At 69.1% G+C, this 56,200-nt stretch carries 50 protein-coding genes, 1 pseudogene and 1 riboswitch (1 of these 52 running past the window's edge); of the genes and pseudogenes, 39 read left to right on the top strand and 12 right to left on the bottom strand.

The annotated features are described in order from the left end of the window. From tcyN to FG99_RS05310, 4 genes are all read right to left on the bottom strand, one after another. Positions 1-316: the 5' end (the start) of an L-cystine ABC transporter ATP-binding protein TcyN gene (gene tcyN / locus FG99_RS05325; protein ID WP_009618464.1), read on the bottom strand. Its footprint begins 449 nt before the window's first position; 316 of the gene's 765 nt are visible here — the first part of the coding sequence; it begins with the start codon at positions 314-316; its stop codon lies beyond the left edge, outside the window. Beyond that, a complete protein-coding gene (gene tcyL, locus FG99_RS05320; RefSeq protein ID WP_043267999.1) occupies positions 313-984 on the bottom strand; it encodes a cystine ABC transporter permease in 672 nt (223 codons plus the stop codon). Before tcyL ends, tcyN begins: the two co-directional genes overlap by 4 nt. Next, positions 984-1,787, bottom strand: a complete 804-nt coding sequence (tcyJ, locus tag FG99_RS05315; RefSeq protein ID WP_009618462.1) for a cystine ABC transporter substrate-binding protein — start codon at positions 1,785-1,787, stop codon at positions 984-986. The genes tcyL and tcyJ overlap by 1 nt, the downstream gene beginning before the upstream one ends. Positions 1,788-1,899: 112 nt before the next feature. After that, positions 1,900-2,898 (bottom strand): D-cysteine desulfhydrase, encoded by a 999-nt coding sequence (locus FG99_RS05310; protein WP_043267760.1) that lies wholly within the window; start codon positions 2,896-2,898, stop codon positions 1,900-1,902. Positions 2,899-3,091: 193 nt separating this feature from the next. On the opposite strand from FG99_RS05310, the gene hflK (FG99_RS05305) reads away from it, so the two are divergent. The 9 genes from hflK (FG99_RS05305) to FG99_RS05265 all read left to right on the top strand — a co-directional run bounded on the left by hflK (FG99_RS05305) (position 3,092) and on the right by FG99_RS05265 (position 12,196). Beyond that, on the top strand, positions 3,092-5,065 hold the full coding sequence (hflK, locus tag FG99_RS05305; RefSeq protein ID WP_043267758.1) for a protease modulator HflK: 1,974 nt from the start codon (positions 3,092-3,094) through the stop codon (positions 5,063-5,065). Next, positions 5,062-6,087, top strand: a complete 1,026-nt coding sequence (hflC, locus tag FG99_RS05300; protein ID WP_043267756.1) for a protease modulator HflC — start codon at positions 5,062-5,064, stop codon at positions 6,085-6,087. The genes hflK (FG99_RS05305) and hflC overlap by 4 nt, the downstream gene beginning before the upstream one ends. Next, complete coding sequence (gene hflK, locus FG99_RS05295; RefSeq protein WP_043267755.1) at positions 6,080-7,105, top strand: protease modulator HflK; 1,026 nt, start codon at positions 6,080-6,082, stop codon at positions 7,103-7,105. The genes hflC and hflK (FG99_RS05295) overlap by 8 nt, the downstream gene beginning before the upstream one ends. Before the next feature lie 99 nt (positions 7,106-7,204). Further along, positions 7,205-7,693 (top strand): hypothetical protein, encoded by a 489-nt coding sequence (locus FG99_RS05290; RefSeq protein ID WP_237142622.1) that lies wholly within the window; start codon positions 7,205-7,207, stop codon positions 7,691-7,693. A gap of 12 nt (positions 7,694-7,705) precedes the next feature. Further along, complete coding sequence (locus FG99_RS05285; RefSeq protein WP_043267751.1) at positions 7,706-9,676, top strand: cation-translocating P-type ATPase; 1,971 nt, start codon at positions 7,706-7,708, stop codon at positions 9,674-9,676. 69 nt (positions 9,677-9,745) lie between these two features. Then, on the top strand, positions 9,746-9,949 hold the full coding sequence (locus tag FG99_RS05280) for a hypothetical protein (RefSeq protein WP_009618454.1): 204 nt from the start codon (positions 9,746-9,748) through the stop codon (positions 9,947-9,949). Between the two features lie 103 nt (positions 9,950-10,052). After that, a complete protein-coding gene (locus FG99_RS05275; protein WP_009618451.1) occupies positions 10,053-10,310 on the top strand; it encodes a hypothetical protein in 258 nt (85 codons plus the stop codon). 2 nt (positions 10,311-10,312) lie between these two features. Continuing rightward, positions 10,313-11,080 carry a precorrin-6A synthase (deacetylating) gene (cobF, locus tag FG99_RS05270; protein WP_043267995.1) on the top strand — a complete coding sequence of 256 codons (768 nt, stop codon included), beginning with the start codon at positions 10,313-10,315 and terminating at the stop codon, positions 11,078-11,080. A 90-nt stretch (positions 11,081-11,170) separates the two neighbouring features. After that, positions 11,171-12,196, top strand: a complete 1,026-nt coding sequence (locus FG99_RS05265) for a Fic family protein (RefSeq protein WP_043267749.1) — start codon at positions 11,171-11,173, stop codon at positions 12,194-12,196. Positions 12,197-12,395: 199 nt separating this feature from the next. On the opposite strand, the gene FG99_RS05260 is transcribed toward FG99_RS05265, so the two are convergent. The 4 genes from FG99_RS05260 to FG99_RS05245 are packed head-to-tail and all read right to left on the bottom strand — an operon-like array spanning position 12,396 to position 15,885. Then, positions 12,396-13,016: an ABC-type transport auxiliary lipoprotein family protein gene (locus tag FG99_RS05260; protein WP_043267747.1), complete on the bottom strand. Its 621-nt coding sequence runs from the start codon at positions 13,014-13,016 to the stop codon at positions 12,396-12,398. Beyond that, positions 13,013-13,951: an MlaD family protein gene (locus tag FG99_RS05255; protein WP_009618444.1), complete on the bottom strand. Its 939-nt coding sequence runs from the start codon at positions 13,949-13,951 to the stop codon at positions 13,013-13,015. Before FG99_RS05255 ends, FG99_RS05260 begins: the two co-directional genes overlap by 4 nt. Continuing rightward, positions 13,952-14,743, bottom strand: a complete 792-nt coding sequence (locus FG99_RS05250) for an ABC transporter ATP-binding protein (protein ID WP_178132241.1) — start codon at positions 14,741-14,743, stop codon at positions 13,952-13,954. Next, the gene (locus tag FG99_RS05245; protein WP_024128234.1) at positions 14,737-15,885 is read right to left on the bottom strand and encodes an MlaE family ABC transporter permease; all 1,149 of its coding nucleotides are present in this window, start codon (positions 15,883-15,885) and stop codon (positions 14,737-14,739) included. The genes FG99_RS05250 and FG99_RS05245 overlap by 7 nt, the downstream gene beginning before the upstream one ends. A gap of 131 nt (positions 15,886-16,016) precedes the next feature. Between FG99_RS05245 and FG99_RS05240 the strand changes: the two genes are divergently transcribed. The 11 genes from FG99_RS05240 (at position 16,017) to FG99_RS05190 (ending at position 27,540) form a co-directional block, all read left to right on the top strand. After that, entirely contained in the window at positions 16,017-18,056 is a 2,040-nt protein-coding gene (locus tag FG99_RS05240; protein ID WP_043267746.1) for an FUSC family protein, read from the top strand. A 22-nt stretch (positions 18,057-18,078) separates the two neighbouring features. After that, positions 18,079-18,300, top strand: a riboswitch (cobalamin riboswitch). Positions 18,301-18,526: 226 nt separating this feature from the next. Beyond that, the gene (cobO, locus tag FG99_RS05235; RefSeq protein ID WP_043267745.1) at positions 18,527-19,138 is read left to right on the top strand and encodes a cob(I)yrinic acid a,c-diamide adenosyltransferase; all 612 of its coding nucleotides are present in this window, start codon (positions 18,527-18,529) and stop codon (positions 19,136-19,138) included. Continuing rightward, a complete protein-coding gene (locus FG99_RS05230; RefSeq protein WP_043267744.1) occupies positions 19,138-20,433 on the top strand; it encodes a cobyrinic acid a,c-diamide synthase CobB in 1,296 nt (431 codons plus the stop codon). Before cobO ends, FG99_RS05230 begins: the two co-directional genes overlap by 1 nt. Beyond that, complete coding sequence (gene bluB / locus FG99_RS05225; RefSeq protein ID WP_009618436.1) at positions 20,430-21,080, top strand: 5,6-dimethylbenzimidazole synthase; 651 nt, start codon at positions 20,430-20,432, stop codon at positions 21,078-21,080. The genes FG99_RS05230 and bluB overlap by 4 nt, the downstream gene beginning before the upstream one ends. Beyond that, positions 21,077-22,114 (top strand): adenosylcobinamide-phosphate synthase CbiB, encoded by a 1,038-nt coding sequence (gene cbiB, locus FG99_RS05220; protein ID WP_043267743.1) that lies wholly within the window; start codon positions 21,077-21,079, stop codon positions 22,112-22,114. The genes bluB and cbiB overlap by 4 nt, the downstream gene beginning before the upstream one ends. Continuing rightward, on the top strand, positions 22,107-23,093 hold the full coding sequence (cobD, locus tag FG99_RS05215) for a threonine-phosphate decarboxylase CobD (protein ID WP_043267742.1): 987 nt from the start codon (positions 22,107-22,109) through the stop codon (positions 23,091-23,093). Before cbiB ends, cobD begins: the two co-directional genes overlap by 8 nt. A gap of 8 nt (positions 23,094-23,101) precedes the next feature. Then, positions 23,102-24,562, top strand: a complete 1,461-nt coding sequence (locus tag FG99_RS05210) for a cobyric acid synthase (protein ID WP_043267993.1) — start codon at positions 23,102-23,104, stop codon at positions 24,560-24,562. 71 nt (positions 24,563-24,633) lie between these two features. Then, positions 24,634-25,155 (top strand): bifunctional adenosylcobinamide kinase/adenosylcobinamide-phosphate guanylyltransferase, encoded by a 522-nt coding sequence (gene cobU / locus FG99_RS05205; protein WP_043267738.1) that lies wholly within the window; start codon positions 24,634-24,636, stop codon positions 25,153-25,155. Then, positions 25,152-26,207, top strand: coding sequence for a nicotinate-nucleotide--dimethylbenzimidazole phosphoribosyltransferase (cobT, locus tag FG99_RS05200; protein ID WP_043267736.1), 1,056 nt, complete (start codon positions 25,152-25,154; stop codon positions 26,205-26,207). The genes cobU and cobT overlap by 4 nt, the downstream gene beginning before the upstream one ends. Continuing rightward, positions 26,204-26,809 (top strand): alpha-ribazole phosphatase family protein, encoded by a 606-nt coding sequence (gene cobC, locus FG99_RS05195; RefSeq protein WP_043267734.1) that lies wholly within the window; start codon positions 26,204-26,206, stop codon positions 26,807-26,809. The genes cobT and cobC overlap by 4 nt, the downstream gene beginning before the upstream one ends. Beyond that, positions 26,806-27,540 carry an adenosylcobinamide-GDP ribazoletransferase gene (locus tag FG99_RS05190; RefSeq protein WP_043267732.1) on the top strand — a complete coding sequence of 245 codons (735 nt, stop codon included), beginning with the start codon at positions 26,806-26,808 and terminating at the stop codon, positions 27,538-27,540. The genes cobC and FG99_RS05190 overlap by 4 nt, the downstream gene beginning before the upstream one ends. 195 nt (positions 27,541-27,735) lie before the next feature. Here FG99_RS05190 and FG99_RS05185 read toward each other — a convergent pair whose 3' ends face one another. Further along, positions 27,736-29,400, bottom strand: coding sequence for an MFS transporter (locus FG99_RS05185; protein ID WP_043267730.1), 1,665 nt, complete (start codon positions 29,398-29,400; stop codon positions 27,736-27,738). 206 nt (positions 29,401-29,606) lie between these two features. On the opposite strand from FG99_RS05185, the gene FG99_RS05180 reads away from it, so the two are divergent. After that, positions 29,607-30,905, top strand: coding sequence for a phospholipase C/P1 nuclease family protein (locus FG99_RS05180; RefSeq protein WP_043267729.1), 1,299 nt, complete (start codon positions 29,607-29,609; stop codon positions 30,903-30,905). A 76-nt stretch (positions 30,906-30,981) separates the two neighbouring features. Here the strand turns inward: FG99_RS05180 and FG99_RS05175 are convergent, their stop codons facing one another. Both FG99_RS05175 and FG99_RS05170 read right to left on the bottom strand, forming a co-directional pair. Then, a complete protein-coding gene (locus FG99_RS05175) occupies positions 30,982-31,245 on the bottom strand; it encodes a DUF2790 domain-containing protein (protein ID WP_009618416.1) in 264 nt (87 codons plus the stop codon). Positions 31,246-31,864: 619 nt separating this feature from the next. Continuing rightward, complete coding sequence (locus FG99_RS05170) at positions 31,865-34,033, bottom strand: FUSC family protein (RefSeq protein ID WP_051878460.1); 2,169 nt, start codon at positions 34,031-34,033, stop codon at positions 31,865-31,867. A 322-nt stretch (positions 34,034-34,355) separates the two neighbouring features. Here FG99_RS05170 and FG99_RS05165 point away from each other — a divergent pair, with 322 nt between their 5' ends. From FG99_RS05165 to astE, 18 genes are all read left to right on the top strand, one after another. Continuing rightward, positions 34,356-35,303 carry a LysR family transcriptional regulator gene (locus FG99_RS05165; protein ID WP_043267728.1) on the top strand — a complete coding sequence of 316 codons (948 nt, stop codon included), beginning with the start codon at positions 34,356-34,358 and terminating at the stop codon, positions 35,301-35,303. A 223-nt stretch (positions 35,304-35,526) separates the two neighbouring features. After that, positions 35,527-36,522, top strand: a complete 996-nt coding sequence (locus FG99_RS05160) for a TRAP transporter substrate-binding protein (protein ID WP_043267727.1) — start codon at positions 35,527-35,529, stop codon at positions 36,520-36,522. 82 nt (positions 36,523-36,604) lie between these two features. Continuing rightward, positions 36,605-37,237, top strand: a complete 633-nt coding sequence (locus FG99_RS05155) for a TRAP transporter small permease (protein ID WP_043267726.1) — start codon at positions 36,605-36,607, stop codon at positions 37,235-37,237. Then, the gene (gene dctM, locus FG99_RS05150; RefSeq protein ID WP_043267724.1) at positions 37,234-38,514 is read left to right on the top strand and encodes a C4-dicarboxylate TRAP transporter large permease protein DctM; all 1,281 of its coding nucleotides are present in this window, start codon (positions 37,234-37,236) and stop codon (positions 38,512-38,514) included. The genes FG99_RS05155 and dctM overlap by 4 nt, the downstream gene beginning before the upstream one ends. A 149-nt stretch (positions 38,515-38,663) precedes the next feature. After that, complete coding sequence (acs, locus tag FG99_RS05145) at positions 38,664-40,619, top strand: acetate--CoA ligase (RefSeq protein ID WP_043267722.1); 1,956 nt, start codon at positions 38,664-38,666, stop codon at positions 40,617-40,619. 1,006 nt (positions 40,620-41,625) lie between these two features. Beyond that, positions 41,626-42,405: an ABC transporter substrate-binding protein gene (locus FG99_RS05140; protein WP_043267720.1), complete on the top strand. Its 780-nt coding sequence runs from the start codon at positions 41,626-41,628 to the stop codon at positions 42,403-42,405. A 404-nt stretch (positions 42,406-42,809) separates the two neighbouring features. Continuing rightward, positions 42,810-43,499: an ABC transporter permease gene (locus FG99_RS05135; RefSeq protein ID WP_009620741.1), complete on the top strand. Its 690-nt coding sequence runs from the start codon at positions 42,810-42,812 to the stop codon at positions 43,497-43,499. A 13-nt stretch (positions 43,500-43,512) separates the two neighbouring features. Continuing rightward, on the top strand, positions 43,513-44,211 hold the full coding sequence (locus FG99_RS05130) for an ABC transporter permease (RefSeq protein WP_043267718.1): 699 nt from the start codon (positions 43,513-43,515) through the stop codon (positions 44,209-44,211). 16 nt (positions 44,212-44,227) lie between these two features. Continuing rightward, positions 44,228-45,340, top strand: a complete 1,113-nt coding sequence (locus FG99_RS05125; RefSeq protein WP_043267716.1) for a succinylglutamate desuccinylase/aspartoacylase family protein — start codon at positions 44,228-44,230, stop codon at positions 45,338-45,340. A 15-nt stretch (positions 45,341-45,355) separates the two neighbouring features. Beyond that, on the top strand, positions 45,356-46,120 hold the full coding sequence (aotP, locus tag FG99_RS05120; RefSeq protein WP_043267714.1) for an arginine/ornithine transport ATP-binding protein AotP: 765 nt from the start codon (positions 45,356-45,358) through the stop codon (positions 46,118-46,120). 34 nt (positions 46,121-46,154) lie between these two features. Further along, positions 46,155-47,138, top strand: a complete 984-nt coding sequence (gene argR, locus FG99_RS05115; RefSeq protein WP_043267712.1) for a transcriptional regulator ArgR — start codon at positions 46,155-46,157, stop codon at positions 47,136-47,138. 646 nt (positions 47,139-47,784) lie between these two features. Then, entirely contained in the window at positions 47,785-49,005 is a 1,221-nt protein-coding gene (locus FG99_RS05110; protein WP_043267710.1) for an aspartate aminotransferase family protein, read from the top strand. Positions 49,006-49,164: 159 nt separating this feature from the next. Continuing rightward, positions 49,165-50,181 carry an arginine/ornithine succinyltransferase subunit alpha gene (gene aruF, locus FG99_RS05105; protein ID WP_043267708.1) on the top strand — a complete coding sequence of 339 codons (1,017 nt, stop codon included), beginning with the start codon at positions 49,165-49,167 and terminating at the stop codon, positions 50,179-50,181. A gap of 90 nt (positions 50,182-50,271) precedes the next feature. Beyond that, a complete protein-coding gene (gene astA / locus FG99_RS05100; protein ID WP_043267706.1) occupies positions 50,272-51,291 on the top strand; it encodes an arginine N-succinyltransferase in 1,020 nt (339 codons plus the stop codon). 28 nt (positions 51,292-51,319) lie between these two features. Further along, positions 51,320-52,783: a succinylglutamate-semialdehyde dehydrogenase gene (astD, locus tag FG99_RS05095; protein WP_043267704.1), complete on the top strand. Its 1,464-nt coding sequence runs from the start codon at positions 51,320-51,322 to the stop codon at positions 52,781-52,783. Then, complete coding sequence (gene astB / locus FG99_RS05090; RefSeq protein ID WP_043267702.1) at positions 52,783-54,129, top strand: N-succinylarginine dihydrolase; 1,347 nt, start codon at positions 52,783-52,785, stop codon at positions 54,127-54,129. The genes astD and astB overlap by 1 nt, the downstream gene beginning before the upstream one ends. A 5-nt stretch (positions 54,130-54,134) precedes the next feature. Beyond that, positions 54,135-54,416: a hypothetical protein gene (locus FG99_RS05085; protein ID WP_009620763.1), complete on the top strand. Its 282-nt coding sequence runs from the start codon at positions 54,135-54,137 to the stop codon at positions 54,414-54,416. A gap of 51 nt (positions 54,417-54,467) precedes the next feature. Further along, complete coding sequence (gene astE / locus FG99_RS05080; protein WP_043267700.1) at positions 54,468-55,466, top strand: succinylglutamate desuccinylase; 999 nt, start codon at positions 54,468-54,470, stop codon at positions 55,464-55,466. 522 nt (positions 55,467-55,988) lie between these two features. On the opposite strand, the pseudogene FG99_RS05075 reads toward astE, so the two are convergent. Then, positions 55,989-56,200: pseudogene (locus FG99_RS05075) on the bottom strand (IS110 family transposase); the annotation flags it as partial.

Raw genomic sequence — 56,200 nt, 5'->3', positions numbered from 1 at the left:
CGATGACGTTTTCCAGCGCGGTGCGGTGGGGGAACAGGTTGAAGTTCTGGAACACGAAGCCGACGTGCTGGCGCAGCTTGCGGATCAGCCCCTGCTGCGGCTTGAGCGGGCGCGAGGCGTCGATCTCGATGTCGCCGACGCGGATGGTCCCGCCGTTGGGGATTTCCAGCAGGTTCAGGCAGCGCAGCAGGGTGGTCTTGCCCGAGCCGCTGGGGCCGATGATCGCCACCACCTCGCCGGCCGCGACCGACAGGTCGATGCCCTTGAGCACCTCCTGGCCGCGGAACTGCTTGGTGAGCTTGCGTACCTCGATCATGCCTCGTGCTCCTGGTCATGGCGGTTGACCCGCTCTTCCAGGCGGTTCTGCAGGTGCGCCAGGACGCTGGCGAGCACCCAGTAGATGAGCGCGGCGGTGAGGTACATGGTGAACACCTCGAAGGTCCGCGCGGTGATCAGCTGCGCCTGGCGGAACAGTTCCGGCACCTGGATGGTGGCGGCCAGGGCGGTGTCCTTGACCAGCGAGATGAAGCTGTTGCCCAGCGGCGGCAGGGCGGTGCGCGCGGCCTGCGGCAGCACTACCCGGCGCAGCGTCTGGGCGCGCGTCATGCCGATGCTGGAGGCCGCCTCCCACTGGCCGCGATCGATGGAGCCGATGGCGGCGCGGAGGATTTCGCAAACGTAGGCGGCCATGTTCAGCGAGAAGCCGATCAGCGCCGCCGGCAGCGGGTCCAGCTCCAGGCCCAGCTGCGGCAGGCCGTAGTAGATCATGAACAGCTGCACCAGCAGCGGCGTGCCGCGGAAGAAGGACACGTAGATGCGCGCCAGCCAGCTGAACAGCGCATGGCCATACAGCCGCGCCAGGGCGAGGATGAACCCCAGCAGCAGGCCGAAGAACATCCCGCCGATGCTGAGGACTACGGTAAAGACCGCGCCCTTGAGCAGGAAGGGCGCGGAATCCAGAGCGAGCTGCAGGCTTTCGTCGATCATTGGGTGACGTCAGCCTGGAACCACTTCTCCGAGAGCTTTTTCAGCGAGCCATCGGCCTTGAACTTCTCGATGGCCTTGTTCAGCGCGCCGAGCAGCTCGGGGTTGCCCTTGCGCAGGGCGATGCCGGCTTCCTGGCGGGCGAAGGGCGCGCCGGTCAGGGCCATGGCGCCCTTGGTCTTGTTGACCATGTCGAAGGCGGCCAGGCGGTCCACCAGGATCACGTCGATGCGCCCGCTGCGCAGGTCCTGGAACTTGGTCGGGTCGTCCTCGTAGGTGCGCACGTCGGCCTGCGGCACGTTCTGCTTCAGCCACTGCTCGTAGTTGGTGCCCAGGCCCACGCCGACCTTCACCCCGGCGAGCTTCTCGGGCGTGTCGTACTTGCTTTCGTCGCCCTTGCGCACCAGGGCCTGGATGCCGGAGACGGTGTAGGGCTCGGAGAAGTCGTACTTCTTCTTGCGCTCCTCGGAGATGGTCACCTGGTTGATCACCACGTCCAGGCGCTTGGACTCCAGGGCGGCGAGGATGCCATCCCACTTGGTCGGCTGGAGCTTGGCCTTCACCCCCAGTTCCTTGGCCAGCAGCTCGGCGAAGTCCACTTCGAAGCCGGACAGCTTGCCGTTCTCGTCGACGAAGCTGAAGGGCGGGTAGGTGCCTTCCAGGCCGACCTTGATCGCGCCGTTGCCCTGGATCTGTTTGAGCAGGTCCTCGTCGGCCGAGGCCTGCTGGCCGAGGAAGCTGGCGCCGAGGGCCAGGGTCAGGCCGGCGAAGATGAAACCGCGTCGCAGGATGGAGAAGTTCATGGTTGCCCTCGTTCTTGGTGTTTCAAGCAGGTTAGTAGGCTGCGCGACTATAGGGGGTCAATGGTTATGCAATAAAATAATGAAATATCCTGTTCATATAACTTGAATGAATTCACAGCCGCGACGGGTAGGCGAACAGCGCCGGGGCGCCGCCGGTGTGCAGGAACAGCAGCGGGCCTTCGGCGAAGCGGCCGTGGGCCACGCCATCGAGCAGGCCGGCCATGGCCTTGCCGGTGTAGACGGGGTCCAGCAGCAGGCCTTCGGTCGCGGCGAGCAGGTGCACCGCGTCGAGGGTGCCGGCGTTGGGCTCGCCATAGCGCGGGCCGAAGTAGGCGTCCCACAGGTGCACGGCGAAGTGCGCCGCCAGCGGCCGGCCGAGCAGGTCCGCGGTGCGTTGCGCCAGGCCTTCCACCTTGGGCCGCTGGGTGGCGTCGGGACGCGAGACGGTGACGCCGATCACCGGGGTTTCCGGCAGCGCTTCGGCCAGCGCCAGGGCCAGCCCGGCGTGGGTGCCGGCGCTGCCGGAAGCGAGCACCACGGCGGCGAAGTGCCGGCCGCCGGCGCGCACCTGCTCGGCCAGTTCCAGGCCGGCGCGCACGTAGCCCAGGGCGCCGAGGGCGTTGGAGCCGCCGATGGGCACCAGGTAGGGCTTGCGCCCCTGGGCGCGCAGGCGCTCGCAGGCGTCCTGCAGCAGGGCGTCTGCGTCGTCGAGGTTGGCGACCGCTTCCACCTGGGTGCCGAACAGGTCCAGCAGCAGGCGGTTGCCGTTGCCCAGGTAGTTGGCGTCGTCCGTGCCGATGGGGTTTTCCAGCAGGGCCAGGCAACCCAGGCCCAGGCGTGCGGCCAGCGCCGCGGTCTGGCGCACGTGGTTGGACTGGATGGCGCCGGCGGTCACCAGCACGTCGGCGCCGGCGGCGAGGGCATCGGCGGCGAGGTACTCCAGCTTGCGCACCTTGTTACCGCCCATGGCCAGCGGGGTGAGGTCGTCGCGCTTGACGAAGAGCTCCCGGCCCAGCTGCGCCGACAGGCGCTCCAGCTTGTCCAGCGGGGTAGGGGCGCCGATCAGGTCGAGACGGGGGAAGCGGGCGAGGGCGTCGCGCAGGGAGCTCATCGGGAGGGGACCTCGGCGGTACTTGAACGATCCGCCAAGATAGAACGGGGCAGGGGCGCGCGGCAATTCGCCGGCGGGGCTTTTCTTTGCGCCGCGTCTCGACGAGAATTTCACGCCGGTTGTTATAAGGTTACATTTTGTTTCCCTGCGCGCCGATGTACCGGCTGGCCCCCTGGCCGCCTCTGGAGTTGTGATGCGAGTCGACCTGGACACCGCGGGCGAGGACCTGCAGGCGCTGCCGCGCTTCCAGCAGGCCGCGGTGCATGCCCGGCGCCTGTTCGCCCTGGCCCTGGGCAGCGGCTTGCTGGCCGCGCTGTTGTTCCTCCTGGCGATCCTCATCGGCCTGTTCGCCGCCCGTTCGCCCTGGCTGCCGCTGCTGTGCAACAACGCCGCGGCCTTGCTGCTGCTGGCCGCGGCGGCGCAGTCGGCCTGGCGCGTCGACGCCTGGCGGGCGCGCGCCCTGGGACAGGAGCCTTCGCTGCGCTGGTTCGGCGGGCGTGAGACGGCGGACGAACCGCTAGCCCCCGAGGCGCTGAGCGCCTATGACCGCTTCCTCGACAGCATCGGCCGTGGCATCCGTTCGCTGCTGCGGCGCATCGGCCCGGGCTCGCTCTGGCTGGCGGGGCTCTGCGTCGCCGCGCTGCTGGTGATCCGCGCCGGCTGGAGCCTGGCGCTGCCGGGCGCCGACCTTGGCCAGGCGGCTTATGTCGGCGCCGGGCTGTTGTTGCTGGGCGCCTTCGGCCTGCTGGTGCTGGAGCGTCACTTCGCCGCCAGCGGCGAGGCCCAGTGGCCGGAAGCCGCCGCCCTGGCGCCGCTGCTGCGGCTGGTCATCGCCGTGCAGCTGCTGTCGCTGCCCGGCCTGCTGTTCGCCAGCGCCGACAACCTCTGGCCGGTGCGCCTGCTAGTATTGCTCGGCTTGCTGCCCGCCGCGGTGGCCGTGGAGCTGCTGGCGCGCGCGGTGTTTTCCGCCTTCCTGCCGCAACGCGAGCGCGAGGAGCCGCGCCTGGTCGCCCGCAGCCTGGTGGCCGGGCAACTGCGCTGGCCGCCGCGGCCGCTGCAGTTCCTGCAGGACGAGCTGCAGCAGCTCTTCGGCATCGACCTGCGCCAGGTCTGGGCCTTCGCCTTCATGCGCCGCGCCTTTCTGCCGGTGGCCGCGCTGGTGGCGCTGGTCGGCTGGCTGCTCAGCGGCATACACGAGGTGTCCCTGGACGGCCGCGGTGTCTACGAGCGCTTCGGCAAGCCCGAGGCGGTGCTGCAGCCGGGCCTGCATGTTGGCCTGCCCTGGCCGTTCGGGCGGGTGATCGCGGTGGAGAATGGCGTGATCCACGAACTGGCCACCTCCGGCGATTCCGCCGTCGCCGACCCGCCGGGCCCGGCCGATGGCCCCGCGCCGGACAGCGCCAACCGCCTGTGGGACGCCTCCCACCGCAGCGAGAAATCCCAGGTGATCGCCAGCGCCGCGGAGGGCAAGCAGAGCTTCCAGGTGGTCAACATGGACGTGCGCTTCGTCTACCGCATCGGCCTGGACGATGCCGCGGCCCTGGCGGCGACCTACAACAGCGCCGACGTGCCGGCGCTGATCCGCAGCACCGCCAGCCGTGTGCTGGTCCATGACTTCGCTTCGCGCACCCTGGACGGCGTCCTCGGCGGCGAGCGCGAGGCCCTGGCGCAGGACATCGGCAAGGCCGTGCAGGCCGACCTCGATGACTTGCACAGCGGTGTGGAAATCCTCGCCACCGTGGTCGAGGCCATTCACCCGCCGGCCGGCGCGGCGAACGCCTACCATGGCGTGCAGGCGGCGCAGATCACCGCCCAGGCCCTGATCGCCCGCGAGCGCGGCAAGGCCGCCGAGCAGGGCAACGAGGCCCGCCTGGCCGCCAGCCAGGCGGTGGACAAGGCCAATGCCGACGCCCGCGAGACGCTGGCCGCGGCGCGGGCCGCCGACCTGCGCTTCGGCGCCGAGCGCAAGGCCTGGCAGGACGCCGGCCAGTCGTTCCTGCTGGAACAGTATTTCGCCCGCCTGGGCCAGGGCCTGGGCAATGCCAACGCCCTGGTCATCGACCATCGACTGGGCGCCGACGATGCGCCGACCCTCGACCTGCGCGGCTATTTCACCGCGCCCTTCGACCCGGCGCGCAAGCCGGCCAAACAGGAGCTCGCCCCTTGAGTTCGTCGCACAGCCACGACCACGCGCACCACGACCACGACCATGAGCACGGCCACCACCCTCACGAGCATGAGCACGGCGGCGCCGGGCCCTTGCCCTGGCGGCGCATCGGCCTGGCCGCGCTGCTGGTGCTGTTCGCCGCCGCCACCGCCTGCCTGGTGCAGGTGCGCTCCGGCGAGGCGACCGTGGTCACCCGTTTCGGCAACCCGGTGCGAGTGCTGCTGCAGCCGGGGCTGGCCTGGCGCCTGCCGGTGCCGTTCGAGGCGGCCATCCCGGTGGACCTGCGCCTGCGCACCACCTCCAGCGGCCTGCAGGACGTCGGCACCCGCGACGGCCTGCGCATCATCGTCCAGGCCTACGTGGCCTGGCAGGTGCAGCCCGACGGGGACGACGTGCAGCGCTTCATGCGCGCGGTGCAGAACCAGCCCGACGAGGCGGCGCGGCAGATCCGCACCTTCGTCGGCTCGGCCCTGGAAACCACCGCCAGCGGCTTCGACCTGGCCGACCTGGTGAACACCGACGGCAGCAAGGTGCGCATCGCCGACTTCGAGCAGCGCCTGCGCGGGCAGATCGACAAGACCCTGCGCGACACCTACGGCGTGCGTGTGCTGCAGGTGGGCATCGAACGCCTGACGCTGCCCTCGGTGACCCTCGGCGCTACCGTCGACCGCATGCGCGCCGAGCGCGAGACCATCGCCACCGAGCGCACCGCCGAGGGCAAGCGCAAGGCCGCCGAGATCCGCTCCGCCGCCGAGCGCGACGCGCGCATCCTGCAGGCCGACGCCACGGTCAAGGCCGCCGACATCGAGGCGCAGTCCCGCGTCGAGGCTGCGGACATCTACGCCAAGGCCTACGCCGGCTCGCCCGAGCTGTACAACCTGCTGCGCTCGCTGGATACCTTGGGCACCATCGTCAACTCCGGCACCCGCCTGGTCCTGCGCACCGACGCCGCGCCCTTCCGCGTGCTGGTGGACGGCCCGCCGCAACTGCCGGCGCCCAAGCCGGGTGCGCAGCATGAGTGAGCGCGGCGAGGGCGGCAGCCCCTGGCTGCAGGCCGGGCGCCTGGCGTTCGTCGCGCTCTATGGTGTGACGCTGCTGGCGGCGCTCGGCTGGGCGTTGTCCAACGTCCGCGAGATCGGCCCGGACAGCCGCGCCGTGGTGCTGCGCATGGGCGCCCTGCAGCGCATCGCCAACCCCGGCCTGCTGCTGGCCTGGCCGCGGCCCTTCGAGCAGGTGGTGCTGCTGCCGGCGGCCGAGCGCGTCATCGAGCGCCGGGTGGAAACCCTGCTGCGCTCGGCCCAGGCGCAGAAGGCCGACCTCGACGTCAGCCTGGTCAACGACGCCACGGCCGGCTCCGGCTACCTGCTGACCGGCGATGCCGGCGTCGTGCAACTGGACGTGCGGGTGTTCTACAAGGTGGTCGACCCCTACGCCTACGTGCTCCAGGGCGAGCACGTGCTGCCGGCGCTCGACCGCCTGGTGGCGCGCAACGCCGTGAGCGTGTGCGCGGCCCGCGACCTGGACACCATCCTGGTCGCCCGCCCCGAACTGGTCGGCAGCGACAGCGCCGTGGCCGAGCGCCGCGAGCGCCTGCGCGGCGACCTGCAGCAGGGCATCAACCAGAGCCTGGCGGCACTGGCCGCCGCCGGCAGCGGGCTGGGCATCGAGATCGAGCGGGTGGACGTGCAGTCCTCGCTGCCGCGCGAGGCGGTGAGCGCCTTCAACGCCGTGCTCACCGCCAGCCAGTTGGCCGAGCAGAACGTCGCCAGCGCGCAGAACGACGCCGCGCGGCAGACCCAGGCGGCCACCCAGGCCGCCGACCGCACCTTGCAGGTGGCCCGCGCCCAGGCCGGCGAGCGCCTGGCCAAGGCCCATGCCGACACCGCGACCATCGCCAGCCTGGCCGCCAGCCAGGACCCCGGCCTGCTGCTGCGCCTGTACCGCGAGCGGGTGCCGGGCATCCTCGGCAAGGCCGGCGCGGTCACCACCGTCGACCCCCGCGACGCCGGCCGCCTGATCCTCCAGGGGCCGCAGCCGTGAAGCAATGGGCGGACAGATGTCACACGGACGCGCTAGGCTCGCCGAGGGCCGCGGGCCCGACACCCACATTCCGAGAAAACACCTAGGGCGGGACACTCCATGAACGCTGTCGCTTACCGGCACTCTTCCACTTCGTCGCGGGGCAACCGCTGGCGCCCCCTGGGCGCGCTGCTGCTGGCCCTGGGCCTGCTGCTCGGCGCCGGCGCCGCCGAGGCTGGCCGCGAACTGCCCTCGGGCATGCTGGTGGGCGTGGTGGACAGCGCCAGCTTCCCGGTCATCACCCTCAAGCGGCCCAAGCCCAACCTGCTCAAGCAGGTGGTCAGCCTGGGCCTGTACCAGAAGACCGTGAGCTACCCGGTGGCGGTCTCGGTGCGCATCCGCAACGAGAACAACCTGTTCATCGTCAACGGCCTGATGCCGCAGCTGAAGGACAAGTTCGTCGCCCTGAAGAGCGGCCTCAGCGGCCAGGTCAACCAGATCTGGGTGCTGACCGAGGCCGAGGCCGAGGAATACGTACAGCGCCCGGACACCCGCTTCCCGCCCCGGGCCACCCTCCTCAAGGACGACGAGACCGCGTCGAGCCAATGACCTGAGCGATAGATGAGCGCACACCACCACCACGGCCATCACCATGGCCACAGCCACGGCCATCTCACCGGAGCGATGCTCAGCCGCGACGAGCAGCGCGCCGCCGCCCGCCAATTGAGCCTGGCCATGCTCGCCCTCGGCCTGTTGCTGCTCGGCCTGCTCTGGCGCTGGCTGGCGCCGCAGCAGGAAGGCGTGGCGCAGATGCTGCTGGGCGTCGCCTCGCTGCTGGTGGCGGTGCCGGTGCTGCGCTCGGCCGCCGCCAGCCTGCGCCACCCCAGCCTGCACGGCATCACCGACCAACTGATCGCCCTGGCGATGCTCGGCGCCTGGGCCACCGGCGACCTGCTGACCGCGGCGCTGCTGCCGATCATCATGATCTTCGGCCACGTGCTGGAGGAGCGCAGCGTGATCGGTTCCCAGGAAGCCATCGAGGCCCTCGGCCGCCTGACCCGCAGCCAGGCCCGGCGCATCCGCGCCGACGGCGCCGTGGAGGAAGTGGACAACGCCCAACTGCGCGCCGGCGACCAGGTGGAAGTGCGCGCCGGCGACCGCGTGCCGGCCGACGGCCGGGTGCTGGACGGCCAGGCCAGCCTGGACACCGCGCCCATCACCGGCGAGTCGGTGCCGCTGGAGGCGCAGGCCGGGATGGAAGTCTACGGCGGCGCCATCAACCTCGACGGCCTGCTGCGCATCGAGGTGACGCGCACCGGCGAGGAATCCACCCTGGGCAAGGTGATCGCCCTGATGCAGCGCGCCGAGCGCGCCAAGCCGCCGATCACCCGCCTGCTGGAGCGCTACGCCGGGCGCTACATGGTGCTGGTGCTGCTGATCGCCGCGGTCACCTGGTTCGTCACCAACGACCCCCAGGCCATGCTCGCCGTGCTGGTCGCCGCCTGCCCCTGCGCCCTGGTGCTCTCGGCGCCGGCCACGGCCATCGCCGGCATCGCCGTGGCAGCACGCCACGGCATCCTGATCCGCAGCTCGGCCTTCCTCGAGGAACTGGCCGACCTGACCTCGCTGGTGGTCGACAAGACCGGCACCCTGACCCACGGCAGCCTGCGCCTGCAGGCCCTGCGCGGCGAGCCCGGGGAAGACCCGGCGGCGCTGCGCCAACTGGCCGCCAGCCTGGGCGCGGCCAGCAGCCACCCGGTCAGCCGCGCCCTGGCCGCGCTGGTGCCCCACGATGCCTACCACCCGCTGGAGGACATCCGCGAACGCCAGGGCCTGGGCGTCATCGCCCACACCCCGCAGGGCGAGGCGGCCCTGGGCCGGCCCGAGCTGTTCGCCCAACTGGGCATCGCCACCGCGCCGGTGCCCGAGCACGACGGCCCCATCGCCGGCCTGGCCCTGGGCGGGCGCTTCCGCGCCTGGCTGCTGCTGGCCGACAGCCTGCGCCCGGAAGCGCCCCAGGCCATGGCCGAGCTGCGCGAACTGGGCCTGGGCCGCCAACTGCTGCTCACCGGCGACCGCCAGAGCGTCGCCGAAGGCGTGGCGCGCGAGGTGGGCATCGCCGAAGTCAGCGCCCAGGCGCTGCCCGAAGACAAGCTGCACCGCGTCGGCGAGGAAATCGACAAGGGCTTCCGCCCGCTGGTGGTGGGCGACGGCATCAACGACTCGCTGGCGCTCAAGGCCGGCGTGGTGGGCGTGGCCATGGGCGCCGGCGGCGCCGACATCGCCCTGGCCTCGGCCGACGTGGTGCTGATCGGCAGCGACCTGCGCCGCCTGGGCACCTGCGTGCGGCTGAGCCGCCAGTGCCGGCGCACCCTGCAGGTGAATGTGGCGATCGGCCTGGGCTGGACCCTGGCCATAGTCGCGGCGGCTGCCTTCGGCCTGCTCGGCGCCGCCGGGGCGATGATCGCCGCCGTGCTGCACAACCTCAGCACCCTGCTGGTGCTGGGCAACGCCGGGCGCCTGCTGCGCTTCGACGAAAGCCTCGGCCAGGCGCGCCCGGCGGGGCCCACCGGGGAGCCGGTCGGCGCCTGAGGAGCAGCGGGCACGGTGCCTATCGGGTATGATGGGCGCCGTTTCCGCATCTTTCACCCGGTCTCTATCATGACTTCCTCGCAACAGCCGCCGCGCGACGACAGCGCGGACACCCCGGCCCAGGCCCCGCTGTCCCTGGCCGAACTGACCCGCGCCGCCCTCGCCGCGCAGAAGGACGCCGCCGCCGGCTACCAGCCGCGCAAGGCCCACGACAAGGATGTACGCCGCCCGCCGGCGCCCCGCGGTTCGCGCCGCTCCATGGGCAAGCGCTGAGCGCCCCGGCGGGGAGCAAATGGCCGCCGGGCTTGTCGAAACAGGCCCGACATCCTCAGAATGACCGGCTCGCACCTTTGCCGGTCGCAGACAAGGAGAGGCAATGAAAGCGATTCCCCTGTTGCTCGGCGCCAGCCTGCTGGTGCTGGGCGGCTGCAAGACCTTCGGCGGCCACTACGAGATAGACGCCGTCGACGCCAACGGGCAGAAGCTCAACAAGAAGTCCTTCCTGGCCCAGGGCAGCGGCATCTACACGGTGCGCAACGCGCTCTGCTCCAGCTATCCCAAGGCCACGGTGATCATCCGTGATATCGACGCCGACCAGGAACTGGAAGGCGAAAGCCCCTACCATTGCAAATGACCATGAAACGACTGCTGCTGATCGGCGTGGGCGCCGGCGACCCCGAGCAACTGACCCTCCAGGCGGTCAAGGCATTGAACCGCGCCGACGTGTTCTTCCTGCTCGACAAGGGCGCCAGCAAGACCAAGCTGCTCGACCTGCGCCGCGACATCTGCGAGCGCTACGTCGAGCGCGGCGATTACCGCGTGGTGGAAGCCGAACTGCCGGAGCGCGAGCGCGGCGTGGCCGACTACGCCGGCAGCGTGGTGGACCTCAACGCGGCCAAGCAGGCGCTGTTCGAGCGGCTGATCGACGAGCACGTGGCCGAAGACGAATGCGGCGCCTTCCTGGTCTGGGGCGACCCGGCGCTGTACGACAGCAGCATCCGCATCCTCGACGCCATCCTCGCCAGCGGCCGGCTGCGCTTCGACTACGAAGTCATCCCCGGCATCACCAGCGTGCAGGCCCTGGCCGCGCGCCACCGCATCCCGCTCAACCACATAGGCGGCGCGGTGCAGATCACCACCGGCCGCCGCCTGGCCCGCGAAGGCCTGCCCGCCGGCGTGCAGGACGTGGTGGTGATGCTCGACGCCCAGGACAGCTACACCGGCCTGCGCGGCCAGGACCTGGAAATCTTCTGGGGCGCCTACGTCGGCACCCCGGACGAACTGCTGATCGCCGGCCGCCTGGACGAAGTCGCCGAACACATCCGCGACACGCGCCTGAAGGCCCGCGAGGCCAATGGCTGGATCATGGATACCTATCTGTTGCGGCGGGTGGAGAATCAATAATGTGCGCTCGGTGTTTGCCACGGGTGGCAGTGCCGTCAATGTACGCACTATCGCTTCGGATGCCTGCGCAGACTCGGACCCGATATCGCCATGAAGGCCTATGAACCACCGCTTGCCCTTTCCGCTTCACTGCTGCGATTGGTCGGTGAAATCTGCGAGCGGGTCGGTCGGCTTTCGGTGGGTGGCGACTCGGCATTGACGCCTCAACTACGGCGCGGCAACCGTATCCGTACCATCCAGGCCTCTCTGGCCATCGAAAACAACACCCTCAGCGTCGAGCAGGTCACTGCCGTGCTGGAGGGGAAGCGGGTGCTGGGATTGCCCCGTGAAATCCAGGAAGTGCGCAATGCCTTTCGCGCCTATGAATACCTGCCTTCCTGGCACCCGACCTCTCAACCCGATCTATTGGCAGCCCACGCCAGCCTGATGGAAGGGCTCATCGACGACGCGGGGCATTTTCGACAGGGTGGTGTCGGCATCTACCGGGGTGACCAACTGCTACACATGGCGCCGCCGGCCAACCGTGTCCCGACGCTGGTGGGGCAGTTGCTGGAGTGGCTGGGCCATACGGACTGGCACCCGCTACTGGCGAGTTGTGTTTTTCATTACGAGTTCGAATTCATTCACCCGTTCGCCGATGGCAACGGGCGCATGGGACGACTCTGGCAGACCTTGATACTCAGTCGCTGGAATCCGCTGTTGGCTTACTTGCCGGTGGAGACGGTCATCCATGCTCAGCAGGAGGCCTACTACGCGGCCTTGGCCGAGGCAGATCATGTTGCACAGGCGACGCCCTTCGTTGACTACATGTTGCGGGCATTACTGGCAGCCATGGACGAAGTCGCGCAGACCGAACAAGTAAGCGATCAAGTTACCGATCAAGTAAACGAGAGCGTGCAACAGCTGTTGCAGGCTTTCAACAAGGGAGAAGCCCTCAAGTCCTCGGAAATCATGCGCAGGTTGGGGTTGTCGCACCGGCCAACCTTCCGGAAGAACTACCTGGGGCCGGCGATGGCGTCCGGATTGCTGGAAATGACCCAACCAGATTCTCCGCGCAGTCCCCTGCAGTGTTATCGCTTGACCGATCCGGGTCGGCGCAGGCGGGTTTCCGACTAGCCGTGGCGATGGGTATCGCTTCGCTCAACCCATCCTACGAAAGGCGCTCCGTAGGGCGTATAACCGTTCGCGGTTATACGCCGATACGCCGGGGCCACAGCCAACGCCACGGTTGGCCTTGGCGCCGCCGGGGGCCGAGGCCAAACGGCGGATAACGCCGCGGGCGTTATGCGCCCTACGTGCCATGGGGGGCGGTTTTTCACCGCTCGAACTTCTGCGCCTGCCCCTGCTGCAACGTCCAGCCCACCACCTCTGCCGCCAGGCGGTCGGTGGCCTGGCCGAAGGCGCTGACCACTTCCGGCACCTTTTCCCCGGCGGCCGGCTGGCGGACCTCGAAGCGTCGTGTCGCGACGATGCGCTGGGTGGCGCTGCGCACCAGGCGGGCTTCGAGGATGACCACCGCTTCCACGCCCTTGTCGCGGTATTCGGCCTGGAAGGCGCGCAGGTCGCCGCCCAGTTCCAGGTCGGCCTGCAGGCTGACTTCGTCGCTGCTCAGGGCCTGGATGCGGCCGTCGGCGCGGAAGGCGTCGAGCAGGCGGTCGCGCAGCAGCGGCGGGGCGCCGTCGGCCCAGCGCGCGCCCTTGTAGACGCTGAGCAGGTCGCCCCTGGGCTGCACGGCGATGCGGTTGCTGTCCAGCACCTGGCTGGTCCTGGGCGCCAGCACCCGCAGCGACCAGTCCACCGCCGGGGTGGCGCGCGGCGGTTGCTGCTGCGCCGGCAGCAGGTAGATGTCCGGGGTCTCCGCCTTGGGCAGGATCGAGCAGGCCCCGAGCAGGGCGGCGAGGGCGCTGTAGCCGAGCAGGCGCAGGGGGGCCTTCATGGTTGGAACTCCTTGGTGCGGTTGCCGCCGAACAGGTAGTTGGTCGGGTTCTCTTCCAGGCGCCGGGTGACCCGCTGCAGGTTCTCCAGGGTGGCGCGCAGTTCGCGCACCGCCGGGCCTATCTCGCCCAGGCCGTTCAGCCCGCCGTTGACCGAGTCGTAGTTGCTGTCGAGCAGGCGCTCGACCTTCTCGCTGCTGCGTTGCAGCGCGGCGAGGGTCTGCTGGGCGCTGACCAGCGAATCCTTGCCCTGGCTGCCGAGCAACTGGTTGGCGTTGCCCAGCAGCTGGCTGGCGTTGGCCAGGGTCAGCTTGGCCTGTTCGCTGGCCGCGGCCAGTTCCTGCACGGTGCGGCGGATGTCGCCGCGTTGCTCGGCGATCACCGCGGTGGCCTGGTCGATGTGGTCGAGGGTGCGGCTGATGCGGTCGACGTTCTCCTGGGAGAACATGCGGTTGACGTTGTTGATCAGGTTGCTGACGTTGGTGGCGATGTCCTCGCCGTTGGCCAGCAGCTTGCTCAGCGGCGAGGGGATGGTCTTGATCACCGGCACCTGGCCGTCCTTGCCCACCAGCGGCGGGCTTTCCGGCGAGCCGTTGCTGAGCTGGATGATGGCGGTGCCGGTGACCCCGGTGATGGCCAGCTTGGCGCGGGTGTCCTGGCGGATCGGCGTCTGGTCGAACACGCGGATGCGCGCCAGCACCTTGCGCGGGTCGCGCGGATCGAGCCGCAGGCTGACCACGTCGCCGACCTTGATCCCGCTGTACTGCACGGTGCCGCCCTGGGACAGGCCGGTCACCGCCTCGGTGAAGATCACGTCGTAGTAGTTGTACTGCTGGTCGCTGCTGTTCTTGGCCAGCCACAGGCCGAAGAGCAGGCCGCCGGCCGCCACCAGCACGGTGAACAGGCCGATGACCACGTGGTGGGCGCGGGTTTCCATTCAGTTCTCCTCCCGCAGGCGGTCCGCCGCCTGCTGCGCGGCACGGCCGCGCGGGCCGTGGAAATAGTCCTGGACCCAGGCGTCGGGGTTGGCCGCCACCTCGTCGAGGCTGCCGACCACCAGCACGCGCTTCTGCGACAGCACGGCGACGCGGTCGCAGATGGTGTAGAGGGTGTCCAGGTCGTGGGTGACCAGGAACACGGTGAGGCCGAAGGCCTCGCGCAGGGTCAGGATCAACTGGTCGAAGGCCGCCGCGCCGATCGGGTCGAGGCCGGCGGTGGGCTCGTCGAGGAACAGGATGTCCGGGTCCAGGGCCAGGGCGCGGGCCAGGGCTGCGCGCTTGACCATGCCGCCGGACAGCTCCGCGGGATACTTGTCGCCGGCTTCCGGCGGCAGCCCGGCCAGGGAGATCTTCACCTTGGCCAGGTACTCGGCGTCGTCGCGGGTGAGCCCGGCGTGCTCGATCAGCGGCAGGCAGACGTTCTCGCTGACGGTCAGCGAGGAGAACAGCGCGCCGTTCTGGAACAGCACGCCGAAGCGCCGTTCGATCTTCGAGCGCTGCTCCGGCGGCAGTTCCAGCAGGTTCTGCCCGAACACGTGGATCTGCCCCTCCTGGGGCCGGCGCAGGCCGATGATGGCGCGCAGCAGCACCGACTTGCCGGTGCCGGAGCCGCCGACCACGCCGAGGATTTCGCCGCGGCGCACGTCCAGGTCCAGGTGCTCGTGCACCGCGTGGTCGCCGAAGCGGTTGCACAGGTCGCGGACCTGGATGATGGCTTCTTCGCTCACCAGCCCATCTCCATGAAGAACAGCGCGGCGATGGCGTCGATGAGGATCACCGCGAAGATCGACTGGACCACCGCCGAGGTGGTGTGCTCGCCCACCGACTGCGCGCTGCCGCTGACGCGGAAGCCTTCCAGGCAGCCGATCACGGCGATCACGAAGGCGAACACCGGCGCCTTCACCAGGCCCACCAGGAAGTGCTGCACGGCGATGTCGTTCTGCAGCATGACCATGAACATGCGCGGCGAGATGTCCAGCGACAGCGCGCAGACCACGCCGCCGCCGACGATGCCCGAGAGCATCGCCAGGAAGGTCAGCAGCGGCAGCACCAGCAGCAACGCCAGCACCCGCGGCAGCACCAGCAGTTCCATCGGGTCCAGGCCCAGGGCGCGGATGGCGTCGATCTCCTGGTTCGACTTCATCGAGCCGATCTGCGCGGTGAAGGCGCTGGCGGTGCGCCCGGCGAGGAGGATGGCGGTGAGCAGCACGCCGAACTCGCGCAGGAACGAGAAGCCCACCAGGTCGACGGTGTAGATGGCCGCGCCGAACTTGTTCAGCACGGTGGCGCCGAGGAAGGCCACCACGGCGCCGACCATGAAGGTCAGCAGGGCCACGATGGGCACGGCGTCCAGGCCGGTCTGCTCCATGTGCGCGGCCAGCGAGGTGGGCCGCCAGCGCCGTGGGTTCAGGGCGCAGCGCGCCAGGCTTTCGAGGGTCAGGCCGATGAAGCCGAGCACGCCCACCAGGTCCTTCCAGAAGACCTCCATGGCGCGGCCGATGCGTTCCAGCAGGTCGACCAGGGCGTTGCCTGGCGGCGGCTTCTTCTCGTGCAGGCGGCACTGGGTGATGGAGCTGCCCACCGCGCGCAGCAGGTCGCGGCGCTCCCTGGGCACCTCGGCGGCGATCTCGTCCAGGCGCTGCAGGCCGCTGGCGCCGATCAGGTCGGCGAGCAGGCTGGCGCCGGCGGTGTCGAGGGCGCCGAGCCGGCTGAAGTCGAAGCCCCCGGCGTGGGTCCGCTGGCCGTCGAGGGCACCGACCTGGCGCTGCAGGTCGGCGAAATGGGCGAGCGTCCAGTCGCCGCTGACTTGCAGCAGTGGCGGGGAGGCGGAGGTGTCCAGGCGCAGCTGGCCGGCTTGAGCGGTTTCGGTCATCCCACGGAGTCTAGCGGAGTTGTGTGACGAGACCATCCGTCGCCTTCCACTCAGGGCGGTTACAGGATGTTTCTTGACATTGTTAGCAAGCTATTTAATAGTTCGGTCAACGATTTTGCCGGTATGTCTGCATGCCTGCTTTCCTCTCGCTGTTCACCGAGTTCTTTCGCGCCGTGCTGCGCCCGCGTCGCACGGACCTGCAGTTCGCCAGCAAGTCGCTGCTGGCCGGCATTCTCGCGCTCTACCTGGCGTTCCGCTTTGAGTTGCAGCAACCGCAATGGGCGCTGGTCACGGTATTCGTGGTCAGCCAGCCGCTGAGCGGCATGGTGGTGGCCAAGAGCGTGTTCCGCCTGCTCGGCACCTGCATCGGGGCCGTGGTCTCGGTGGCGCTGATCGCCCAGTTCGGCCAGGCGCCGCTGCCATTCCTGCTGGCCATGGCCGCCTGGCTGGCGTTCTGCACCGCCGGCGCCTCGCTGCTGCAGAACTTCTCTTCCTACGGTTTCGTGCTCGCCGGCTATACCACGGCGATCATCGCGCTGCCTTCCAGCGCCGCGCCCATGACGGTGTTCGACCAGGCCGTGGCGCGCTGCTCGGAGATCGGCCTGGGCATCCTCTGCGCATCGCTGGTGAGCATCGTGCTCTGGCCGCGGCGCGTGCAGCAGCAACTGGCGGAGCAGGGCAAGGGCGCCTGGGAAACCGGCCTGCAGGCGGCCGCTGCCGAACTGACCGGCGCCGACGAGCGCGGCCCGCTGATCCGCGCCATGGGCCGCATCGTGGCGGTGGACGCGCAGCGCGAACACGCCTGGTTCGAGGGCGAGAGCGGCCGGCGCCGGGCCCAGGCGCTGCGGGTGCTGAACGCCGACCTGCTGGGCCTGCTGCGCGCGGCGCGCAAGGTGGCGCGGGAGTGGCGGCTGCTGGACCAGGCCGCGGCGGCCGCGCTGGAGCCCTGGCGGCGCGAGGTCATGGAACTGCTGGAGAAGGCCGGGTACCGCGCCTTCGAGGACTGCCGCGAACGCCTCGGCGCCGCCGCGCGGGAACGCGACAACGCCCAGCAACGCCTGTGCCTGGAATGCCTGGCGCGCACCCTGGAGATGGCCGGCGAGGCCCAGCGCAGCATGCAGGCGCTGGTCTACGGCGAGGCGCCGCGCAACGCGCCGGGGGTGATCGTCTGGCACCGCGACATCGAGCGTGGCCTGCTCTACGGTCTGCGCAGCGCCCTGGCGTTCCTCTGCGTGTCGGCCTTCTGGCTGGCCACGGCCTGGCCCAGCGGCCTGGGCGCGGTGTCCATCACCGGCGTGGTGCTGAGCCTGTTCGCCAGCCGCGACAACCCGGCCGGCGCCGGGCTGAACTTCCTGCGCGGCATCGTCCTGTCGGTACCTTTTGCCGGCGTCGCAGGCCTGGTGATACTGCCGTTGTGCGATGGCTTCCCGGCGTTGGCGCTGGTGCTGGGCGTGCCGCTGTTCATCGCCGCGCTGTGCATGACGCGGCCGCCGATCGCCGCCATCGCCTCGTCCTTCTGCATCTTCTATGTGAAGAACATCGGGCCGAGCAACGAGATGAGCTACGACCTCGGCCACTTCCTCAATTCGGCGCTGGCCACCGTGATCGGCGTGGCCTTCGCCGTGCTGGTGTTCAACCTGGTGCGCCTGGCGCCCGGGCAGCGCCATTACCGCCGCGTGCTGGCGGCCATCCTCGCCGACCTCGCGCGGCTCACCCGCGGTCCGTTGCCGCCGCTGGAGGTCTGGTTCGACGGCCGCAGCGCCGACCGCCTGCTGCGCCTGGCGCAGTTCTACAAGAACCTGCCGGCCGAGCGCCGCGCGCGCTGGCGCGGCGGCCTGCTGGCGCTGGACCTGGGCGACGAGCTGCTGTTCCTGCGCGCGCGCCTGGCCGCTGCCCGCGGCCCCGTGCGCCGGGCCCGCGACGCCTACCTGCTGTGTTTGCACGACCTGTTGCTCGCCGGCGGCCCGCGCGCCGGCCGCGAGCAGGCCCTGGAGGCGGCCAGCGTGGCGCTGTTCAAGGCCCTGGAAAACGACCACCGGCTGCCCGCCGAGGACCGCGAACTGGCTCGCGCCACCCTGGTCCAGCTGCAGTTCATCTGGCTGCGCTGGTGCCGCCAGGACCCGGCCGCCGCGCCCGCGCAGCAGGCGCGACCCATCGCCGCCTCCGATTGACCGGCCACCCCGCCTGCCTCTAAGCTGCGCGCCTGCTACAGGTGCCCTCGGCCATGGCCGAAGGTGAAACAGGGAAGCCGGTGCAACCGAGTCAATTCGGTCATTCCGGCGCTGCCCCCGCAACGGTAGGCGAGTCACGCGGACGCAACAGCCACTGTGCCAACGGCATGGGAAGGCGCAGCCGCAGAGGTCCGGTGACCTTCACTCGCGAGCCCGGAGACCGGCCCGTAGCGACGACGACGCGCAGGAAGCCGTCGGGCGCTGCCCAGGCCGCGCTCCGATCGCCCCGCGTCATCCCGGTTTACTAGCCGCGCGGGTGAGAGCGGTGGAGCGATCAGGCAGATGAGCATTCTCCTTCCAGCCACGGCCCCGCGCCGCGCGGCTGCTTTCCGTCGTCCCTCCCGCACGCCCCTTCAGCCCCGGTGCCTTGGCATCGCGAGCACGGCCGCCTTCGGCCAGGAGACCCAACGATGAGCGAATCCCCGGAAAAGGACGAGCGCCACCGCGCGCGCATGCAGCGCAAGAAGGACGTGATCGACGAGAAGATCGCCCAGGCCCGGGACGAGCGCGGCGTGCTGCTGGTGCTCACCGGCAACGGCAAGGGCAAGAGCAGCTCGGCCTTCGGCATGCTCGCCCGCGCCCTCGGCCACGGCATGCAGGCCGGCGTGGTGCAGTTCATCAAGGGCGCCGCGAGCACCGGCGAGGAAGCCTTCTTCCGCCGCTTCCCCGAGCAGGTGCGCTACCACGTGATGGGCGAGGGCTTCACCTGGGAGACCCAGGACCGCCAGCGCGACATCGAGAAAGCCCGGCAGGCCTGGGACGTGGCCCGCGAGCTGCTGGCCGACCCGGCCGTCGGCCTGGTGCTGCTGGACGAGCTGAACATCGCCCTCAAGCACGGCTACCTGGAACTGGACGCCGTGCTTGCCGACATCGCCGCGCGCCCGGCGCACCAGCACGTGGTGGTCACCGGCCGCGCCGCCCAGCAGGGCATGATCGACGCCGCCGACACCGTCACCGAGATGGGCCTGGTCAAGCACGCCTTCAAGGCCGGCATCAAGGCGCAGAAAGGGGTGGAGTTCTGATGACCCGGGCGCGCCAGTGCCCGGCGCTGCTGATCGCCGCTCCCGCCTCGGGGCAGGGCAAGACTACCGTCACCGCCGCCCTGGCCCGCCTGCACGCGCGCCAGGGGCGCCGGGTGCGGGTGTTCAAGGTCGGCCCGGACTTCCTCGACCCGATGATCCTCGCCCGCGCCAGCGGCGCGCCCGTGCACCAGCTCGACCTGTGGATGGTCGGCGAGGCGCAGAGCCGCCGGCTGCTCTGGGAAGCGGCGGGGGAGGCCGAGCTGATTCTCATCGAAGGGGTGATGGGCCTGTTCGACGGCACGCCCTCGGCGGCCGACCTGGCGCGCACCTTCAATGTGCCGGTGCTCGGCGTGATCAACGGCCAGGCCATGGCGCAGACCTTCGGCGCCCTGGCCGTGGGCCTGGCCACCTATCAGCCGGGCCTGCCGTTCTCCGGCGTGCTCGGCAACCGCGTCGGCAGCCAGCGCCACAGCGACCTGCTGCGCGACAGCCTGCCGGAGTGGATCCGCTGGTACGGCGCGTTGCCGCGCAGCGCCGACCTGGAACTGCCCAGCCGCCACCTGGGCCTGGTGCAGGCCGAGGAACTGGCCGACCTGGACGCGCGCCTGGACGCCGCCGCCGACGCCCTGGCCGCCAGCAGCGCGGTGGACCTGCCGCCGCCGGTGACTTTCGCTGCGCCCACCGAGCGCGAACTGCAAGCGTCCCTGGCCGGTGTGCGCATCGGCGTGGCGCGGGATGCCGCCTTCGCCTTCCTCTACCAGGCCAACCTCGACCTGCTGCGCGAGCTGGGCGCCGAGCTGAAGTTCTTCTCGCCGCTCACCGACGAACGCCTGCCGGAGGTGAACAGCCTCTACCTGCCCGGTGGCTATCCGGAACTGCACCTGGCGCAGCTGGAGAACAACCGCGCCATGGCCGAGGCCATCCGCGCCCACCACGCCGCCGGCAAGCCGCTGCTGGCCGAGTGCGGCGGCATGCTCTACCTGCTCGATGGCCTGACCGACGCCGAGGGCCGCAGCGGTCGACTGCTCGGCCTGCTGCCCGGCCGCGCCACCCTGCAGAAGCGCCTGGCCGCCCTGGCCCTGCAGGAAGTGGAACTGCCGGAAGGCCCGCTGCGCGGCCACACCTTCCACCATTCGCTGCTGGACAGCCAACTGGAGCCGGCCCTGCGCGGCACCTGCCCGAACGCCAAGCCGGTGGCCGAGGCGGTGTTCCGCCTGGGTCGCCTGACCGCGTCCTATATCCACTTCTACCTGCCGTCGAACCCGGCGGCCGCCGCCGCGATCTTCCGCCCATGAACGAGCACGCCTACAGCCCCGAGGAACGCGCGGCCATCTACCGCGCCATCGCCGAGCGCCGCGACATGCGCCACTTCAGCGGCGGCGAGGTGGCCCCGGCGCTGCTGGCGCGGCTGCTGGAGGCGGCGCACCAGGCCCCCAGCGTCGGCCTGATGCAGCCCTGGCGCTTCATCCGCATCACCCGCCCGGCACTGCGCGAGGCCATCCACGGCCTGGTGGAGGCGGAGCGGGTGAAGACCGCCGAGGCCCTGGGCGAGCGCTCCGAGGAATTCATGCGGCTGAAGGTCGAGGGCATCCGCGACTGCGCCGAGCTGCTGGTGGCGGCCCTGGCGGACGGCCGCGAGGCCCACGTCTTCGGCCGCCGCACCCTGCCGCAGATGGACCTGGCCTCGCTGGCCTGCGCCATCCAGAACCTCTGGCTGGCGGCCCGCGCCGAAGGCCTGGGGTTGGGCTGGGTGTCGCTGTTCGATCCCGCCGCCCTGGGCGAACTGCTCGGCCTGCCGGCGGGCAGCGAGGCGGTGGCGGTGCTCTGCCTGGGCCCGGTGGCGGAGTTCTACCCGGCGCCCATGCTGGCCCTGGAAGGCTGGCGCCAGCCGCGCCCGCTGAACGAACTGCTTTATGAAAATCACTGGGGAGAACGCCCATGAGCCTGGCCCTGCTGAGCGTTGCCGGCGTGGCCCTGGACGGCCTGCTGGGCGAGCCGAAGCGCTGGCACCCGCTGGTGGCCTTCGGCCGCCTGGCCGATCGCCTGGAGCGCCGCTTCAATCGTTCGCGTACTCCGGACCTGCCGGTTGGCAGCGTCGACTCCCTCGCCCTTCAGGGGGGGCCGCCTTCCGGAGAGGGCCGGGGAGAGGGCGCTCTTCTTCCAACTTCCCCAACCTCCGATAACCACACCCCCGGCCTCGGCTGGCGCAGCCACGGCGTCACCGCCTGGGCCCTGGCCGTGTTGCCGCTGACCTTCATCACCTGGCTGTTGACCCTGGTCCCGCACCTTGGCTGGCTGGTCTCCGCCATCGCCCTCTACGCCGCCATCGGCCTGCGCAGCCTGGGCGAGCACGCCGAGCCCGTGGCCCTGGCCCTGCGCGACGGCGACCTGCCCGAGGCGCGCAAGCGCGTGGGCTATATGGTCAGCCGCGAGACCGCCGGACTGGACGACAGCGCCGTAGCCAAGGCCGCCACCGAATCGGTGCTGGAGAACGGCAGCGACGCGGTGTTCGCCGCGCTCTTCTGGTTCGCCGTGGCCGGCGCGCCGGGCGTGGTGCTGTACCGCCTGAGCAACACCCTGGACGCCATGTGGGGCTACCGCAACCCGCGCTTCGAACGCTTCGGCTGGGCCGCGGCGAAGATCGACGACGCCCTCAACTACATCCCCGCGCGCCTGGTCGCGCTGACCTACGCGCTGCTCGGCAACACCCGCCTGGCCCTGCGCAGCTGGCGCCGCCAGGCGCCGCAATGGGACAGCCCCAACGCCGGCCCGGTGATGGCCGCCGGCGCCGGTGCGCTCGGCGTGGCCCTGGGCGGCAATGCCGTCTACCACGGCGAACTGCATGAACGCCCGCAACTGGGCGAAGGCCCGGCGCCAGGCGCCCGCGACATCTGGCGGGCCCTGGCCCTGGTGCGCCAGGGCGTGCTGCTGTGGCTGCTGGCGATCCTCGGCCTGGGGGCGCTGCTGCATGCTTGAGCACGGCGGAAAGCTGCGCGCGGCCGCGCAGCGCTACGGCATCGCGCTGGAGGACTGGCTCGACCTGTCCACCGGCATCGCGCCCTGGCCCTGGCCGTTGGCGGACATCCCCGCCAGCGCCTGGCAGCGCCTGCCGGAAGAGGATGACGGCCTGGAGCAGGCCGCGCGCGACTACTACGGCTGTGACTCATTGCTGCCGCTGCCCGGCAGCCAGGCGGCGATCCAGGCCTTGCCGCGCCTGCGCGCACCGGGCCGGGTCGGCGTGCTCGCGCCTTGCTACGCCGAACATGCGGCGGCCTGGAAACAGCATGGCCATGAACTGCTGGAACTGGCCGACGATGAGGTGGACGGCCTGGTCGACCAGCTCGACGTGCTGCTGCTGGTCAACCCCAACAACCCCACCGGCCGACGCTTCGACAGCCAATGCTTGCTGGCCTGGCACGAGCGCCTGCGCGCCCGCGGCGGCTGGCTGGTGGTGGACGAGGCCTTCATGGACTGCACCCCCGGGTACAGCCTGCTGCCCCTGGCCGGCGGCCTGCCGGGCCTGGTGGTGCTGCGTTCGCTGGGCAAGTTCTTCGGCCTGGCCGGTGCGCGCCTGGGCTTCGCCTTCGCCGAGCCATCGCTGCTGCGGGGCCTGGCCGAGCTGCTCGGGCCCTGGGCGGTGAGCGGGCCGACGCGCTGGGTGGCCCGGCACGCGCTGGCCGACCATGCGCGGCAAGGTGAACGCCGCGCAGCGCTGGAGCAGGCCGGCGCACGCCTGGCCGCGCTTCTGAAAACGCACCGGTTGCTGACCCAGGGCACCGCGCTGTTCCAGTGGCTTGCCTACCCTCGGGCCGGCGAACTGCACGAGCACCTGGCCCGCCGCGGCATCCTCGTGCGCCTCTTCGACAGCCCGCCGAGCCTGCGCTTCGGCCTGCCCGCCGACGAAGCCGGCTGGCAACGCCTGGACCAGGCCCTCGGCGAATGGAGCCCGACATGACCACCCCGATGGTGCAAGGCACTACTTTAATGGTGCAGGGCACCACCTCCGACGCCGGCAAGAGCACCCTGGTGACCGCACTGTGCCGCTGGCTGCGCCGCCAGGGCGTGGCGGTGGCGCCGTTCAAGCCGCAGAACATGGCGCTGAACAGCGCGGTGACGGCCGACGGCGGCGAAATCGGCCGCGCCCAGGCGGTGCAGGCCCAGGCCTGTCACCTGGCGCCGCACACCGACATGAACCCGGTGCTGCTCAAGCCCAACAGCGACGTGGGCGCCCAGGTCATCATCCATGGCCGCGCGGTGACCAGCATGAACGCCGTCGCCTATCACGACTACAAGAGGGTCGCGAAGCAGGCAGTGCTGGAGTCCCACGAGCGCCTGCTCGACGCCTACCAGGTGGTGATGGTGGAAGGCGCCGGCTCCCCGGCGGAAATCAACCTGCGTGCCAACGACATCGCCAACATGGGCTTCGCCGAGGCGGTGGATTGCCCGGTGATCCTCATCGCCGACATCGACCGCGGCGGCGTCTTCGCCCATCTGGTAGGCACCCTGGAACTGCTTTCCGAGAGCGAGCGGGCGCGGGTGAAGGGCTTCGTCATCAACCGCTTCCGCGGCGACATCGCCCTGCTGCAGCCGGGCCTGGACTGGCTGGAGGAGCGCACCGGCATCCCGGTGCTGGGCGTGCTGCCCTACCTGATGGACTTCCACCTGGAAGCCGAGGACGCCATCGACACCCGCCAGGCCGCCAAGGCCGGGGAAAGCCTGAAGGTGGCGGTGCCGGTGCTGCCGCGCATCAGCAACCACACCGACTTCGACCCGCTGCGCCTGCACCCGCAGGTGCAACTGATTTTCGTCGGCCCCGGCCAGCCGCTGCCGGCGGCGGACCTGGTCATCCTGCCCGGCTCCAAGAGCGTGCGCGCCGACCTGGCCTTCCTCCGCGCCCAGGGCTGGGACGCCGCCATCGAGCGCCACCTGCGCTATGGCGGCAAGCTGCTGGGTATCTGCGGCGGCTTGCAGATGCTCGGCCGCACGCTGTCCGACCCCCACGGCCTGGAAGGCGCCGCCGGCGGCAGCGCCGGCCTCGGCTGGCTGGAGCTGGACACGGTGCTGGAACCGGAGAAGCAACTGCGCAACGTCCGTGGCCGACTGGCCCTGGAAGACGCCGAGGTCGGCGGCTACGAAATCCACGCCGGCGTCACCAGCGGGCCGGCATTGGAGAGCCCTGCGGTGCGCCTGGACGATGGCCGCTGCGACGGTGCGCTCAGCGCCGACGGCCAGGTCATGGGCACCTACCTGCACGGCCTGTTCGAATCCCCCGCCGCCTGCGCCGCGCTGCTGCGCTGGGCCGGCCTGGGCGAAGTGCAACAGCTGGACTACCACGCCCTGCGCGAGCGCGACATCGAGCGCCTGGCGGACCAGGTGGAGGCGTATCTGGACACGCAGAAGCTGAAATCCCTATGTAGCCTTTGAGCCGGGGGCAATCGATGGGTATCGCTTCGCTCCACCCATCCTACGAAAAGCGTTCCGTGCGGAGAAAACCCATGCTTGAACTCATCCTCGGCGGCGCCCGCTCCGGCAAGAGCCGCCTGGCCGAGCGCCTGGCCCGGGACAGCGGCCTGCCGGTCACCTATTTCGCCACCGCGCAGGCCGGCGACGGCGAGATGGGCGAGCGCATCCGCCAGCACCGCGACCGCCGTCCCGCCGAATGGGGCCTGGTGGAGGAGCCGCTGCATCTGGCGCGGGCCCTCGCCGAGCACGCCGCGCCGGACCGCTGCCTGCTGGTGGACTGCCTGACGCTCTGGCTGACCAACCTGCTGCTCGCCGACGACGGCGCGCACCTGCAACACGAAGTGAACGAACTGCTGGCCACGCTGCCGGCCCTGCCGGGCCGCATCCTCCTGGTCAGCAACGAAACCGGGCTGGGCGTGGTGCCCCTGGGCGAGCTGACGCGGCGCTACGTCGACGAGGCCGGCTGGCTGCACCAGGCCCTGGCCGAGGCCAGCGAGCGGGTGGTGTTCACCGTCGCCGGCCTGCCCATGACCCTCAAGGGAGACCCCGTATGAGCCTGCAATGGTGGCGCGAAGCCTGCCAACCCACGGACCGCGTGGCGCGCGACAAGGCCGCCGCGCGCCAGGACCAGTTGACCAAGCCGCGCGGCGCCCTGGGCCGCCTGGAAGAGGTGGCCGTGCACCTGGCCAGCCTGCAGGGCCGCGAGCGGCCGAGCCTGGAGCACCTGTGGATCGCCCTGTTCGCCGGCGACCACGGCGTGGTGGAGGAGGGCGTCTCGGCCTACCCGCAGGCGGTGACCGGCGAGATGCTACGCAACTTCGTGCGCGGCGGCGCGGCCATCAGCGTGCTGGCCCGCGACCTGGGCGCGCGCCTGGAAGTGATCGACCTGGGCACCGCCGTGCCCCTGGAACCGCTGCCCGGCGTGCTGCACCTGATGGTCGGCGCCGGCACCCTGAACTTCGCCCGCGAGCCGGCGATGACCGCCGCGCAGTGCCTGATCGCCCTGGAAGCCGGGCGCGAATCCGTGCGCCGCGCGCAGCAGGCCGGCAGCGAGCTGTTCATCGGCGGCGAGATGGGCATCGGCAACACCACCTGCGCCGCGGCCCTGGCCTGCGGCCTGCTGGGCGAGCGCGCGGCTGCCCTGGTCGGCCCCGGCACCGGGCTGGATGCGCAAGGCGTGGCGCACAAGGCCGAGGTCATCGAGCGCGCCCTGGCCCTGCATGGCGGGCACTGCGCCGAGCCCTTCGAGGCCCTGTGCCGCCTCGGCGGCTTCGAGGTGGCGGCCCTGGCCGGCGCCTACCTGGCCTGCGCGCAGAAGGGCATCGTCGCCCTGGTGGACGGCTTCATCTGCAGCGTCGCGGCGCTCTGCGCGGTGCGCTTCAACCCGCAGTGCCGCGACTGGCTGCTGTTCGCCCACAGCGGCGCCGAGCCCGGCCACCAGCGCGTGCTCCAGGCCCTGGAGGCGCAGCCGCTGCTGGACCTGGGCCTGCGCCTGGGCGAGGGCAGCGGCGCCGCCCTGGCTGTGCCGCTGCTGCGCCAGGCCTGCCGGCTGCACGCCGGGATGGCCACCTTCGCCGAGGCGGCGGTGTCGGACCGCCCGGCATGAGCCTGCGCCTGGACTTGCTGCGCCACGGCGAAACCGAACTGGGCGGCGGCTTCCGCGGCCGCCTGGACGACGCCCTGACCGCCGCCGGCTGGGCGCAGATGCAGGCCGGCCTGGGCCTGGAGCAGCCCTGGGAGGCCCTGGTCAGCTCGCCGCTGCGCCGTTGCGCCGCCTTCGCCGAGCGCCTGTCGGCCGCAAGCGGCCTGCCATTGCACCTGGAACCGGACCTGCGCGAGATGGATTTCGGCGAGTGGGAAGGGCTTTCCGCAGCTAAGCTGATGGAGACTGATAGCGATGCGCTAGCCCGCTTCTGGAACGACCCCTACGCCTTCACCCCGCCGGGCGGCGAACCGCTCGCGGCCTTCGAGGCGCGGGTGTTCGCCGCTCTGCAGCGGCTGTACGCGACGCATGCCGGAAAGCACCTGCTGCTGGTGACCCATGGCGGCGTGATGCGCCTGCTCGGCGCGCGCGCCCAGGGCCTGCCGCGCGAGCAGTTGCTGCAGGTGAGCGTCGCCCACGGCGAACGGCTGGCGCTGCGCATCGAGCCGCAGGCCGGCGGCTGGAGCATCCAACCGGTCGAGTCCGCCGTGAGCGCGCCCCGATGAGCAACCTGTTCCTGCCGTTGATCGCCCTGCAGTTCCTCAGCCGCATCCCGATCCGCCTGGGCGAGGTGCCCACGCCCGAGCAGTTCGGCCGCGCCACCTTGTTCTACCCGCTGGTAGGCGCGCTGATGGGCGGCGGGCTCTACGCCCTGGGCTACTTCTTCGGCGAGACCTACCTGCTGCTGCACGCCGCGCTGCTGCTGGCCGTGTGGGTGGCTTTCAGCGGCGCCCTGCACCTGGACGGCCTGGCCGACACCGCCGACGCCTGGGTGGGAGGGCTGGGCGACCGCGAGCGCACCCTGGCGATCATGAAGGACCCGCGCAGCGGCCCGGTGGCGGTGGTGGTGCTGGTAGTGCTGTTGCTGGTGAAGTTCTGCGCCATCGCGGCGCTGCTCGACGCCCACCACTTCTGGGCCCTGCTGCTGGCGCCTTGGCTGGCGCGGGTGGCCCTGCCGCTGCTGTTCCTCACCACCCCCTACGCCCGCCCCGGCGGCCTCGGCCAGGCCCTGGCCGACCACCTGCCGCGCCGCGCGCTGCCCTGGATGCTGGCGCTCAACGCCGCGCTGATGCCGCTCACCGGCCTGAGCGGCCTGGTGGCGCTGGTGGTGGCGCTGGCGGTGTTCCTCTGGTGGCGCAACCGGCTGATGGCGCGGCTGGATGGCACCACCGGGGATACGGCGGGGGCTTTGGTGGAGTTGGTGGAGTGTGCGGTGTTGGTGGCTCTGGCGATTTAGCCAGGCATGCCATCGCCCTGCCCACACAGTTCCATGTAGGAGCGCGCCCTGCGCGCGAATCGCGGGCAGGGCCCGCTCCTACAGGTTGACGCCGAATTTCCAGTCCATACCGAACGGTCCCCTCTCCCTTCAGGGAGAGGGCTGGGGAGAGGGAGCGGACTTCCCGCCGGGCACCTCACCCCCAGGCGAACACCCTCACCCCAAGGTCTCCGGCGGCGCCTCGTAGCTCCCCGACTCATAGCTCACTCCATGCCGCATCCTCGGCGGCGCATCCCCCGCATGCAGGCTGGTGACCGTGTCGATGATGGTCTTGTCCTCCAGCGTCATGCGGTCGAGCATCCTCAGGTGGGCGATCCAGTTGTCCACCAGGAACACCTCCTGCCAGGCCTCCTTGTCGCTGATGTCGCGGTACAGCGCCCAGCGTTCGGCGCCGTTGCGCAGGCGCAGGCGGCGCAGCGCCTTGGCCGCGCGGACGAAGTCGCGGGTGCGCTCGGCCGGGATGCGGTATTCGATGGTCACCAGCACCGAGCCGCGCTGGGTGTCGAAGACGAAGGTCGGCTCCCCCGGCAGGGTGCTGGGCGCGCGGGCGATGCTGCCGGGGTTGAGTTCCGGCAGGCGCGAGTTGTACAGCAGCGCCACCGACACCAGCAGCAGGCAGCCGGCGGCCAGCAGCGCACCCTGCACGCCCAGGGTGCCGGCGAAGTGGCCCCAGAGGAACGAGCCCAGCGCCAGGCCGCCGTAGATGGCGGTCTGGTACAGCGCCAGGGCGCGCGCCTTGACCCAGTCCGGCACCAGTATCTGCACCGCCGAGTTATAGCTGGCCACCGCGGCTATCCAGCAGCTGCCGCCAAGGATGAGAGCGGGGAACAGCACCCAGAGGCTGTCCACCGTGCCGAGGATGAGCAGCACCAGGCCGAGGGTGCCGCCGCCCAGGCTGATCAGCCGGCTGGTGCCGATCACCTTGCGCAGGCGGCCGACCAGGGTGCTGCCGAGGATGGCGCCCAGGCCCAGGGCGCCGAGCATGTAGCCGTACACCGAGGCGTTGCCGTCGGGGTTGCGGTGCGCCAGCAGCGGCAGCAGCGCCCAGACCGCGCTGGCCGACAGGCCGAATACCGCCGAGCGCAGCATCACCAGGCGGGTGACGCTGGAGTACTGGGTGAAGCGCAGCGCCGCCACCACCCCTTCGACGATGTGCTCCGGCGGCAGGGTGCGCTTGGGCACCTCGCGGCGCCATTGCCAGATGGCCCAGATCAGCGAGGCGTAGCACAGGCAGTTGAACAGGAACACCCAGGGCGCGCCGGTGGCCGACAGCAGCAGGCCGCCGATGGCCGGGCCGACCGCGCGGGCGACGTTGTAGTTGACGCTGTTGAGCAGCACCGCGTCGCCCACCAGGCGCGCCGGCACCTGCTCGTTCACCGCCGCCTGCCAGGCCGGGATGGTGATGGAGCTGCCCAGGGACAGCCAGAGGATGGACGCGATCAGCAGCAGCGGGTCGAGGTAGCCGAGGAACGCCAGCAGCGTCACCAGGGCGGCGCCGGACAGTTCGATGGTGAGGCCGACGAGCATGATCTTGCGCCTGTCGTGGTTGTCCGCCAGCACCCCGGAGAGGATCGACAGCAGCACCAGCGGCAGCGCCGAGGCGACCTGGATCATCGCCACCATCAGCGGGCTGGCGTGGGCCTCGGTGACCACCCAGGCGGCGGCCACCGACTGCGCCCAGGTGCCCAGGTTGGCGAACAGGTTGCAGATCCAGATGATGCGGAAGGCCGCGATGCCGAACGGGGCGAGCACACCGCTGCGCTGGGGATCGGCCTCGTTCTTCAGCGGCAGGTCGTTCTTCGGTGAAACGGATTGCAGCATGGGGGAAATGCCTTCTTGCGATGGCCGGCGACGACGGCGCCCTGCCGGCAGGTCATGCCCGGCAAGTGTAGTGGCTGGGCCCGCACTCGCCATTGATGATGGTCAGCCTGGCCTTATCGGTGAATCGCCCTGGCCCTCTGCGACAGTGCCCCGCGGCGCCGGGGTTGCTAGGCTGCGGGGCATCGTTCGAGAAGAGTGGAGGCCCCATGAGCCACCGGTTGCGCATTTGCCTGCTGCTGTCCCTGCTGATCCTGCCGCGTTGCCTCTGGGCCTGGTCCAACCATGCCCTGGGCAGCTACCTGGCCCTGGCGCAATTGCCTGCCGTGGCCACTGCGCCGGCGGTGCCCATGGAGTCGCTGGAGGCCTTCCTCGCCGCCGAACGCGAGGGCCTGGTGCCATTGCTCGACGAGCAGGAGCGCTTCGCCCGCGAGCACTTCCGCAAGTACCCGGCGCGGCCCGACGCGCTGCGCTTCACCGGCACGGAGCAGGACCTGCGCCTGGCCTTCCTCGCGGCCCTGCGGCTGAACCCGGAGATCAAGCTGGCCAACGCCATCCAGCCCGAGCCGGGGCACGACCAGCCCGCGCGGCCGCACCTGAAGGCGTCCGACGTGCTGGTGTTCCGCGACCTCGCCGGCTGGGCGCGCTGGCGCTTCATCGCCCTGCAGCCGGGCGAGCCGGTGCCGGCCCTGGCGGTGCTGGCCAGCGCTAGCGACGAGCCGGACTTCGGCCATGACATCCACCTGTTCAGCGACAACCCTGGAACGGCTGGCCAGCGCTATGGCTTCGGCCCGCAGCCGTTCGGCGACCCGGGCTACGAGTTCAGCTCCCAGGCGCCGTTCCACATGGGCTTCTACCACGAGTCGCCGATCATCTTCGCCGGCGCGCCCTACCTGCAGCGCAGCTGGCCGGAATGGCGCGCCTACCAGTTCCACGGCCTGGCGCGTTATGCCTTCGAACATGGCCATCCATACTGGGGCTACCGTTTCCTCGGCTGGTCGATGCATTACATCCAGGACCTGACGCAGCCCTACCACAGCACGCCATTACCCGGCGAAACCACCGCCAGCATGCTGTGGACCGCGCTCAAGGCCATGGCCGGTTTCGACGCCGACAAGAAGGCCGCCATCAGCCGCGTGGCCAGCCGCCACCTGGGCGTGGAGCGCTACCAGCTGGACTGGCTGCTGGAATCGCTGCGCAAGCCGCAGGGTTCGGCGTTGCTCGCCGCCTATGCCGATGCTTCCGGCGACGGGGGCTATCCGGCGTATTCGGCCGATTATCCGCGGGAGGTGGTGGCGGTCGAATCCCATGCCCATGCGGTGGCCTTCGATGCGGCGATCGGTCATTGGCTGGCGACGGTCCCGGCGGATGCCGGCGTCGGTTTCAGCGCCGGCAACGAACTGGCGCCGCTGCAGCACGATGCGCAGCTGGACGAACAGCTATTGGCGTTGATCCGGGCGTTCGGGGCGCACAGCCGCAACCTGGCGAGGTCGGTGCTGCAGCGTTAGGGAAGGGGGAGGGGAGAGAACCTGCAACGCGCCGCGAAGGGGGCGTGGACCCTTCGCGGTTGCGTTCCGGATGGGCCTAGCCGCCAGTGCAGCCGTTGCCCCAGACCTGGTACTCGATGGTGTGACGCTCGCCCTTCGAGTCTTCGTAGGTCATCTGCGCGGGCACGACCCCGCACTGGTTGGAGACGTCGGTGGTGGAAACCACGTGGGCGACGTCCAGGTTCATTCCGTAGGTGTATTGCTCCACTGCCGGACTCTGAGGTTGGGCAGCCTCGTCCGCTTGCGCAGCGAGGGCGAGCGAGGAGAAGCCGGCCAGGGCCAGAACGACTAGGGCTTTCATGAATTTTCCTGCCTTTTTCCCGAGCGGGAGCCGCATCCGGGCGCACGCGGCCAGGACGAAGTTCATCGGCTTCATCGGGAAGATGTCTTTAGGGATGTTGCAATCGGGTTCTTGGGTGTTGCGGCGCGCTTCAACAGCAAGCAAATGGTAGGTCCGCGGCGGGCATATTCATATGCCTGGAAGCCAGAAATACCTCGTACTAATAGGCAACAATCCAGCAACGGCGCGGGTTTTCGGGGAGCGCGCGGGCATAATGACGCTGCGCGGTCGTGTCGCAGCCGTTGTGCGATAGGGGCTGGTGTAGCGGGCCCTGCCCGCGATTTCGCGCGCAGGGCGCGCTCCTACATGGAATGGCGCCGGTGGGTCCGGCTATCGCGGACAAGGTCCGCTCCTACGACCGTGCTTCCTGGAACCGTAGGAGCAACTGTCTTGCGGGCCGCACCGAGACGCTCTTCGTAGGATGGGTTGAGCTTGCGAAACCCATGCGGTTGCGCTGATGGGTATCGCTTCGCTCAACACCATCCTACGAAAAGCCATGCTCGCTCATGCGGTAGGAGACTCTGTCCGCGATTCGCGCGCAGGGCGGGCTCCTACAGGTGGGGCACGGCGCGCGGCTTTCTCAACCCCGCGAGCTCTCCCGCAGCGGCGAGCTGGGGTCGAGCAGCGAGGTGCGGATGAAGTGCAGGTAGCTGCACATGCGCCGCAGCGGCGAGGTGTCGAAGTGCGGCGGGCGCGGTTCCTGGGTGCTGCGGGTGCTGTGGATGGCGTGCTCCACCGCCGCCAGGGCGCGCAGGCGGTTGTGCTCGCCGGGCTGGATGAACAGGCGGATCAGCGCCCGGCCCATGGCGCGGATGGCGCGGCGCCAGGGCATGTGCTCGGCGTACCAGGGCTCGTCGGGCAGCACCGCCTGTTCGCGGCGCAGCTCGATGATCGCCAGGCCCACTTCCTGCACCTGGAACATCCAGCGCAGCAGCCGGCGTTGCACGTCGGGGCGGCCGCTGGCCAGGCCGTAGGCCTGGTTGAGCAGGTCGCGGGTGCCGCTTTCGAAACCGGCCGACAGGCCCTTCAGCGGGTCGCTGATGGTGTGCACCACGCGCATGCGCAGCTCGGCCTCCAGGCGCTCCCACAGCCAGGGGCGGTTGGGCGGCAGTATCACCATCGCCGCCACCACAGCCATGCCCATGGACAGCAGCATGGCCAGATATTCGTTGATGAAGGTGTAGGCGTCGTAGCGCGCCAGGTTGGCCGGCAGCGAGGCGATGCAGAACCACACCAGCAGGCCCACGCCGTAGCCGCTCCATTGCGGGCGGGTGATGAGGAAGGCGCCGAGGGCGAACACCGGCGCCAGCGCCATGCACAGCAGCGGGAAGCCATCCAGGTGCGGCAGCACGCGGAAGGTGAGGATGAAGCCCAGCGTGGCGCCCAGCAGGGTGCCGAGGGTCAGCTGCAGCGACAGGCGTTTGGGATTGGGCGAGGCCGAGGACAGCGCGGCGATCAGCACCGAGGTGAGGGTGAAGGTGGCGCCGCTGAGCCACGAGGTCTCGATCCAGAACACCCCGCCGACCAGCACCAGCAGCGCGCAGCGCAGCCCGGCGACGGCCGCGGCCACAGCGTTGGCCTTGGGCGTGAAGCGTTCCTTCCACTGCTCGCGGGCGTGCCGGTGGGCGGCCAGGGAGGCGTGGGTCTGGGCGTAGTCGTGGAGGTCGCCGGCGAAGCGGAACAGCAGCTCGGCGGCGGTCTCGAAGTCCAACTGGTCGGCTTCCCGCGGGCAGGCGTGGGCGAGCCTGGCGCGGGCCTCGCGGATCTGCGGCATCAGCTGCTGGCGGCAGTGCTCCAGCTGGGCGGCGAGGAAGGCCGCGTCGGCGTCGCGCAGCGGCCGGCCATGCCAGCCGGCGAGCAGCCCGCCGACCTCCACCAGGCACGGCATCAGCACTTCCAGCACGGCGCCGGCCTGGCGTTCGCGCAGGCGGTCGAGCAGGCGCTGCAGGGCGTGGAAGCGCGTGGTCAGTTGCATGAACTCGCTGTTCAGGCGCGCCAGGCGGCCGCTGCGCAGGCGCATGTGCGGGTCTTCGAAGGCGGTGACGTTGCGCAGGTTCTCCAGTCCCACGGCCTCGGCGGCGATGCGCGCGGCGGCTTGCTCGAAGCGGGCGTGGTCGAGGGTGCCTTCCAGGCCGGAGGCGGCCAGCCCGGCGAAGTCGCCGAAGCGGCTGTCCAGGGCGTTGCGCAGCGCGGCGCTGCTGGTCTGCGGCAGCACCAGGGCGCTGACCAGGCCGGTGCAGAATATGCCCAGGGTGATCTCCAGCACCCGCCACAGCGCCGCCATGAAGGCGCCCTCCGGGTGCAGGGTGGCGGGGATGCCGATCATCACCGCGGTGTAGCCGGCCAGCAGGCAGGCGTAGGCGCGGAAGTCGCGGTAGCGCGCGGCGCCGGCGGTGCACAGGCCGACCCAGATCGACACGCAGAGCAGGAACAGCACGCGCTCCTGGGCGAACAGGGCGATGAAGCTGACCATCACCGTGAGCCCGGCCAGGGTGCCGAGAATGCGGTAGAAGCTCTTGGCCAGGACCTGCCCGCTCTGCGGCTGCAGCACGATGAAGGCGCTGACCAGCACGGTGTTCGGCTGCGGCAGCTCCAGGCGGTAGGCCAGCCACAGGGCGAGGAAGGCGGTGAGCAGGGTCTTGCCGATGAACACCCAGGTCACCCCGTCGCTATGGGCCCAGGCGGACGCCGCCTGGCGCAGCGCGTCGGCGCCGGGCAGGCGCGCGCTGATGCGGGTGAGGCTGTTCATCGGGGCAGCGGCGAGTCGGGAGCTGTGCAGCCGCAGGGCTGCGGGAAGGGCGACGGAGCAGGGGCGAAACGAGCCTGGCGCGTATGGCGGAACACAGCTGTGAATCCTGGGAACTGCGGAGGGGCCGCGGTGGGGAGGCGATTCTAGAAAACCGCCGGAGGCAGGATAAGCTGACAGTTGGGCGAATTATTGTTGCCTGAAAAACAACAATTCGCCGTGGGCAGTTATGCGACAATTCGCCGCCTGTCGCGAATCTGTAACAAGACTTTGCTGTAGCCGGCATCGCCCGGCACGGCGCGCGGACAGGCTCTCAGGAGAAATGATGGACCTGCTGCACAACATGCGTGCCTTCGTCTGTGTCGCCGAGACCGGCAGCTTCACCGCCGCCGCCCAGCGCATGGACCTCACCACGGCCTACGTCTCGCGTACCGTGGCCAAGCTCGAAGCCCACCTGCGTACCCGCCTGCTGCACCGCACCACCCGCCGCATCGCCCTCACCGAGGCCGGCCAGCGCTACCTGCTGCGCTGCCAGCAGATCCTCGGCTACATCGAGGAAGCCGAGGCCGAGGCCAGCGACGCCCATTCGCGCCCGGCCGGCAAGCTCAAGGTGCATGCCATGACCGGCATCGGCCAGCACTACCTGATCAAGGCGATCTCCCAGTACTGCGAGATGTACTCGGAAGTCAGCTTCGACCTGACCCTGGCCAACCGCACCACCGACATCCTCGACGAGGGCTACGACATCTCGGTGGTGATCGCCCCCGAGCTGCCCGACTCCGGCTTCGTCTCCAAGCGCCTGGGGCAGACCCACAGCGTGCTCTGCGCGGCGCCCGCCTACGTGACGCGACATGGCTCGCCCAAGGTGCCGGCGGAACTGGCCGCGCACCGCTGCCTGCGCCTGGTGAACAGCGTGATGTCGCTGGACAAGTGGCTGTTCCACGGCCCGGACGGCGAGGAGCTGGCGCACATCGACCATACCCACTTCCAGGTCAACACCGCCGACGCCCTGACCGAGGCGGTGGTGGCCGGCATGGGCATAGGCGCGCTGCCGGTGTACTCGGCGGTGGAGGGCCTGCGCAACGGCAGCCTGGTGCGAGTGATGCCCGGCTACAGCCTGTTCCACCTGAACATCTACGCGCTCTACCCGTCGCGGCAGTTCCTCGATGCGAAGATCCGCACCTGGGTCGAATTCCTCCGCGACTGCATCCCCGGCATGCTCGCCGAGGACGAGCAGCTGATGCTCGAGCACAGCGCGCGCCTGCCCAACTGAGGCGCCAGACCGCCTGAATCGCGCCGCCCGCCCGGGCGGCGTGCTTTTTCACAAATGCCTCACCACGGCCGGTTGTGGGACTTTTCGTAGCCGCATTCCGATCTGCCGAACGCTGCCTTGGGAAAAGGTGAATTCACCGAACGCTGCCGCTGCGTCAGTCTGGGTTGCCCAGGCCGCCCGGCGGCCGGTCTCACCGATACAAGAACAAACCGAGGGTGAAGCAATGTTTGGTTCGAAGCTGCGGGCGCTGCTGGGCGCCCTGATGGTGCTTGGCGCCGCTATGGCGCACGCTGCCGATGCCCCTGTGGTCATCAAGTTCGCCCATGTGGTCGCGGACAACACGCCCAAGGGCCAGGGCGCGCTGCTGTTCAAGAAGCTGGTCGAGGAGCGCCTGCCCGGCAAGGTGCGGGTGGAGGTGTACCCGAACTCCTCGCTGTTCGGCGACGGCAAGGAGATGGAGGCGCTGCTGCTGGGCGACGTGCAGATGCTGGCGCCGTCGCTGGCCAAGTTCGAGCAGTACGCCAAGCCGTTGCAGATCTTCGACCTGCCGTTCCTGTTCGATGACATGGCCGCCGTCGACCGCTTTCAGGCCGGCCCGGCCGGGCGCAAGCTGCTGACCTCGATGGAGGACAAGGGCATCACCGGCCTGGCCTACTGGCACAACGGCCTGAAGGTCATGTCGGCCAACAAGCCGCTGCGCGAGCCCCGCGATGCCCGCGGCCTGAAGTTCCGCGTGCAGGCCTCCGCGGTGCTGGAGGAGCAGTTCAAGGCGGTGCGCGCCAATCCGCGCAAGATGTCCTTCGCCGAGGTCTACCAGGGCCTGCAGACCGGCGTGGTCAACGGCACCGAGAACACCTGGTCGAACTACGAGAGCCAGAAGGTCAACGAGGTGCAGAAATACATGACCGAGTCCGATCACGGCCTGATCGACTACATGGTCATCACCAACACCAGGTTCTGGAACGGCTTGCCGGCGGACATCCGCACCCAGTTGCAGGCGATCCTCGACGAGGTCACGGTGTCGGTGAACCAGCACGCCGCGAAGCTCAACCAGGACGCCAAGCAGGCGATCGCCGCCTCCGGCACCTCCGAGATCATCGAACTGACCCCGCAGCAGCGCGCCGACTGGCGCGAGGCGATGCAGCCGGTGTGGAAGAAGTTCGAGGGCGACATCGGCGCCGACCTGATCAAGGCCGCCCAGGACGCCAACCAGGGTTGAGCCACGCGCGGGCCGGGCAGCGTTCGCCGCCCGCGCCCGCAGCACCCGCACGAGCCCACTACCACAGCCTACGGAGACTTCCATGACGGCCCTTCGGCGCGCCTGGGATCACTTCGAGGAGGGCTTCATCGCCTTCCTGCTGGCGGCCATGACCCTGGTCACCTTCGTCTACGTGATCCTCAACAACCTCTACACCCCGTTCTACAGCCTGGCCGACCGCTGGGAGGCCGGCAGCGAGGCGCTGTTCGCCATCGGCGACTTCATCATCGGCCTGGCCCAGTCCATGACCTGGAGCGTCGCCCTGACCAAGGCGCTGTTCGCCTGGCTGATCTTCTTCGGCCTGGCCTATGGTGTGCGCACCGCCGGCCACATCGGTGTCGACGCCCTGGTCCGGCTCGCGCCGCGCCCGCTGCAACGCCTCATCGGCCTGGTCGCCTGCCTGTGCTGCCTGGGGTATGCCGGGCTGATCGCCGTCGGCAGCTTCGACTGGGTGCGCACCCTGTTCATCGCCGGCATCGGCGCCGAGGACCTGGGCCACTATGGCATCCGCCAATGGCACATCGCGTTGATCGTGCCGCTGGGCTACGCCCTGGTGTTCATCCGCTTCCTCGAGATCCTCGTGCGCATCCTGCGCGGCCAGCAGACCGGCCTGGGACTCGCCGACGAGGCCGCCGACGCACTGAAGGTCAAGGAAGACGAGGGCCGCAGCCAATGACCGTTCTGTTCCTGTTCCTCCTGCTCTTCGTACTGATGTTCATCGGCGTGCCGATCGCCGCTTCGCTCGGCCTGGCCGGCTCGATCACCATCATGCTGTTCAGCCCCGACTCGGTGCGTTCGCTGGCGATCAAGCTGTTCGAGACCAGTGAGCACTACACGCTGCTGGCGATCCCGTTCTTCCTGCTGTCCGGCGCCTTCATGACCACCGGTGGCGTGGCCCGCCGGCTGATCGACTTCGCCAATGCCTGCGTCGGCCACATCCGCGGCGGGCTGGCCATCGGCGCAGTGCTGGCGTGCATGCTGTTCGCCGCCTTGTCCGGCTCGAGCCCCGCCACCGTGGCCGCGGTCGGTTCCATCGCCATCGCCGGCATGGTCCGTTCCGGCTACCCGCAGGCGTTCGGCGCCGGCATCATCTGCAACGCCGGCACCCTGGGCATCCTCATCCCGCCGTCGATCGTCATGGTGGTGTACGCCGCCGCCACGGAGCAGTCGGTGGGCAAACTGTTCATGGCCGGCGTGATCCCCGGGATACTGCTGGGCGTGGTGCTGATGGTGGCGATCTACCTGGTGGCGCGCTACCGCAAGCTGCCGGCGCTGCCGCGGGCCAGCCTGGGCGAATGGCTGCGCTCGGCCCGCGAGGCGCTCTGGGGCCTGCTGCTGATCGTGATCATCCTCGGCGGCATCTACACCGGGATGTTCACCCCGACCGAGGCGGCCGCGGTGGCGGCGGTCTATGCCGGCCTGGTGGCGATCTTCGTGTACCGGGACCTGCGCATCCGCGAAGTGCCGCGGGTGCTGCTGGAGTCGGGCAAGCTGTCGATCATGCTGATGTTCATCATCGCCAACGCCATGCTCTTCGCCCACGTGCTGACCACCGAGCAGATTCCCCAGCAGATCACCGCCTGGGTCCTGGACCAGGGCTTCAGGCCCTGGCAGTTCCTGCTGGTGGTGAACCTGGTGCTGCTGGTGGCCGGGGCCTTCATGGAACCCTCGGCGATCATCCTGATCCTGGCGCCGATCCTGTTCCCGATCGCCATGCAGCTGGGCATCGACCCGATCCACCTGGGCATCATCATGGTGGTGAACATGGAGATCGGCCTGATCACGCCGCCGGTCGGCCTCAACCTGTTCGTCACCTCGGCGGTGACCGGCATGCCGCTGACCGGGGTGGTCCGCGCGGCGACGCCCTGGCTGATGATCCTGCTGCTGTTCCTGATCCTGGTCACCTACGTGCCCTTCATCTCCCTCGCGCTGCCGCAGGCGCTGGGCATGTGACGCATTGCCGCAGGCCCCGTCGGCCGGGCTGATGGGGCCTATCACTACGACTAAGGATTGGTAAGACCATGGTCGTATGGCCGCTGCGCACCCCGGCCGTTACAACTTGGTCCCAACAAGAACAACACTCCGAACCGAGGTAATGCGTCATGAGTGCGGCATCCGTGTATCCCGTGCGTCCCGAAGTGGCCGCCAATACCCTGACCGACGAAGCCAGCTACAAGAAGCTGTACCAGCAGTCGGTGGTCAACCCCGACGGCTTCTGGCGCGAGCAGGCCCAGCGGGTGGAGTGGATCAAGCCCTTCACCAAGGTCAAGCAGACCTCCTTCGACGACCACCACGTCGACATCAAGTGGTTCGCCGACGGCACGCTCAACGTTTCCTACAACTGCCTGGACCGTCACCTCGCCGAGCGCGGCGACCAGTTGGCGATCATCTGGGAAGGCGACGACCCGTCCGAGCACCAGGAAATCACCTACCGCCAACTGCACGAGCAGGTCTGCAAGTTCGCCAACGCCCTGCGCGGCCAGGACGTGCACCGCGGCGACGTGGTGACCATCTACATGCCGATGATCCCGGAAGCCGTGGTGGCCATGCTCGCCTGCACCCGCATCGGCGCCATCCACTCCGTGGTGTTCGGCGGCTTCTCCCCCGAAGCCCTGGCCGGGCGCATCATCGACTGCCGCTCGAAGATCGTGATCACCGCCGACGAAGGCGTGCGCGGCGGCAAGAAGACCCCGCTCAAGGCCAACGTCGACGACGCCCTGACCAACCCGGAAACCAACAGCGTGCAGAAGATCATCGTCTGCAAGCGCACCGGTTCGGACATCAAGTGGAACGCGCACCGCGACGTCTGGTACGAAGACCTGATGAAGGTCGCCGGCACCACCTGCGCGCCGAAGGAAATGGGCGCCGAGGACCCGCTGTTCATCCTCTACACCTCCGGCTCCACCGGCAAGCCCAAGGGCGTGCTGCACACCACCGGCGGCTACCTGGTGTACGCCTCGCTGACCCATGAGCGGGTGTTCGACTACCGCCCCGGCGAGGTCTTCTGGTGCACCGCCGACATCGGCTGGGTCACCGGCCACAGCTACGTGGTCTACGGCCCGCTGGCCAATGGCGCCACCACCGTGCTGTTCGAAGGCGTGCCGAACTACCCGGACATCACCCGCGTCGCCAAAATCGTCGACAAGCACAAGGTCAACATCCTCTACACCGCGCCCACCGCCATCCGCGCCATGATGGCCGAGGGCAAGGCCGCGGTCGAAGGCGCCGACGGTTCCAGCCTGCGCCTGCTGGGCTCGGTGGGCGAACCGATCAACCCGGAAGCCTGGCAGTGGTACTACGAGACCGTCGGCCAGTCGCGCTGCCCGATCGTCGATACCTGGTGGCAGACCGAGACCGGCGCCTGCCTGATGACCCCGCTGCCGGGCGCCCACGCGCTGAAGCCGGGCTCCGCCGCCAAGCCGTTCTTCGGCGTGGTGCCGGCGCTGGTGGACAACCTGGGCAACATCATCGAGGGCGCGGCCGAGGGCAACCTGGTGATCCTCGACTCCTGGCCGGGCCAGGCGCGCACCCTGTTCGGCGACCACGACCGCTTCGTCGACACCTACTTCAAGACCTTCAAGGGCATGTACTTCACCGGTGACGGCGCCCGCCGCGACGAGGACGGCTACTACTGGATCACCGGCCGCGTCGACGACGTGCTCAACGTCTCCGGCCACCGCATGGGCACCGCCGAGATCGAGAGCGCCATGGTCGCCCACCCGAAAGTGGCCGAGGCCGCGGTGGTCGGCGTGCCGCACGACATCAAGGGGCAGGGCATCTACGTCTACGTCACCCTGAACGCCGGCGAGGAAGCCAACGAGCAGCTGCGCCAGGAACTCAAGGCCTGGGTGCGCAAGGAGATCGGCCCGATCGCCACCCCGGACGTCATCCAGTGGGCCCCGGGCCTGCCGAAGACCCGCTCGGGCAAGATCATGCGCCGCATCCTGCGCAAGATCGCCACCGCCGAGTACGACGCCCTGGGCGACATCTCCACCCTGGCCGACCCGGGCGTGGTGCAGCACCTGGTGGACACCCACCGGGCGATGAAAGCCGCCTGATCCGCCTCCGCAACGAAAAACGCCCCGGCTTGCCGGGGCGTTTTTCTTTCTTCCACTGTAGGACAGACCGAGCCAGAATGCTCTTCGTAGGAGCCATGCTCGCCTGTAACGTAGGAGCAACTGTCTTGCCGGCTGCGCCGAGGTGCTCTTCGTAGGATGGGTTGAGCTTGCGAAACCCATGCGGTGGCGGTGATGGGTATCGCTTCGCTCAACCCATCCTACGGGGCTTCCCTGGAACTGTAAGCGGACCTTGTCCGCGATAGCCGACCGTCCCGGCGCGATTCGCGGATGAGATCCTACAGGTTGATTGCCAAGGCGGTTTCCTGAGGGCTGATAGACCACTCCTACCGCCGTTTCGTCCGTTTTCGATCGTTCACCATGACGCATGCCATGCAGGATTCATGATTCTGGATGGGAGATCAGCATGACGAGAAAGCGCGATATTTTTGCCGAGCTACTGGAAGGGTTTGAAGAGCTGGCGACGATGCGTCCTGGCAATGGCGAACCACTCTCCGAGAAGAAGTCCGCCAGGTCAGATTCAGAACGACAGGGTAGGGACCGGCCTTTGCACAAGCGGTAACACCTCCCGCCACGCTGCGACAAAATGAGGCGCCTGGAAACATTTCGCACGCTTTCTATGCGCCTTTTCTGAACTCCAGAAAACTACCCCCGGGCTGGAGGCCGCGTATTCATTGAGGTGTCCATTAATTGGCTCGATACCTGCAATGAAAATTAGTTTTACTCTTCCCGCCTTGATCACCTAAAATCCGCCCCGTCAAGATGTCGGAGCCCGCTCTCCGGTGCTTCTATAATTAGTTGTCGCATTGAAGAAATAACCGCCCAGGGGCTGTCGCTAGAATGCCGCTCACCCTGGATGGCGTGGTTTTCCACGAGAAACCCGCCACGGCAATGCGCGCAGACGACAATAACCTTCACTTCTGCACGGGCAGCCTGGGCCAACCCCTTTCTCCTGCCAATCGAAGTCCTACCCTCGAAGGAGTTACTGATGAAGAAGTTCGCACTTCTCGGCGCGCTGGCGCTCTCCGCTATCACCGCTATGGCCCACGCCGACGACAAGCCCGTGCGTATCGGCATCGAAGCGGCCTACCCGCCGTTCTCCTTCAAGACCCCCGATGGCCAACTGGCCGGCTTCGACGTCGACATCGGCAACGCCCTGTGCGAAGAGATGAAGGTCAAGTGCACCTGGGTCGAGCAGGAGTTCGACGGCCTGATCCCGGCGCTGAAAGTGCGCAAGATCGACGCCATCCTCTCGTCGATGACCATCACCGACGAGCGCAAGAAGTCCGTGGACTTCACCAACAAGTACTACAACACCCCGGCCCGCTACGTGATGAAGGAAGGCTCGGCGCTGAACGACCCGCTGACCGACCTCAAGGGCAAGAAGGTCGGCGTGCTGCGCGGCAGCACCGCGGACCGCTACGCTTCCGGCGAGCTGACCCCGGCCGGCGTGGAAGTGGTGCGCTACAACTCCCAGCAGGAAGCCAACATGGACCTGGTGGCCGGCCGCGTGAACGCCGTGGTCGCCGACTCGGTCAACCTCGACGACGGCTTCCTCAAGACCGACGCCGGCAAGGGCTTCTCCTTCGTCGGCCCGCAACTGACCGACGAGAAGTACTTCGGCGAAGGCGTGGGCATCGCCGTGCGCAAGGGCGATAGCGCCCTGGCCGGCAAGTTCAACGCGGCCATCGCCGCGCTGCGTGCCAACGGCAAGTACAAGCAGGTCCAGGACAAGTACTTCAAGTTCGACGTCTACGGCTCGAACTGATCCCTGACCGGAAAGTGGCGCAAACCCGGGCCGAGGCCCGGGGACCGTTGCCGTTTCGGCGCGAGTCGCGTTGCTGTGACAAATGACGCCAGGCTAGGCGCGGGATGCAGGCAATGGTGTTCCCTTGCCAAATCCCGCAACGACGCATGGTGTCATTTGCCGCGCAACCCGAAGGGACGGGCTATTTTTTGTGCGGGGGCCTCGCTCGCTGTTCATCTGGGATGACCGAGCCGTGACGCGTGCACCTTGCCCCGCGCAAAAAATTGTTCCGTCGCGGCCGTGACGAAACGGTAACGGTCCCTGCTGTTTGTGCCACTTTTTTATTGGGCGCGCCGCGCTTGCTGCGCGACGTCTGACGATCTGCATTCGCCGTGGCGGCGAACGGTTGCAATGAGGTACTGAGCATGTTCAACGGTTACGCGGCCACCATCGTCGATGGTGCCTGGCTGACCCTCCAGCTCGCCCTGTTGTCGATGGCCCTGGCGGCGGTGCTCGGCCTGGTCGGCGCGGCCTTCCGCCTGTCGCCGGTCAGGTGGCTGGCCTGGTGCGGCGACGCCTACTCCACGGTGATCCGCGGCGTACCCGACCTGGTGCTGATCCTGCTGATCTTCTACGGCGGCCAGGACCTGGTGAACCGCGTCGCGCCGCTGCTGGGCCACGACGACTACATCGACCTCAACCCCTTCGTCGTCGGCGTCGGCACCCTCGGCTTCATCTTCGGCGCCTACCTCTCGGAAACCTTCCGCGGCGCCTTCATGGCCATCCCCAAGGGCCAGGCCGAGGCCGGCTTCGCCTACGGCATGAGCCACCTGCAGGTGTTCTTCCGCGTGCAGGTGCCGCAGATGATCCGCCTGGCCATCCCCGGCTTCACCAACAACTGGCTGGTGCTGGTCAAGGCCACCGCGCTGATCTCGGTGGTCAGCCTGCAGGACATGATGTTCAAGGCCAAGCAGGCCGCGGACGCCACCCGCGAGCCGTTCACCTGGTACCTGTTCGTCGCCGCCCTCTACCTGGTGGTGACCAGCGTCTCGCTGCTGTTGCTGCGCCTGCTCGAGCGCCGCTACTCGGTGGGCGTCAAGGTCGCGGATTTGTAAGGGGAGCCACGCGATGATCTTCGACTACACCGTCATCTGGGAAAACCTGCCGCTGTACTTCGGCGGCCTGCTGGTGACCCTCAAGCTGCTGCTGATCTCCCTGGCCGTGGGCCTGCTGCTGGCCGTGCCGCTGGCGCTGATGCGGGTGTCCAAGCGCCCGGCGGTGAACCTGCCGGCCTGGCTGTACACCTACGTGATCCGCGGCACGCCCATGCTGGTGCAGCTGTTCCTGATCTACTACGGCCTGGCCCAGTTCGAGGCGGTGCGCAACAGCGTGTTCTGGCCCTGGCTGTCCAACGCCAGCTTCTGCGCCTGCCTGGCCTTCGCCATCAATACCAGCGCCTATACCGCGGAAATCCTCGCCGGCAGCCTCAAGGCCACGCCCCATGGCGAGATCGAGGCGGCCAAGGCCATGGGCATGTCGCGCCTGAAGATGTACCGCCGCATCCTCCTGCCCTCGGCGCTGCGCCGCGCGCTGCCGCAGTACAGCAACGAGGTGATCATGATGCTGCAGACCACCAGCCTGGCCTCCATCGTCACCCTGGTGGACATCACCGGCGCCGCGCGCACCGTCAACTCGCAGTACTACCTGCCGTTCGAGGCCTTCATCACCGCCGGGGTCTTCTACCTGATCCTGACGCTGATCCTGGTGCGCCTGTTCAAGGCCGCCGAACGCCGCTGGCTGGCCTACCTGGCGCCGCGCAAGCACTGAGGCGGAGGAGGGGAACATGCAACGCATCGATCACCTGTTGCCCTGTGCCAGCCTTGGCAGCGAACGCCGCCTGAGCGTGTTCCGCTATGGCGCCGGCCCGCGCAAGGCCTACATCCAGGCCAGCCTGCACGCCGACGAGCTGCCGGGCATGCGCACCGCCTGGGAACTGAAGCTGCGCCTGGCCGCACTGGAGGCCGAAGGCCGCCTGCTGGGCACGGTGGAACTGGTGCCGGTGGCCAACCCCATCGGCCTCGGCCAGTGGCTGCAGGCCAGCCACCTCGGGCGTTTCGAGGCGAACAGCGGGCAGAACTTCAACCGCGGCTTCGTCGACCTGGCATCCCAGGTCGAGCCGCGCATCGCCGGCCGGCTGGGCACCGATGCCGAGGCCAACGTGCAACTGATCCGCCAGCAGATGCGCGAAGTCCTCGACGCGCTGGCGCCGGCCACCTCCGAGCTGCAAGCCATGCAGCGCCTGCTGCTGCGCCACGCCTGCGACGCCGACGTGGTGCTCGACCTGCACTGCGACTTCGAGGCCTGCATCCACCTTTACGCCATTCCCCAGCACTGGCCGCAATGGCGTTCCCTGGCCGCACGGCTGAAGGCGGGCGTGGCGCTGCTGGCCGAGGATTCCGGCGGCAACTCCTTCGACGAGTCCTGCTCGCTGCCCTGGCTGCGCCTGGCCCGTGCTTATCCACAGGCCGCCGTGCCGGCGGCATGCATGGCCACCACGGTCGAGCTGGGCAGCATGGGCGACACCCGCGTCGAGCAGGCGCGCGCCAACGCCGAAGCGATCCTGGCCTTCCTCGCCGAACAGGGGCTGATCGCCGGCGAATGGCCGCAAGCGCCGGCCGAATGCTGCGAAGGCATGCCCTTCGAGGGCACCGAATACCTCGCCGCGCCCCATGCCGGGGTGGTCAGCTTCCTGCGCCGCGCCGGCGACTGGGTGGAGAAGGGCGAGGCGCTGTTCGAGGTGGTGGACCCGCTGAACGACAAGATCAGCACCGTTCACGCCGGGACCGCCGGCGTGCTCTTCGCCCTGGAGCGGGGGCGCTATGCGCTGGCGGGACACTGGATGGCCAAGGTGGCCGGGCGCGAGCCGTTCCGTACGGGCCGGCTGATCAACGACTGAATTCGAGTAACCGACATGTACAAACTGGAAATCCAAGACCTGCACAAGCGCTACGGCACCCACGAAGTGCTCAAGGGCGTTTCCCTGGCGGCGAAAGCGGGCGACGTGATCAGCATCATCGGCTCCTCCGGCTCGGGCAAGAGCACCTTCCTGCGCTGCATCAACCTGCTGGAGCAGCCCCACGCCGGCAAGATCCTGCTCAACGGCGAGGAACTGAAGCTGCTGCCGAGCAAGGACGGCGCGCTCAAGGCCGCCGACACCCGCCAGCTGCAGCGCATGCGCTCGCGGCTGTCGATGGTGTTCCAGCACTTCAACCTGTGGTCGCACATGAGCGCCCTGGACAACGTCATCGAGGCGCCCGTGCACGTGCTCGGCGTGCCGAAGAAGGAAGCCCTGGAGAAGGCCGAGCACTACCTGGCCAAGGTCGGCGTGGCGCACCGCAAGGACGCCTACCCGGCGCACATGAGCGGCGGCGAGCAGCAGCGCGTGGCCATCGCCCGCGCCCTGGCCATGGAGCCGGAGGTGATGCTGTTCGACGAGCCGACCTCGGCGCTGGACCCGGAGCTGGTCGGCGAGGTGCTCAAGGTCATGCAGGACCTGGCCCAGGAAGGCCGCACCATGGTGGTGGTGACCCACGAGATGGGTTTCGCCCGCGAGGTCTCCAACCAGCTGGTGTTCCTGCACAAGGGCCTGGTGGAAGAGCGCGGGTGCCCGAAGGAAGTCCTGGCAAATCCTCAATCGGACCGCCTCAAGCAGTTCCTTTCCGGCAGCTTGAAGTAAGCTGTCCCCCGACGAAGTCGACAGAAGCCTCCGCATGACTGCCCAACGCATCGGTTTCCTGCTCTGGCCCCAGACCCGCGCGCTGACCCTGGCGCTCGCCGAGGAGGCCCTGCGGGTCGCCCGGCGCCTGCACCCCGAAGCGCTCTACGACCCGGTGTTCATGAACGCCGAGCAGCCCGCCGAGGGCGACGGCTGGCGCCTGCCGGGGCAGGCCTGGCAGGGCGTGCTGGAGCAGTGCCAGCGCATCTTCCTGGTCGCCGACGAGGCGCCGCAGCAGGTCTCCGCGCCGCTGGCCGCCGCGCTCAAGCAACTGGCCCGCGGCGGCGCCAGCGTCGGTGCGCTGTCCGCCGGCATCTACCCGCTGGCCCAGCTCGGCCTGCTCGACGGCTACCGCGCCGCGGTGCACTGGCGCTGGCACGACGACTTCACCGAGCGCTACCCCAAGGTCATCGCCACCAACCACCTGTTCGAGTGGGACCGCGACCGCCTCAGCGCCTGCGGCGGCATGGCCGTGCTCGACCTGCTGCTGGCGGTGCTGTCCCGCGACCACGGCGCGGAACTGGCCGGCGCGGTGTCCGAGGAACTGGTGGTCGAGCGCATCCGCGAGGGCAGCGAGCGCCAGCGCATCCCGCTGAAGAACCGCCTCGGCTCCAGCCACCCGAAGCTCACCCAGGCGGTGCTGCTGATGGAAGCGAATATCGAAGAGCCGCTGACCACCGACGAGATCGCCCAGCACGTCTGCGTGTCGCGCCGCCAGCTGGAGCGCATCTTCAAGCAATACCTGACCCGCGTGCCCAGCCAGTACTACCTGGAACTGCGCCTGAACCGCGCGCGGCAGATGCTCATGCAGACCAGCAAGTCGATCATCCAGATCGGCCTGTCCTGCGGGTTCTCCAGTGGGCCGCACTTCTCCAGTGCGTACCGCAATTTCTTTGGCGTTACCCCGCGCGAGGACCGGAACCAGCGTCGTGGGCAGGGTGCTGCCGATGGTGCGCCGGTGCCTGGGGAGCGGGGGTGAGCTGAGTGGGGGAGGCTCCCGGTTACGCTGGTGTTGGGCTTGGCCGCGTTCCCTCTCCCTAGCCCTCGGCTGCGCGCCCCGCCCTGAAGGGAGAGGGGACCGTTGGGCAGATGCTGATGTTTCGGCGTTAGCCGGCTAGCACAGAAATTACCGGCTGAAACCATGCCTCCTCTCGGCACGGACAAGCCCCCTCTCCCTTCAGGGAGAGGGTTGGGGAGAGGGGCGGAGCCGAGCCAAGGCACCGTAGCCACCGGGGAACCCCCTTCGCGAGCAAGCTCGCTCCTACAAGAGCAAGCGCGGTGCTGCGTGGGCTTTTCGTAGGAGCGAGCTTGCTCGCGAACAATCGGGATTTCCCGGCAACACCGAACGCCCCGAAGGGGAAGGGCCAGGCGTCCTCTCGCTCCCACGAAAACCCCACCCAACCTTCCCCCGTCCGACCATCGAACAAATTCCCCCGCGCCTTGTACACGCAGGCCCGCCCTGGCTTTACACTGCGCCTTACCGACGCTTTCTGTCGCATTTCCGAAAGCCTCGGAAATCCACGGGTTGGCGCTATAAGAAGTTGTCGCTTGGCGGCAATGCCAACCGGTTTTTCGTCCCTACAATCCTTCCATCGATAGCCGCCTCACCAGGCAGGAGAACACCGATGTCCGCTCCGCTCGCTCAGGTACAACGCTCCGACTTCGACCAGCTGATGGTCCCCAACTACTCCCCGGCCGCTTTCATTCCGGTGCGTGGGCAGGGTTCGCGAGTCTGGGACCAGAGCGGCCGCGAGCTGGTGGACTTCGCCGGCGGCATCGCCGTGAACTCCCTGGGCCACTGCCACCCGGCGCTGGTGGGCGCGCTGGCCGAGCAGGCCAACAGGATCTGGCACGTGTCCAACGTGTTCACCAACGAGCCGGCCCTGCGCCTGGCGCAGAAGCTGATCGACGCCACCTTCGCCGAGCGGGTGTTCTTCGCCAACTCCGGCGCCGAGGCCAACGAGGCCGCGCTCAAGCTGGCGCGCCGCTACGCCCATGACGTCTACGGTCCTGAGAAGTACGAGATCATCTCGATGGTCAACAGCTTCCACGGCCGCACCCTGTTCACCGTCAACGTCGGCGGCCAGGCCAAGTACTCCGACGGCTTCGGGCCGAAGGTCGAAGGCATCACCCATATCCCGTTCAACGACCTGGACGCGCTCAAGGCCACCATCTCGGACAAGACCTGCGCGGTCATCATCGAGCCGGTGCAGGGCGAGAGCGGCGTGCTGCCGGCCGACAAGGCCTACCTGGAAGGCGTGCGCAAGCTGTGCGACGACAACGGCGCGCTGCTGATCTTCGACGAAGTGCAGAGCGGTTTCGGCCGTACCGGCTACCTTTACGCCTACCAGCACTACGGCGTGGTCCCGGACATCCTCTCCAGCGCCAAGAGCCTGGGCGGCGGTTTCCCCATCGGCGCCATGCTGACCACCGCGAAGATCGCCGAACACCTGGTCGTTGGCACCCACGGCACCACCTACGGCGGCAACCCGCTGGCCTGCGCGGTGTCCGGCGCGGCCTTCGATGTGATCAATACGCCTGAAGTGCTCGAAGGCGTGCGCGCCAAGCACGAGCGCTTCAAGGCGCGCCTGGAGAAGCTCGGACAGGAATACGGCATCTTCACCCAGGTCCGCGGCCTCGGCCTGCTGATCGGCGCGGTGCTGGCCGATGCCTGGAAGGGCAAGGCCAAGGACGTGTTCAACGCCGCCGAGAAGGAAGGCTTGATGATCCTCCAGGCCGGCCCGGACGTGGTGCGCTTCGCGCCCAGCCTGGTGATCGACGACGCCGACATCGACGAAGGCCTGGATCGCCTGGAGCGCGCGGTGGCCAAGCTCACCCGCGGCTGATCCGCAGTACGGCGCCGGGCATCCCGCCGGCGCCGGTTCGATGCGGCCGGCTTGCCCGGCCGTTTTTCGCAGGCCCCGAATGCGTTGGCGCAGGCTGTGCCGTGCCCGCGACGCGACGGGGAAGTTCATATGGTTTTGTCTGGTTAGAGGAGTGACGCCATGCTGGTGATGCGCCCCGCCCAAGCGGCCGACCTGCAGCAGGTGCAGCGTCTCGCCGCGGACAGCCCGGTCGGCGTCACGTCGCTGCCGGACGACGCGGAACGGCTGAAGGAAAAGATCCTGGCCTCGGAGGCCTCGTTCGCCGCCGAAGTCAGCTACAACGGCGAGGAAAGCTACTTCTTCGTCCTCGAGGACACGCAGACCGGGCAACTGGTCGGCTGCTCGGCCATAGTCGCCTCGGCCGGCTTCTCCGAGCCCTTCTACAGCTTCCGCAACGAGACCTTCGTGCACGCCTCCCGCGAGCTGAAGATCCACAACAAGATCCACGTCCTCTCGCTGTGCCACGACCTCACCGGCAACAGCCTGCTGACCAGCTTCTACGTGCAGCGCGAGCTGGTGAACACGCCCATCGCCGAGCTCAACTCCCGCGGCCGCCTGCTGTTCATGGCCAGCCACCCGGAGCGCTTCGCCGACGCCGTGGTCACCGAGATCGTCGGCTACAGCGACGAGCAGGGCGAATCGCCGTTCTGGAACGCCGTGGGGCGCAACTTCTTCGACCTCAACTACAGCGAGGCCGAGAAGCTCTCGGGCCTGAAGAGCCGCACCTTCCTCGCCGAGCTGATGCCGCACTACCCGATCTACGTGCCGCTGCTGCCGGACGAGGCCCAGGAAGCCATGGGCCAGGTGCACCCGCGGGCGCAGATCACCTTCGACATCCTGATGCGCGAAGGCTTCGAGACCGATAACTACATCGACATCTTCGATGGCGGCCCGACCCTGCATGCGCGCACCTCGGGCATCCGCTCCATCGCCCAGAGCCGCCTGGTGCCGGTGCGCATCGGCGAGGTGCCCAAGGCCACCCGCAGCTACCTGGTCACCAACGGCCTGCTGCAGGACTACCGCGCCCTGGTCGCCGAGCTGGACTGGGTGCCCGGCAAGCCGGTGACCCTCAGCGCCGAAACCGCCGAGGCCCTGGGCATCGGCGAAGGCGCCAGCGTGCGTCTGGTAGCGGTTTAACGAGTTGGAAGCCAGAAGCCGGAAGCTGGAGGCTCAGCGCTTTCAACTTCCAGCTTCCGGCTTCTGGCTCATAGCTTGAACGGAGTGAATATGATCGTTCGTCCTGTCACCAGCGCCGACCTGCCGGCCCTCATCGAACTGGCGCGCAGCACCGGCACCGGGCTGACCACGCTGCCGGCCAACGAACAGCGCCTGGCGCACCGCGTCGGCTGGGCCGAGAAGGCCTTCCGCGGCGAAGCCGAGCGCGCCGACGCCGACTACCTGTTCGTCCTCGAGGACGATGCCGGTAAGGTCGTCGGCATCTCCGCCGTGGCCGGCGCCGTCGGCCTGCGCGAGCCCTGGTACAACTACCGCGTCGGCCTCACCGTCAGCGCCTCCCAGGAACTGGGCATCCACCGCGAGATCCCCACGCTGTTCCTGGCCAACGACCTCACCGGGCAGTCCGAGCTGTGCTCGTTGTTCCTGCATGCCGACCACCGCACGGGCCTCAACGGCCGCTTGCTGTCCAAGGCGCGCTTCCTGTTCATCGCCGAGTTCCGCGAGCTGTTCGGCGACAAGGTGATCGCCGAGATGCGCGGCATGTCCGACGCCGACGGCCGCTCGCCGTTCTGGGAAAGCCTGGGCCGGCACTTCTTCAAGATGGAATTCAGCCAGGCGGACTACCTGACCGGCGTCGGCAACAAGGCCTTCATCGCCGAACTGATGCCGAAGTTCCCGCTGTACACCTGCTTCCTCTCGGAAGAGGCGCGCAACGTGATCGGCCGCGTGCACCCGGACACCGAGCCGGCGCTGGCCATGCTCAAGGCCGAGGGCTTCAGCTACCAGGGCTACGTCGACATCTTCGACGCAGGCCCCGCCATCGAGGCGCCGACCGAGAAGATCCGCGCCATCGCCGACAGCCAGGCGCTGGTGCTGGCCATCGGCACGCCCGGCGACGACGCCGAGCCCTACCTGATCCACAACCGCAAGCGCGAGGAATGCCGCATCGCCGCGGCCCCGGCGCGGGTCGCCGCCGGCTCCCTGGTGGTCGACGCGCAGACCGCCAAGCGCCTGCGCCTGTCCGCCGGCGCCTCGGTGCGCGCGGTGCCGCTGTCCGCCGGAAAACGCTGATCCCGCGCGGATCGGAGGAGAACAAGAGATGACTACCCACTACATCGCCGGCCAGTGGCAGGCGGGCGAGGGCGCTACCCTGGAATCCCTCGACCCGGTCAGCCAGGCCGTGGTCTGGAGCGGCTGCGCCGCCAGTGCTGCACAGGTCGATGCCGCCGTGGCCGCCGCCCGCGCCGCCTTCCCGGCCTGGGCGCGGCGTCCGCTGGAAGAGCGCATCACCGTGCTGGAAACCTTCGCCGCCACCCTCAAGGCGCGCAGCGACGAGCTGGCCCGGGCGATCGGCGAGGAAACCGGCAAGCCGCTGTGGGAAGCCGGCACCGAAGTCACCAGCATGGTCAACAAGGTGGCCATCTCGGTCCAGGCCTACCGCGAGCGCACCGGCATCAAGAGCGGCCCGCTGGCCGACGCCAGCGCTGTGCTGCGCCACAAGCCGCACGGGGTGGTCGCGGTGTTCGGCCCCTACAACTTCCCCGGCCACCTGCCCAACGGCCACATAGTGCCGGCGCTGCTGGCCGGCAACTGCGTGATCTTCAAGCCCAGCGAGCTGACGCCCAAGGTCGCCGAGCTGACCGTCCGCGCCTGGATCGACGCCGGCCTGCCGGCGGGCGTGCTCAACCTGGTGCAGGGCGCCCGCGACACCGGCGTGGCCCTGGCCGCGCACGCGGACATCGACGGCCTGTTCTTCACCGGCTCCAGCCGCACCGGCAACCTGCTGCACAGCCAGTTCGGCGGCCAGCCGCAGAAGATCCTGGCGCTGGAGATGGGCGGCAACAACCCGCTGATCGTCGATGAAGTGAAGGACGTCGATGCCGCCGTCTACACCATCATCCAGTCCGCCTTCATCTCCGCCGGCCAGCGCTGCACCTGCGCGCGGCGCCTGCTGGTGCCGGCGGGCGAGTGGGGCGACGCCCTGCTGGCGCGCCTGGTGGCGGTGACCGCGAGCATCAAGGTCGGCCGCTTCGACGAGCAGCCGGCGCCCTTCATGGGCTCGGTGATCTCCCTGGCCGCCGCCGAGCACCTGCTCAAGGCCCAGGAGCACCTGCTGGCCAACGGCGCGGTGGCCCTGCTGGCCATGTCCCAGCCGCTGGAAGGCGCGGCCCTGCTGACTCCCGGCATCCTCGACGTGAGCGGCGTGGCGCAGCGCCCGGACGAAGAGTTCTTCGGCCCGTTGCTGCAGGTCATCCGCTACGGCGATTTCGACGAAGCCGTGCGCGAAGCCAACGCCACCCAGTACGGCCTGGCCGCCGGCCTGCTGTCCGATTCCCGCGAGCGCTTCGAGGGCTTCCTGCTCGACAGCCGCGCCGGCATCGTCAACTGGAACAAGCAACTGACCGGCGCCGCCAGCAGCGCGCCCTTCGGCGGTATCGGCGCCTCCGGCAACCACCGCCCGAGCGCTTACTACGCCGCCGACTACTGCGCCTATCCGGTGGCCTCGCTGGAAAGCGAAAGCCTTGCCCTGCCTGCAACCCTGACTCCGGGAGTGAGCCTGTGATGACCGCCCATGAAATGAACTTCGACGGTCTTGTCGGCCCGACGCACAACTATGGTGGCCTGTCCTACGGCAACGTCGCCTCGCAGAGCAACAGCCAGGTGGCGTCCAACCCGAAGGAAGCCGCCAAGCAGGGCCTGGCGAAGATGAAGGCGCTGATGGAGATGGGCTTCAAGCAGGGCGTGCTCGCCCCGCAGGAGCGCCCGGCCGTGGCCTCGCTGCGAGCCCTCGGCTTCAGCGGCAGCGATGCCGAAGTCATTGCCAAGGCGGCCAAGGAAGCCATGCCGCTGCTCGCCGCGGTCAGCTCGGCCTCCTGCATGTGGACGGCCAACGCCGCCACCGTCAGCCCCAGCGCCGACACCGCCGATGGCCGCGTGCACTTCACCGCGGCCAACCTGAACTGCAAGTTCCACCGCTCCATCGAGCATCCGGTCACCAGCCGCATCCTCGGCGCCATGTTCGGCGACGAGAAACACTTCGCCCACCACGCGGCGCTGCCAGCGGTGGCGCAGTTCGGCGACGAGGGCGCGGCCAACCACACGCGCTTCTGCAAGGGCTACGGCGAGGCCGGCGTGGAGTTCTTCGTGTTCGGCCGCAGCGCCTTCGACAGCCGCTTCCCGGCGCCGCAGCGCTACCCGGCGCGGCAGACCCTCGAAGCCTGCCAGGCGGTGGCCCGCCTGCACGGCCTGGGCGAGGAGGGCGTGGTCTACGCCCAGCAGAACCCGGCGGTGATCGACCAGGGCGTGTTCCACAACGACGTGATTTCCGTGGGCAACGGCGAGGTGCTGTTCTACCACCAGGACGCCTTCCTCGACACCGACAAGGTACTGGCCGAGCTGGACGCCAAGCTGGGCCGCCGCGGCGGCCGCTTCCAGCCGGTCTGCGTGCCGGGCGACCAGGTGAGCGTGGAAGACGCGGTCAGGTCCTACCTGTTCAACAGCCAGCTGCTCAGCCGCGCCGACGGCAGCATGCTGCTGATCGTCCCGGAAGAGTGCCGGCAGAACGAGCGCGTGTGGAACTACCTGTCGCGCCTGACCGCCGAGGGCGGGCCGATCCGCGAAGTGAAGGTCTTCGACCTCAAGCAGAGTATGCAGAACGGCGGCGGCCCGGCCTGCCTGCGCCTGCGCGTGGCGCTCAACGAGGCCGAGCTGGCCGCGGTGAACCCGGGCGTGGTCATGACCCCGGCGCTGTATGACACCCTGGTGGCCTGGGTCGACAAGCACTACCGCGACCGCCTGTCCGAAGCCGACCTGGCCGACCCGCAACTGCTGGTTGAGTGCCGGACGGCATTGGATGAACTGAGCCGGATCCTTAAACTGGGCTCCGTCTATCCCTTCCAGATGAGTTGAACATCATGACCACCGAAAGCCTTCCGCTGATCCTCGAAGACGCCACCGGCGCCCGTCGCGAGACCCACAGCGCCCGCCTGGCCATCCGCCTGGAGGGCCGCGACCTGTGGCTGGAGGCCGACGGCAAGGGCGGCCTGCTGATCTACGCCGAGTCCTTCGAGGAGGACACCGAGGTGCCGCTGCTGGTGGTCCGCCCGCAGGCGGTCAACCAGCTCAGCCTGAGCCTGGAGCTGGAGGCCGCCGAAGTCCACGAACATGGTCCAGACTGTGGATGTGACCATCACTGATCGCAGGGGCCGCCGCCCGCAGGTGCCGGCGGCCAACCGGGAGACCCGCGCATGCTAGCACTGGGCAAGCTGCTCGACCTGACCCTCGTCGGTCGCGAGCCGACCGAGAAGATCCAGCTCACCGCCGACGGCACGCGCCTGCACTGGCTGGCCGAAGGCGCCCTCGAGGTGACCCCCGCCAGCGGTCGCGACAACGGCCTGGATCTGCTGCTCTCGGCCGGTATCCACGGCAACGAGACGGCGCCCATCGAACTGCTCGACCGCCTCGTCCAGCGCATCGCCCGCGGCGAGCTGAAGCCGGCGGCGCGCCTGCTGTTCCTGCTCGGCAACCCGGAGGCCATGCGCCGCGGCGAACGCTACCTGGAACAGGACATCAACCGCCTGTTCTGCGGCCGCCACGAGGACGGCAGCGGCAGCGAGGCCCTGCGCGCTGCCGAGCTGGAACGCCTGGCCGCGGCCTTCTTCGCCCGCGACGGCCGCCAGCGCCTGCACTACGACTTGCACACGGCGATCCGCGGCTCGAAGATCGAGCAGTTCGCCCTCTACCCCTGGAGCGAGGGCCGCGAGCATTCCCGCGCGGAGCTGGCGCGCCTGCGCAGCGCCGGGATAGACGCGGTGCTGCTGCAGAACAAGACCGGCATCACCTTCAGCTCCTACACCTACAGCCGCCTGGGCGCCGAGGCCTTCACCCTGGAGCTGGGCAAGGCGCGGCCGTTCGGGCAGAACCAGGTGGTCAACCTGGGCCGCCTGGAGGCGCTGCTGCAGGTGCTGGTCGACGGCACCGAGGCGCCGATGGAGGAGGGCGGGCTGGACGGCCTGCAGCTGTTCGCCGTGTCCCGCGAGGTGATCAAGCACAGCGACCACTTCCGCCTGCACCTGGACGACGCCGTGGACAACTTCACCGAGCTGGACCATGGCTACCTGCTCGCCGAGGACATCGGCGGCACCCGCTGGATCGTCGAAGAGAAAGGCGCGCGCATCATCTTCCCCAACCCGCGGGTGAGGAACGGCCTGCGCGCCGGCATTCTCGTGGTGCCCACCAAGCTCTGAGCGCCCGGCGCTCGGGGGCTCTTCGGCTGCCCCACCCACGTCATTCCCCTGTAGGAGCGCGCCCTGCGCGCGAAATCGCGGGCAGGGCCCGCTCCTACAGGTTGCCGGGAGGCACGGTATTCCTCCCGCCGTAGGAGCGGACCTTGTCCGCGATAGCCGGACGCCCCGGCGCGATTCGCGGATGAGATCCGCTCCTACGCCGCGCCACCCACGTCATCCCCTTGTAGGAGCGCGCCCTGCGCGCGAAATCGCGGGCAGGGCCCGCTCCTATGTATGGACTCACCCCCACCGTCAACCCGCTTTTGAACATGAAAACCCGACTGCATCTATGTATTAGGCCTGTTCGAGGAAGCCACGTCGGGCTTCTGGCCAACATTGGGTAAGCCCGCGGAATGCCGATTACAAAGAGGCCTCGAAGGCCGGTAGGAGCGTAGGCATCGATCCGCGACGGTCTGACCAGGGGTCAATGTTCTTCAGCAAGGGTTGGAGCGACTTGGCGCCCCGTTGGCGGGAACTCGTTGATCAGTGGCTCATTTCCATCTCCCGGCAAGCATTCGGCTTGCGCTGGTAGGTTTGTTCGCTGCACAGCAGCACCCAGGCGATACGCAGGTTGCGGTTGGCCAGTCGTACTGCCGCGCCCTTGCGCCCCAGACGTTGTAGCCAGCGCTGCAGGCGCCGATCGTCCGGGTGTTCGGAATCGGGCCGCAGTTGCTTCAACACCGCATGCGAGCCTA

The organism is Pseudomonas sp. AAC (genome assembly GCF_000725445.1).
Classification (GTDB): domain Bacteria; phylum Pseudomonadota; class Gammaproteobacteria; order Pseudomonadales; family Pseudomonadaceae; genus Pseudomonas; species Pseudomonas citronellolis.
This window is presented reverse-complemented; position numbering and strand designations above follow the sequence as displayed.

Excerpts from the sequence above, each read along its gene's own strand:
- FG99_RS05210 (WP_043267993.1), top strand. The coding sequence starts at position 23,102 with ATGGTGCAAGGCACTACTTTAATGGTGCAGGGCACCACCTCCGACGCC.
- astB (WP_043267702.1), top strand. The coding sequence starts at position 52,783 with ATGACCGCCCATGAAATGAACTTCGACGGTCTTGTCGGCCCGACGCAC.
- FG99_RS05240 (WP_043267746.1), top strand. The coding sequence starts at position 16,017 with ATGCCTGCTTTCCTCTCGCTGTTCACCGAGTTCTTTCGCGCCGTGCTG.
- FG99_RS05290 (WP_237142622.1), top strand. The coding sequence starts at position 7,205 with ATGAACGCTGTCGCTTACCGGCACTCTTCCACTTCGTCGCGGGGCAAC.
- bluB (WP_009618436.1), top strand. The coding sequence starts at position 20,430 with ATGAACGAGCACGCCTACAGCCCCGAGGAACGCGCGGCCATCTACCGC.
- FG99_RS05180 (WP_043267729.1), top strand. The coding sequence starts at position 29,607 with ATGAGCCACCGGTTGCGCATTTGCCTGCTGCTGTCCCTGCTGATCCTG.
- argR (WP_043267712.1), top strand. The coding sequence starts at position 46,155 with ATGACTGCCCAACGCATCGGTTTCCTGCTCTGGCCCCAGACCCGCGCG.
- FG99_RS05165 (WP_043267728.1), top strand. The coding sequence starts at position 34,356 with ATGGACCTGCTGCACAACATGCGTGCCTTCGTCTGTGTCGCCGAGACC.
- dctM (WP_043267724.1), top strand. The coding sequence starts at position 37,234 with ATGACCGTTCTGTTCCTGTTCCTCCTGCTCTTCGTACTGATGTTCATC.
- FG99_RS05130 (WP_043267718.1), top strand. The coding sequence starts at position 43,513 with ATGATCTTCGACTACACCGTCATCTGGGAAAACCTGCCGCTGTACTTC.
- FG99_RS05275 (WP_009618451.1), top strand. The coding sequence starts at position 10,053 with ATGAAAGCGATTCCCCTGTTGCTCGGCGCCAGCCTGCTGGTGCTGGGC.
- FG99_RS05190 (WP_043267732.1), top strand. The coding sequence starts at position 26,806 with ATGAGCAACCTGTTCCTGCCGTTGATCGCCCTGCAGTTCCTCAGCCGC.
- FG99_RS05125 (WP_043267716.1), top strand. The coding sequence starts at position 44,228 with ATGCAACGCATCGATCACCTGTTGCCCTGTGCCAGCCTTGGCAGCGAA.
- tcyJ (WP_009618462.1), bottom strand. The coding sequence starts at position 1,787 with ATGAACTTCTCCATCCTGCGACGCGGTTTCATCTTCGCCGGCCTGACC.
- FG99_RS05310 (WP_043267760.1), bottom strand. The coding sequence starts at position 2,898 with ATGAGCTCCCTGCGCGACGCCCTCGCCCGCTTCCCCCGTCTCGACCTG.
- cobC (WP_043267734.1), top strand. The coding sequence starts at position 26,204 with ATGAGCCTGCGCCTGGACTTGCTGCGCCACGGCGAAACCGAACTGGGC.
- hflK (WP_043267758.1), top strand. The coding sequence starts at position 3,092 with ATGCGAGTCGACCTGGACACCGCGGGCGAGGACCTGCAGGCGCTGCCG.
- FG99_RS05135 (WP_009620741.1), top strand. The coding sequence starts at position 42,810 with ATGTTCAACGGTTACGCGGCCACCATCGTCGATGGTGCCTGGCTGACC.
- astA (WP_043267706.1), top strand. The coding sequence starts at position 50,272 with ATGATCGTTCGTCCTGTCACCAGCGCCGACCTGCCGGCCCTCATCGAA.
- cbiB (WP_043267743.1), top strand. The coding sequence starts at position 21,077 with ATGAGCCTGGCCCTGCTGAGCGTTGCCGGCGTGGCCCTGGACGGCCTG.
- FG99_RS05140 (WP_043267720.1), top strand. The coding sequence starts at position 41,626 with ATGAAGAAGTTCGCACTTCTCGGCGCGCTGGCGCTCTCCGCTATCACC.
- FG99_RS05160 (WP_043267727.1), top strand. The coding sequence starts at position 35,527 with ATGTTTGGTTCGAAGCTGCGGGCGCTGCTGGGCGCCCTGATGGTGCTT.
- FG99_RS05245 (WP_024128234.1), bottom strand. The coding sequence starts at position 15,885 with ATGACCGAAACCGCTCAAGCCGGCCAGCTGCGCCTGGACACCTCCGCC.
- FG99_RS05155 (WP_043267726.1), top strand. The coding sequence starts at position 36,605 with ATGACGGCCCTTCGGCGCGCCTGGGATCACTTCGAGGAGGGCTTCATC.
- cobO (WP_043267745.1), top strand. The coding sequence starts at position 18,527 with ATGAGCGAATCCCCGGAAAAGGACGAGCGCCACCGCGCGCGCATGCAG.
- FG99_RS05265 (WP_043267749.1), top strand. The coding sequence starts at position 11,171 with ATGAAGGCCTATGAACCACCGCTTGCCCTTTCCGCTTCACTGCTGCGA.
- FG99_RS05280 (WP_009618454.1), top strand. The coding sequence starts at position 9,746 with ATGACTTCCTCGCAACAGCCGCCGCGCGACGACAGCGCGGACACCCCG.
- FG99_RS05230 (WP_043267744.1), top strand. The coding sequence starts at position 19,138 with ATGACCCGGGCGCGCCAGTGCCCGGCGCTGCTGATCGCCGCTCCCGCC.
- cobD (WP_043267742.1), top strand. The coding sequence starts at position 22,107 with ATGCTTGAGCACGGCGGAAAGCTGCGCGCGGCCGCGCAGCGCTACGGC.
- FG99_RS05175 (WP_009618416.1), bottom strand. The coding sequence starts at position 31,245 with ATGAAAGCCCTAGTCGTTCTGGCCCTGGCCGGCTTCTCCTCGCTCGCC.
- cobF (WP_043267995.1), top strand. The coding sequence starts at position 10,313 with ATGAAACGACTGCTGCTGATCGGCGTGGGCGCCGGCGACCCCGAGCAA.
- aotP (WP_043267714.1), top strand. The coding sequence starts at position 45,356 with ATGTACAAACTGGAAATCCAAGACCTGCACAAGCGCTACGGCACCCAC.
- FG99_RS05170 (WP_051878460.1), bottom strand. The coding sequence starts at position 34,033 with ATGAACAGCCTCACCCGCATCAGCGCGCGCCTGCCCGGCGCCGACGCG.
- FG99_RS05110 (WP_043267710.1), top strand. The coding sequence starts at position 47,785 with ATGTCCGCTCCGCTCGCTCAGGTACAACGCTCCGACTTCGACCAGCTG.
- astE (WP_043267700.1), top strand. The coding sequence starts at position 54,468 with ATGCTAGCACTGGGCAAGCTGCTCGACCTGACCCTCGTCGGTCGCGAG.
- FG99_RS05085 (WP_009620763.1), top strand. The coding sequence starts at position 54,135 with ATGACCACCGAAAGCCTTCCGCTGATCCTCGAAGACGCCACCGGCGCC.
- aruF (WP_043267708.1), top strand. The coding sequence starts at position 49,165 with ATGCTGGTGATGCGCCCCGCCCAAGCGGCCGACCTGCAGCAGGTGCAG.
- hflK (WP_043267755.1), top strand. The coding sequence starts at position 6,080 with ATGAGTGAGCGCGGCGAGGGCGGCAGCCCCTGGCTGCAGGCCGGGCGC.
- FG99_RS05255 (WP_009618444.1), bottom strand. The coding sequence starts at position 13,951 with ATGGAAACCCGCGCCCACCACGTGGTCATCGGCCTGTTCACCGTGCTG.
- cobT (WP_043267736.1), top strand. The coding sequence starts at position 25,152 with ATGAGCCTGCAATGGTGGCGCGAAGCCTGCCAACCCACGGACCGCGTG.
- cobU (WP_043267738.1), top strand. The coding sequence starts at position 24,634 with ATGCTTGAACTCATCCTCGGCGGCGCCCGCTCCGGCAAGAGCCGCCTG.
- astD (WP_043267704.1), top strand. The coding sequence starts at position 51,320 with ATGACTACCCACTACATCGCCGGCCAGTGGCAGGCGGGCGAGGGCGCT.
- FG99_RS05260 (WP_043267747.1), bottom strand. The coding sequence starts at position 13,016 with ATGAAGGCCCCCCTGCGCCTGCTCGGCTACAGCGCCCTCGCCGCCCTG.
- acs (WP_043267722.1), top strand. The coding sequence starts at position 38,664 with ATGAGTGCGGCATCCGTGTATCCCGTGCGTCCCGAAGTGGCCGCCAAT.
- FG99_RS05185 (WP_043267730.1), bottom strand. The coding sequence starts at position 29,400 with ATGCTGCAATCCGTTTCACCGAAGAACGACCTGCCGCTGAAGAACGAG.
- FG99_RS05285 (WP_043267751.1), top strand. The coding sequence starts at position 7,706 with ATGAGCGCACACCACCACCACGGCCATCACCATGGCCACAGCCACGGC.